We start from the raw sequence: 55546 nt of genomic DNA on the forward strand, positions 1-55546 counted from the left end.
ATCCGTCCCCGAACAGATACGTCATCCCATATCCGTCCTCGTCCAGGGCGACGGCGTAGTCGGGGTTGGCGGTGATGTAGGTCCCTTGCTCGCCGTCCTCTCGGATCCAGCCTTGGGCGATCAGCTCGGATTGCAGCCGCGTCGCCTCGCTGGCGACGACAGGCGCCCAGCCGAACAGCAGGAGGTTGTCGGTCGCAGGGCCGTCGAAGTCCGCCCATGTGCACTGCAAGCCGTCTTCGACGACCGTCGCACCGACGAGGAAGTCCTCCGCTTGCGCGGTCCAGCCGTACCCTCTCAGCTCCTCCACCAGTGACGTCGAGATGAGGGTCTCGCACGTCGGTGCGGCGGCATCCGCGGTGGGTGCGGGGGAGGCATCCGGAGTCGCGATCGGCGCAGCGCTCGGCGCCGACGGCGTCGTGGGGCCGGTCGGATCTGGTGCGGGGGTCGTGGAGCAGGCGGCGAGACCGAGCACGCCGAGCACGGCCACCGCGAGAAGGGCAGGTCGGATCGGTCCGGATGTCACTGCGCGGACTCCTCACCGTGCAGCAGGGCGATGAACGCGTCGTGCAGGATGCCGTTGGTCGCGATACCGGAGCGGTCGCTCAGCGTGTGGCGTCCGTCGATCGCGGTGAACCGGCCGCCGGCCTCCTGCAGGATCGGGACGTAGGGGGCGATGTCGTACTCCTTCACGCCGAACTCGGCGACCATCTCGAGCCGGCCTTCTGCCAGCAGCATGTACGGCCACGCGTCCCCGTACCCGCGGTCCCGCCACACGGCGCGCGTGAGGCGGGTCAGGTCGTCGAGTCGCCCGGCGTCGTCCCACTGACGGATGCTTTGGAAGCTGACACTCGCCCGCTCGATCGCATCGACCTCCGACACCCGCAGCGGTTTCGCCTCGCCCGATGGCGCCGCCGTCCAGGCGCCGAGTCCGGTGGCGCCCCACCAGCGCCGACCGATCGCCGGCTGGCTTACGACCCCGACGCGGGGAACCCCATCGATCGCGAGCGCGATCAGGGTCGCCCACATGGGGATTCCCTTGAGGTAGTTCGCGGTCCCGTCGATCGGATCGATGATCCACTGCCGCGGCGCGTCTCCCGACGATCCGAACTCCTCGCCGAACACCCCGTCCTCGGGTCGCTCGGCGGCCAGGATGTCGCGGATCGCCCGCTCGGTCGCCAGATCTGCCTCCGTGACGTGCGACGCATCCGCCTTGACACGGATGTCGAGATCGGCCGCATCGAAGCGTTCCATCGACACGGCGTCGGCCGCATCTGCCAGGCGCAACGCGAGCGTCAACTCCGTCGCGAGGTCACCGTCGAAGGGTGCGTCAAAACGATTCGTCACGGGGGAGGAGGTCACACGATCAAGGATAGGTGGCGGCATCCTGAGCGATTTCCGGGTGACCTCATCGTGATGATAGAGTTGACCCTCGGTTCGCCGTGCGCTCTGCGCGGTACGTACCTCCGCGCCTCTAGCTCAATCGGCAGAGCAACTGACTCTTAATCAGTGGGTTCAGGGTTCAAGTCCCTGGGGGCGCACCATACTTTCCGCGGGGAGTCGCTCCCGCATTCGGACGCCTGCCGTCTTGCTCAAAGCGCCGTGAGAGTGCTCTCACATAGCGTTCACATAGCCGACTCCGAAGGTAGATTCTCTGGAGAGCAACACCTTCGCGGTATTCGGGTAATCGCGGAGAAGGCGGCCCGGGTGAGTTCACTCCCCGGGCCGCGTCTTCGTTTTCGGTCTCGCCGACGGCGTTCGATTGCCGCGATGTGCGGCGACGCCGGCGTCTGCACGGCGTGTCGCGGCAACCGAACAAGGCTGCGCGGGTCGCGAACCGGCCCGGGTCGCGAATCCATAACGGATGCCGACGAGCGCGCGCTGAAACTTGCCCTTGATGCCGCCGTCACCTACTGTAGACGTTACCTGAATCAGCTTTCAGGTATGCCCCTTCCAACGGTGAAAGGCACGCACATGCGGGTTACGAAGAAGTTGCTCCTGGGCACGGTGGTCGCCACCAGCGCCCTTGTTATGGCGGCCTGTGCGCCGCAGTCCGACGGCGGCGGCGCCGGAGGCGACCAGACGACGGGACCGTCCGAGGTCACGGTCGGCATCGTCTCGAGCGAGAGCGGTGCGCTTGCCGGCTACGGCGAGCAGTACCTCTGCGGTCTCCGTGCTGGTCTGGCCTACGCGACCGACGGTACGAACGAGATCAACGGCACCACCATCAACGTCGAGTACCGTGACGATGCCGGTGACCCCGACAAGGCCGTCACTGCCGTCAAGGAACTGATCGGTGACGGGGTGAACATCATCGCCGGCACGGTGTCCTCGGGTGTCGCACTCGCGGTCGCAGAGCAGGCGGAGCAGAACAAGGTGCTCTACATCGCCGGACCGGCCGCTGCCGACGCGATCACCGGCATCAACGACTACACGTTCCGCTCGGGACGTCAGAGCTCGCAGGATGTGGCAACGGCCGGGACCTTCCTCGACGACATCGCCGGCAAGACCGTGACGGTGTTCGCGCAGGACACCGCGTTCGGGCAGGGCAACGTCGCCGCCGTCGAGGCGATCCTCGGCGGCCAGGGTGCCACGGTGAACTCGGTGCTCGTGGCCGAAGACGTAACGGAGTTCACGCCGTTCGCGCAGCAGGTTCTCGCGGGAAGCCCCGATCTCGTGTTCGTCGCGTGGGCAGGTGCCACCTCAGGCGCGATGTGGCAGGCGATGAGCCAGCAGGGAGTGCTCGACGCGATCCCGGTGGTCACGGGACTCGGCGACTCCGCGACCTTCGGTGCCTACGGCGAAGCCTCCGAGAAGATCAACTTCTTGAACTACTACTTCCCCGGCGCCCCTGACAACTCCGTCAACACCGAGATGATCAGCCTCCTCGAGGAGGACGGGTGCACCCCCGACCTGTTCAGCCCGGATGGCTTCAACGCAGCGCTCATGATCGTCCACGCGATCGAAGAGGGGCAGGGCGACGTCGATGCGATGATCTCCGCTCTCGAGGGCTACTCCTTCGATGGCCCCAAGGGCACCCTGACGGTGCGAGCCGGCGACCACGCCCTTCTGCAGGAGATGTACCAGGTCAAGCTCGTTGCCGACGGCGACACCTTCGTCCCCGAGTTGGTCGACACGGTCGCCGCCGACGCGGTAGCTCCGGCCGAAGCGCAGTAAGAGGTCGACCGAAACATGAGCACTCCGGTTCCGTCCGCGCCCGCGCGACAGTCCACGCCCTCCGCTCTGCGGGTGGAGAGCTTGGGCCTGCAGATCGGCGGCGCGACAATTCTGAAGGATGTCGACCTCGATGTCGCCCCGGGTTCCCTGGTCGGCGTCATCGGGCCGAACGGCGCGGGCAAGACCACGCTGTTCAACGTCATCTCCGGCATCATGACCCCGACGACGGGTCGGGTTCTGATGAACGGCGAAGACATCTCGACGATGTCCGTGCCCGCCCGGGCGCGGGCGGGACTGGGGCGCACCTTCCAGACCTCGAGCCTGTTCCCCAAGCTCAGCGTCCTGGAGAACGTGCGACTTGCCGCGCAGGTCGCGGTCGGGCGCGATTACTCGCTGTTCCACTTCCCGACCGCGAAGGATGCAGCGACCCAGCGTGCGCTGCAGAACCTCGAGGAGGTGGGGCTGACCCACAAGCTCCTGACGCCGGCGGGCGATATCTCCCACGGCGACAAGCGCAAGCTCGAGATCGCGGTGCTGCTGGCCATGGATGCCAAGATCGTGCTGCTGGACGAACCGATGGCCGGGGTCGCATCGGGCGATGTCGCGGGCCTCGTCGACAACATCCGCGAGCTTCAGCAGCGGACCGGATGCACCGTCCTCATGGTCGAGCACCACATCGACGTGCTCATGGGTCTGGTTGAGAAGGTCGCGGTGATGTACTTCGGCTCGATCATCGCGTTCGACTCGCCCGCCGAGATCATGGCCAACCCGCTCGTGCAGAGCGCCTACCTCGGGACTGCCGCATGAGCGCCATCCTGGAGGTCACCGACCTGCGCTGCTCGATCGCCGGTCAGCCCGTGGTCGAAAGCGTCACCTTCTCCGTCCCCGCCACCGGGATCACGGCAGTGCTCGGCCGTAACGGGGTGGGCAAGACCTCCACGCTGCGCGGCATCCTGGGGCTCATCCACCGCCGAGGCGAGGTGCGACTGGCCGGGGAGCGCATCGACTCGCTCCCCACTCACCGGATCGTGAAACGGGGCGTCGGATACGTCCCGGAAGACCGCGAGGTGTTCGCCAAGCTCACCGTCGCCGAGAACCTCGCGCTGGCCGAGCGGCAGCGAAACCCCCGCCGCGAGTTCGTCGCCGAGCTGTTCCCGGATCTCGTCGGCAGACGCGATCAGATGGCCGGCACGCTCTCGGGCGGACAGCAGCAGATGGTCTCGGTCGCGCGAGCGCTCATGAACGACAACCAGCTCCTGCTGGTCGACGAGCCGACGAAGGGACTTGCGCCCAAGATCGTCACCGAGGTGGCTGACGCGCTCGAAGAGGCGGCCAAGATCGTGCCGATCTTGCTCGTGGAACAGAACCTCGACGTGGTCAAGCGACTCGCCCACGGCGCGATCGTCATCGACAGCGGCCGCGTCGTCCACACCGGTTCGGCGCGCGAGATCCTCGACGACGAGGAACTCACGCAGCGTCTGCTCGGCGTCCACGCCGAGCGACCCGCGGCTGCCGACACCGCACCATCCCCGGAGGCCCACTCGTGAGCACCATCATCCTCACCCTGGTGACCGGCGTCGGTCTCGGGGCGCTCTACTTCCTCGTCGCATCGGGCCTGAGCCTCATCTACGGCCTCATGCACGTCCTGAACTTTGCCCACGGCGCCTTCCTGACGCTCAGTGCGTTCCTCGGATGGATGGTCGCGCAAGCACTCGGCACCGAGTCGTGGTGGTCGTTCCTGGTCTCCATCCTGGTGGGCGCGGCCGTCGGTGCGGTGTTTGCGACCCTCACCGAACTCGTTCTCATCCGCCCGCTCTACGAGCGCCACATCGAACAAGTCCTCGTGACCGTCGGGCTCTCCTTCGCGGCCGTTGCCCTCTTCGAGGGCGTGTGGGGGACAGACGCCATCCCGATCTCGGGTCCGCCATGGCTCAAGGACACCACCGAGATCCTCGGTGCTCGCATTCCCAACGTGTACTGGGTGCTGATGCTCGCCGCCGCGCTCGTGCTGGCCGCGCTGGTGCTCTTCCTGAAGAAGACCCGCTACGGCATGATCATCCGCGCCGGCGTCGAGAACCGATCGATGGTGACGTCGCTCGGGATCGACGTGCGCCGCTCGTTCACCCTCGTGTTCGCCATTGGTGGCGCGGCGGCCGGAATCGGCGGGGTGCTCGCCATGCACTACTCGACGTTCGTCTCGGCGCACCTCGGGTCGACGCTGCTGATCTTCGCATTCATCGTGACGGTCGTCGGAGGGCTCGGGTCCCTCACCGGGGCGGCTGTCGCCTCCGTGGTCGTGGCGGTGCTGCAGCAGTTCGCGAACTTCTACCTCGGCGGCACAGGCGACTTCATCGTCGTCATCCTGCTGGCGGTCGTCCTGCTGGTGCGGCCCTCTGGTCTTCTCGGGAGGAAAGCATGAGCATCCGTCGATACTGGCCGGCCCTCATGGGTGTGGTGCTCGTGGTCTTCATGGCCCTCCTGCCGCTGCTGAACATCTCCATCCCCGGAGTGCTCCCCACGGCGACCTACCAGCCGGGAACGCTTGCGCTGCTGTCCCTGTGCATGGTGTTCGCTGCGCTCGCCCTGTCGTACAACCTGCTGCTGGGCACCTCGGGGATGCTGTCGTTCGGACACGCCCTGTATTTCGGAGCCGGTGCCTACGGTCTCGGGATCGCGCTCGAGCACTTCGGGGTCCCGATGTTCCCCGGGGTCTTCCTCGCCCTGATCGGCGGCATGGTCATCGCCTTCGTCACCGGCGCCGTCGCCATGCGTGTCTCGGGCATCCCGTTCGCGATGGTCACGCTCGCGTTCGCGCAAGCCGGTTCCGTGCTCGTGCGGCGCAACTCGGCGATCACCGGCGGTGAGGAAGGCTTGAGTCTGAACACCGACCAGGTGCCCGATGTCCTGGTGGGCGTGGTCAACACGCGCAATCTCTACTGGTTCGCCCTCGCGGTGCTCGTGATCGTCTACCTCGTCACCCTGTGGGTCGACACCTCCCGACTCGGGCACCTGGCCCGTGCCACGCGGGAGAACGAGCAGCGCGTCCGCGTCCTGGGGCTTCGCCCCTATCGCATCCGGCTGATCATCTTCGTGATCGCCGCGGTGCTCGCGAGCCTGGCAGGTGTCGCCTACATGCTGCTGCAGTCCGGAACCGTTCCCCGGGCGGTGTCGGCGGACCTCACGATCACAGTCCTCGTCATGGTCGTGCTCGGCGGTGTGGGATTCCGGTGGGGCGCGATCGTCGGGGGAGTGCTCTATACGCTTCTGGATCAGCGCCTGACCGTGCTCGCCGGGTCCGAGGCGATCGCGTCTCTGCCCGACATCCTTCGGATCCCGCTGTCAGAACCGCTGTTCCTGCTCGGAGCGCTGTTCATCATCGTCGTCATGTTCCTGCCCGGCGGTATCGCCGGCACGATCGACGGCTGGTGGCGTCGCCGCCACGGTGAGCGGCACGTGCGCGATAGTCTGCGGAGCATCGACGACGCGGAGGCAGATGCCGACGCGATCGGTGCCTCGGAGGTTCGGGCGTGAGCAACGACATACAGGACGAGTCGCACACGATCGGCCGGTGGCTGATCGAGCGCGCCGCGCACACACCGCATCGCATCGCGATCGACGATCGCGGCGTGACGATCGACTATGCCGACCTGGCCCGTCGGTCGCGTGCGCTCGCGGAGGGGCTCCTGGACGCCGGTTTCGGAGCCGGATCGCGCATCGCGACGGTCGCCGGGAACTCGATAGACCAGGTGGTGCTCTTTTTCGCCTGCGCGCTCACGGGCGCGGCATTCGTTCCGCTGTCGTGGCGTCAGACGACCAGAGAGCTCGTCGACACGCTCGGTCGCAGCGGGCCACACCTGGTGGTCGTCGACGATGAGTTCGCGGTCGCCGCGGGCGAAGCCCTGCGCGAGCTCGAGGCCGCGCCGCCGGTCGCGGCACTGGGCACCGCAGGAATCGAGCGCTCCCTACCTCTCGCCCAGCAGCCCCGGGATCGCCGGCCGGTCCGCGATGACGACCCGCTGCTCATCGTCTACACGTCGGGCAGCGAAGCGGCTCCCAAGGGCGTCATCCTGACCCACGCGAACTGTTTCTGGAACAACTTGGCGCTCGGTCGCGCGCTGCCCTTGGGTGAGACGGATGTCGTGCTGGCCGTCCTCCCGCAGTTCCACGTCGCCGCGTGGAACTGTCAGCCGCTGCTGGCGTGGTGGGGCGGAGCGACGGTCGTGCTCGAGCGGTCGTTCGACACCGAACGGGTGCTTCAGCTCATCCGGGAACGTCGCGTCACTGCCATGATGGGCGTGCCGACGCAGTACGCGATGCTCGCCGAGTCCCGTGGGTGGGCGACGAGTGATCTGTCATCGGTCCGCCTTGCTCTGGTCGGTGGCGCGACCCTTCCCGGGGCGGTTCGCGAGGCGTGGCAGGCGCGCGGCATCGAGCTGGTTCAGGGCTACGGTCTCACGGAGGCGGGGCCCAACGTGCTCCACTGCCCGAACGGCGTCGCTGCCGACCGCCGTGGGGCAGTTGGGCGACCGTACCCGCACGTGAGTGTGCAGGTCGTCGACCCCGAGACTCTCCTCCCGCTGCGCGGCGACGCGACCGGGGAGCTGTGGGTGAGGGGCCCGAGCGTTTTCGCCGGCTACCTCGGCGACCCCGCGGCCACGGCGCGCGCCATGCACGGCGACTGGCTGCGCACCGGAGATGTCGTCCACCGCGACGGCGACGGGGTCTTCACCGTTGTCGACCGGCTGAAAGACATCTTCATCTCGGGGGGAGAGAATGTCGCGCCGGCGGAGGTGGAGCACGCGTTGTGCCTGCATCCCCTGATCACGGGGGCCGCGGTCGTGGGTGTTCCCGACCCGGTGTGGGGGGAGCGTGGCGTCGCGTTCGTGACCGTCCGCTCGGGCGCGGTCCTGTCGCAGGACGAGGTCTTCGCGCATGCCCGCCGCACGCTCGCTGCCTTCAAGGTTCCGATCGCCATCCGGGTTGTCGACAGCCTGCCGCGTTCGTCGATCGACAAGCTCGCCCGCTCACGGCTGCGTGAGCACGCCCGGACGATTGCGGCATCCGCCCAGGAGGTGTCGCGTGAGCGTTCCCGCTGAGGATGAGGATGTCGCACCGGTGTCCTCGGCCACGGGGCGGCCGCTGACCAAGCGCGGCGAGGCCACCCGTCGGCGATTGCTCGAGGCAGCCGAGGCGGTGTTCGCCGACCAGGGCTACCACGAAGCATCGATCGTGAAGATCACCGAGCGTGCCGGCATCGGCCTCGGTACCTTCTACCTCTACTTCGACAGCAAGCAGACGATCTTCGAGGCGCTCGTCATCGACTTGAACCGACGGGTGCGCCACTCGATGTCCGAGTCGATGGCCGGAGCCACGACCCGGCTGGAGGCGGAGCGAGCGGGGTTTGCGGGCTTCTTCCGCTTCACCGCCGCCCACCCCGCTCTGTACCGGGTCGTGCGCGAAGCCGAGTTCGTCTCGCCCGAGATCCTTCGACTGCACTACACCCGCATCGTCGAAGGCTACGAGGCGGGACTGCGCGCAGCCCAGAGCAGCGGCGACGTCGATCGCGCCCTCGACCCCGAAGTCACGGCGTGGGCACTCATGGGTATGGGAGAGCTCATCGGCATGCGCTTCCTCCTGTGGGAGAGGGATGCCGACGGCAGGCCGCCCGCCGAGCTCGATCCGGCGGTCATGGCCTCGATGTCCACGCTCATCGACAACGCGCTCGCACCGCGAACAGAGCCATCTCGATCAACAAAGGAGGGCACCCCATGACCGAACAGGACCTCGCCGGACGGCGCGCGCTGGTCACCGGGGGAGCAAGCGGTATCGGACTGGCATGCGCGACGGAGTTCGCCTCACGGGGAGCGTCGGTCGTGATCGCCGACCTCAACGCGGATGCCGCGAACGCAGCTGCCGCGCAGATCGGCGGCGAATCGTGGGTCGTCGACCTCTCCGACACAGAAGCGCTCGACGATCTGCGCCTCGATGTCGACATCCTCGTCAACAACGCCGGCATCCAGCGGGTCAGTGCGATCCCCGAGTTCGATCCGGCAACGTTCCGCATGATGATGCGTCTCATGCTCGAGTCGCCCTTCCTGCTGGTGCGCGCGGCGCTCCCGCACATGTACGAGAAGGGCTGGGGGCGGATCATCAACATCTCCAGTGCGCACGGGCTGCGCGCGAGCCCGTACAAGGTCGCCTACGTATCTGCCAAGCACGGCCTGGAGGGCCTGTCGAAGGTCACGGCGTTGGAGGGAGGTGCGCACGGGGTCACGAGCAACTGCATCAACCCCGCGTATGTGCGCACGCCGCTCGTCGAGAAGCAGATCGCCGACCAGGCGAAGGTTCATGGGATTCCCGAGGACGAGGTCGTGGAGAAGATCATGCTCACCGAGACCGCCGTCAAGAGGTTGGTCGAGTCCGAGGAGGTCGCGTCTCTGGCCGGCTGGCTTGCCTCCGACAAGGCCGGAATGGTCACCGGCGCCTCCTACACGATGGACGGCGGGTGGACGGCACGATGAGCGCGCACACGTACCGCACCGTCGACGTCCCCGTTCCCGGCGGTGAACTTCACGTGGGGATCTGGGACCCGGTGGACGCGATGACCGGGGAAGTCCTGCTCGTCCACGGTGTGACGTCCTCTCACCTGGCATGGCCGTTCGTCGTCGAGGAGCTGCCGGGTATCCGTGCCATCGCCCCCGACCTGCGGGGCCGGGGCCGCAGCAACGAGGTGTCGGGCCCGGCGGGGCTGGCGGCGCACGCCGACGACCTCGCAGCGGTGCTCGATCAGCTCGGGATCGACCGCATCACCGTCGTCGGCCATTCCATGGGCGCGTTCGTCTCGGTGGTGTTCGCGCACCGGCATCCGTCGCGCGTGGAGCGTCTGCTCCTCGTGGACGGCGGGATGCCCCTCGACGTGCCGGCGGGGATGGATGCCGATGCCGTCGCGACCCATGTGCTCGGCCCCACCGCCGCGCGACTGTCGATGAGGTTCGCCTCGATCGACGACTACCTGGAGTTCTGGCGGCCCCACCCCGCGTTCGCGACCTCGTGGGCGCCCGAGCTCGAGAGCTACTTCGCGTACGACCTCGTCGACGACGGTGCCGGCGCGCTGCGCCCGGCGACGCGGTACGAGACGATGGTCGACGACACGATCGACATGAACACGGGCTCCGCACTGCCGGATGCTCTCGCCGAGGCGCAGCATCCGATCACCCTCCTGACGGTCCCGCGAGGGCTGCAGGATGAGGAGCCGGGACTGTACGCACCGGACTATCTCGACGGCGTGCTGGCCAGGTATCCGAGTGTCGAGCACACGCGCCTCGACGATCTGAATCACTACACGATCGTCATGAGCGAGGCCGGTGCGAGGGTCGTCGGCGACGCGGTTCGTGCGGTTCTGGCCCCGCGCGCAGCGCTGCGGGACTAGCGCCGGCATCAGCCGCGCGCGGCGGCGACCCGCGTCGTCAACTGGTGCGCGTGCGCAAGCAGGATGCGGCCGAGCTCGGGGAGCCGGTCCGGACCGAACCGGAACTCGACGCCGGTAAGGCTCAGGGCCCATTGCGGGTGTCCCTCCCGGGTGAACACCGCCGCACCGACACCGAAGCTCCCCTCGACGATGAGCCCCGGGTTCACGGCGTAGCCGCGCTCTTGCGTCTCCCGCAGGCGCGCGCGTAGGCGCGCGGGGGCATGCGCCGTGCCCCAACGGTCAGGCAGATCCGGATGCCGCTCGAAATACGCGTCCACATCGTGGGCTGGGAGGAACGAGAGGATGGCGAGCCCTGCCGAGGCCACGCCGAGGGGGAACCGCACCCCCTCCGAGAGCACGAACGAGCGGATCGGAAAGCTGCCCTCCTCGCGCAGCAGGCACACGGTTTCGTCGCCTCGCCGCACGGAGAGGAACGCGCTCTCTTCGGTGCGTACCGCGAGGGAGCGCACGATGTCACGCGCAAGGCTCGTGATGTCGTACCGCGAGGCAGCGGCGGCGCCCATCAGATACAGCTCGGGGCCGGGCATCCACGTGCCCCCGGATTCGTCCTGGTCGACGAGTCCCTCGTGACGCAGCGCCGTGAGCAGCCGGTGTGTGGTCGGGCGGGTGAGGCCTGCTCGACGCGCCAGTTCCGAGACGGTCAGACCTGCGGCCCCGCCCGCCGAGACCAGCCGCAGCAGCGATGCGGCACGGGCGATCGCCTGTGCACCGGGAATCGACCGTCCGTTGTCCATGATGTGGACAGTAGCTCGAATCGTGTCCACATCACAAGCGGATGCTGGAGTCCGTTGTCGGTGACCGCGACGATGAAGTGAGCGCGTCCAGCGGTGCGGGAGGCGCGGGAACACCGGCAGACCGAAGGAGCTCATCCGTGATCGACAAGACCTGGGAGTCGCCGGCCGCGGCCGTCGCTGACATCCCCGCCGGCGCGACCCTCGCCGTGGGCGGGTTCGGCCTGTCGGGCAACCCCATGGCACTGATCGAGGCGCTGCACGCGCGAGGCGTGGACGACCTCTCGATCGTGTCGAACAACTGCGGTGTCGATGACTGGGGTCTGGGCATCCTGCTGGCCGACAAGCGCATCCGCAAGATGACGTCGTCGTACGTGGGGGAGAACAAGGAGTTCGAGCGGCAGTTCCTCTCCGGAGAACTCGAGCTCGAACTGACCCCGCAGGGCACACTGGCTGAGAAGCTGCGCGCCGGGGGCGCCGGCATCGCGGCGTTCTACACCCAGACCGGCGTCGGCACCCAGGTCGCCGAGGGCGGGCTGCCCCGCCGCTACGACGGTGCCGGGGGCATTGCCGTCGCCTCTCCCGTGAAGGATGTGCGCACCTTCGAGGTCTCGGGCGGGCCGCGCGAATACGTGCTCGAGGAGGCGATTGTGACCGACTACGCGCTCGTGCACGCCCTGCGAGGCGATCGCCACGGCAATCTCGTCTTCAACAAGGCCGCACGCAACTTCAACCCTCTCGCCGCGATGGCCGGGCGGATCTGCATCGTGCAGGTCGAGGAACTGGTCGAGCCGGGTCAGATCGACCCGGATGCCGTGCACCTGCCCGGCGTCTACGTCCACCGCATCGTCGAGGTGGGTCCCGACATCGAGAAGCGCATCGAGCGGCGCACGGTCTCGGCCGCCGCCCCGGAAGGAGCCTGAGAGATGGCACTCACCCGCACCGAGATGGCCGCCCGCGCGGCCAAGGAGCTCTCAGACGGCGCGTACGTCAACCTCGGTATCGGCTTGCCGACCCTGGTTCCCAACTACGTGCCCGAGGGTGTCACGGTCGTCCTGCAGTCAGAGAACGGCATCCTCGGGGTCGGCCCCTACCCGGCCGAGGCGGATGTCGACCCCGACCTCATCAACGCGGGAAAGGAGACAGTGACGACCCTCCCGGGTGCCGCGTTCTTCGACTCCGCGACGAGTTTCGGGATGATCCGCGGCGGCAAGATCGACGCGGCCATACTCGGGGCGATGCAGGTGTCGGCATCGGGAGATCTCGCCAACTGGATGATCCCGGGGAAGATGGTCAAGGGACCGGGCGGCGCGATGGACCTCGTGCACGGGGCGGGAAAGGTGATCGTGCTGATGGAGCACGTCGCCAAGGACGGGAGCCCCAAGATCGTCACCGAGTGCTCCCTGCCGCTGACCGGCAGGGGAGTGGTCGACCGGATCATCACCGACCTCGCGGTGCTCGACGTGACAGCCGACGGGCTCGTCCTGGTGGAACTGGCACCGGGTGTGAGCGTCGAGGACGTCCGCACGGCGACAGAACCCGAGATCACCGTCTCGGACGACCTTAAGGTGGAGGCATGAACCACGAGGACGTCGTCATCGTCGGTGCCGCGCGCACCCCGCAGGGTCGGCTGAAGGGGCAGCTGTCATCGCTACCCTCGACAGCGCTGGGGAGCATCGCGATCCGCGGCGCGCTCGAGAAGGCAGGGATCTCACCGGACGCCGTCGACGCGGTGCTGGTCGGTCAGGTCCTGCCCGCGGGAGCCGGTCAGAACCCCGCGCGCCAGGCGGCGATCGGCGCCGGCATCGGCTGGGACGTGCCCGCCTCATCCATCAACAAGGTGTGCCTGTCAGGACTCACCGCCGTCATCGACGCCGCCCGGATGATCCGGCTCGGTGATGCGCGCGTTGTCGTCGCGGCCGGGATGGAGTCCATGTCGCAGGCTCCGCACCTGCTCATGGGATCGCGCGATGGCTGGTCCTACGGTTCGGTCGAGGTGCTCGACCACATGGCCTACGACGGCCTCACGGATGCGTTCGACCGCGAGAGCATGGGCGGTTCGACCGAGCGTCACAACGCCCGCTATGAGGTCACGCGCGAGCAGCAGGATGCCGTCGCAGCCCGGTCGCACCAGCGGGCGGCGGCGGCATGGGAGGCGGATGTCTTCGCCGACGAGATCGTGCCCGTGGAGATCCCGCAGCGCAAGGGCGACCCCAAGATCGTGACCCGCGACGAGGGCATCCGCCCCGAGACCACGGTCGACACCCTGGCAGGACTGCGCCCGGCCTTCTCGAAAGACGGCACGATCACGGCGGGTAACTCGTCGCAGATCTCCGACGGTGCTTCCGCGGTGATCGTCACGGGTCGTTCGCACGCCGATGAGAACGGCTGGCCGGTGCTCGCGGTGATCGGGTCCGCCGGCCAGGTAGCCGGCCCTGACAACACCCTCCACGCCCAGCCCGCGCGCGCGATCGTCGCGGCGTGCGAACGGGAGGGTATCGCGGCGTCAGATCTGGACTTCGTGGAGATCAACGAGGCCTTCGGTGCCGTCGTCGCCCGGTCCCAGGCGGAACTGGGCCTCCCGGACGAGGTCGTCAACATCCACGGCGGGGGGATCGCCATCGGGCATCCCATCGGCGCCTCCGGCAACCGGCTCGTCGTGCACGCCGTCCATGAGCTCCTGCGTCGAGGCGGGGGCACGGCCGCTGTCGCGCTGTGCGGCGGTGGCGGTCAGGGCGATGCACTGATCCTCAAGCGCTGAGGGCACACCCGCCGCGCGATCGACCGACCGGTCCACGAGGGCGGGTGCCGTCACATCGGCATCCGCCCTCGGTCACCTCTTACCGTCTTCGAGCCGCCGCGCGGCAGGGGAGTCGGCCGGAACGGGCTTGCCCTGATCGATCCGTCGCATGTCGACGATCGCTCCGACTGCCAGGGCGACGGTGATCCCCCAGTTCACCCACGCCAGCGCCGTGCGCCAGGTGAAGGTGTCCTCGCGCAGCGCGCGCAGGAGCGAAAAGCCCGAGATGACTGCTCCGATGATGCCGGTGCCGAAGAGGTACTTGCCCATGCGCTCCACGCTACACATGCGGCCCGCGCTGTCCAGCCCCGGCGTCGGGACCGGCGGAGCCGGTACCCTGGAGGTGCCCGCGTCCGCCATCGTGAAGGAGCTCGCGTGTCGCAAGCCAGTTTCGTCGTCGTCGCCAATCGACTGCCCGTGGATCGTGACGATGACGGAGGCTGGAGACGTTCACCGGGAGGCCTCGTCACCGCTCTGGAGCCGGTGATGCGCAAAGCCGACGGCGCATGGGTCGGGTGGCCCGGCAAGCCGGACCTGCATCTGGACCCGTTCGACTTCGAGGGAACCCACCTCGTGCCCGTGCCCCTGAGCGCCGACGAGGTGCAGAACTACTACGAGGGGTTCTCCAACGACACCATCTGGCCGCTGTACCACGACGTGATCTCCGCGCCGCGCTACCGGCGCGTGTGGTGGGACGCGTACGTCGACGTCAACCGCCGGTTCGCGGAGGCGTCCGCGGAGGCTGCCGCCGACGGTGCGACGGTGTGGGTGCAGGACTACCAGCTCCAACTGGTGCCGGCGATGCTGCGGCGGATGCGTCCCGACCTGACGATTGGCTACTTCCACCACATCCCGTTCCCGGCATACGGCCTGTTCTCACAGCTTCCGTGGCGTCGGCAGGTGATCGAAGGGCTGCTCGGAGCCGACGTCGTCGGTTTCCAGCGCACCGCCGATGCGAGCAACTTCGCCCGTGCCGTGCGCCGGCAGTTCCATTACACGACGAAGGCCTCGGGAATCACGGTGCCGATGGAGGACGGCAGCACCCGCAACGTGCTTGCGAAGGCATATCCCATCTCCATCGACGCGGAGTCGTACGTCACCCTCGCGCAACGACCCGACATCCAAGCGCGGGCCAAGGAGATCCGGGAAGGACTCGGCAACCCCAAGGCGGTCCTGCTCGGGGTGGACAGGCTCGACTACACGAAGGGCATCCGTCACCGGTTGAAGGCGTTCGGCGAGCTCCTCGTCGACGGCCGCCTGAGCGTCGAAGACGCCACCCTCGTCCAGGTGGCAAGCCCGAGTCGAGAGCGCGTGGATGCCTACATCCAGCTGCGTGACGAGATCGAGCTGACGGTCGGTCGCATCAACGGCGACTTCGACACGATGGATCACACCGCGATCCGGTACCTGCATCAGGCGTTCCCCCGCGAGGAGATGGTCGCTCTGTATCTCGCCGCGGACGTCATGCTCGTGACCGCGCTTCGCGACGGGATGAACCTCGTCGCGAAGGAATACGTCGCCAGCCGCATCGACAACCGCGGCGTGCTCTTGCTGAGCGAGTTCGCCGGAGCCGCCGACGAGTTGGGCTCGGCGATCCGGATCAACCCGCACGACATCGATGGCATGAAGGATGCCATCATGCGCGCCATCGACATGCCGGGAAGCGAGCAGGGGCGACGGATGCGGTCGCTGCGCCGCCGGGTCCTCGAGCACGATGTCACCGACTGGTCCAAATCCTTCCTGGAAGCGCTCGCCGCCGCGAAGCGCTGACTCGCCCGACGACGAAAGACCCGAGATGACGACTCCCGATGCACATCCCGTTTCCGCTGTCTCCGACCAGGTCCGGGACGCCCTGGCGACCGTGGCAGGAATTCCGAGACTGCTGGTGGCCCTCGATTTCGACGGCACGCTGTCGCCGCACGTCGTCGACCCGATGACGGCGCGGATGCTGCCCGCGGCGCGCGAGGCCGTGCATGCGCTCGCCGAGTTGCCCGAGACGACGGTCGCCCTCGTGTCGGGGCGGAGCCTCGTCGATCTTCGGATCATCGCCGAGCACGGCGACGACTCCCCGATCGTGCTGGCTGCCTCCCACGGTGCCGAGTACTGGATCCCGGGTGAGGGTGCCGTCGAGCCGGCGGAGGATGACGCCGAGCGCGGTCTGCGCGACCTGCTGCGCGCCCGCGCGGAAGAGATCGTCGCTGACTACGACGGCGTCTGGATCGAGCCGAAGACCTTCGGCTTCGGAGTCCACACCCGCAACGCGACTGATGAGGTCGGGGAGCAGGCGGCGGCCGCCGTCGACGCCATGGTCGCGGGCGCGGCTCCCGACTGGCGCCGGCGTACCGGCAAGAAGATCGTCGAGTACGCGTTTCGGCAGGAGGGCAAGGACACCGCGATCGCGAACCTGCGTGAGCGCCTCGGCGCGGACGCCGTGCTGTTCGCGGGGGATGACACCACGGACGAGGATGCCCTGCGAAGCCTGCAGCCGCAGGATCTGGGCATCCACGTCGGCGACGGCCCGACGGCAGCCCGCGTGAGCGTCGCGGATATCCCCGCGATGGCCGCTGCGCTGGCAGAGCTCGCGGATCAGCGCCGGCACGCGCAGGAATAGACTGCCAACATGGCCCCGCACGACAGCACCATCGACATCAAACCTCGGAGCCGGGTCGTCACCGACGGCATCGAAGCCACGACCTCCCGCGGAATGCTCCGCGCGGTGGGCATGGGTGACGAGGACTGGGACAAGCCCCAGATCGGCATCGCCTCCAGCTGGAACGAGATCACTCCCTGCAACCTGAGCCTGGACCGCCTGGCTCAGGGCGCAAAGGAAGGCGTCCATTCCGGGGGCGGCTACCCGCTCCAGTTCGGCACCATCTCGGTCTCGGACGGCATCTCCATGGGGCACGAGGGGATGCATTTCTCCCTCGTCTCGCGTGAGGTCATCGCCGACTCCGTCGAGACCGTCGTCATGGCCGAGCGCCTGGACGGCACCGTGCTGCTGGCCGGCTGCGACAAGTCGATTCCCGGGATGCTGATGGCCAGCGCCCGCCTCGACCTGTCGAGCGTCTTCCTCTACGCCGGGTCGATCGCGCCCGGTTGGGTGAAGCTCTCGGACGGCACCGAGAAGGACATCACGATCATCGACTCCTTCGAGGGCGTCGGCGCGTGCCTGTCGGGACGGATGAGCGAAGCCGACCTCAAGCGCATCGAGTGCGCGTTCGCTCCGGGCGAGGGGGCGTGCGGCGGCATGTACACCGCCAACACGATGGCATCCGTCGCCGAGGCGCTCGGTCTCAGCCTCCCCGGCTCGGCCGCGCCGCCCTCGGCCGACCGTCGCCGCGACGCGTTCGCGCACCGCTCGGGCGAAGCCGTCGTCAACCTGCTGAGGCTCGGCATCACGACGCGCGACATCCTCACGAAAGAGGCGTTCGAGAACGCGATCGCCCTCGCCATGGCACTCGGTGGGTCGACCAACGTCGTCCTGCACCTTCTCGCGATCGCCCGCGAGGCGGATGTCGAACTCAGCCTGCACGACTTCAACCGCATCGGCGACAAGGTGCCGCATGTCGCGGACATGAAGCCGTTCGGGAAGTACGTCATGAACGACGTCGACCGTCACGGCGGCATCCCGGTCGTCATGAAGGCGATGCTCGACGAGGGCCTGCTCCACGGCGACGCGCTCACCGTGACCGGCAAGACGCTCGCCGAGAACCTGCGCGATCTGAACCCGGACCCCGTCGACGGCACCGTGATCCACCGCTTCGACGACCCGATCCACGCCTCCGGTGGGCTGACGATCCTGCACGGCACGCTGGCGCCCGAGGGTGCTGTCGTGAAGACAGCCGGATTCGACGCGGCAGTGTTCGAGGGGCCGGCTCGGGTGTTCGAGCGCGAGCGTGCCGCGATGGACGCGCTCGAGGCCGGGGAGATCTCGGCGGGCGATGTGGTCGTCATCCGTTATGAGGGACCCAAGGGTGGCCCCGGGATGCGGGAGATGCTCGCGATCACCGCCGCCATCAAGGGTGCCGGCCTCGGAAAAGATGTACTACTCTTGACAGACGGCAGATTCTCGGGCGGCACAACCGGCCTGTGCATCGGCCACATAGCACCCGAAGCGGTCGACGCAGGTCCGATCGCCTTCGTGCGCGATGGTGATCTGATACGGGTCGATATCGCAGCTCGCTCGCTCGACCTACTCGTCGACGAGGCTGAGCTGAGTTCCCGCCGGCAGGGCTGGGAACCGCTTCCTCCGCGCTATACCCGTGGCGTTCTCGCCAAGTACACGCGACTCGTGCGTTCGGCATCCGAAGGCGCGACGACGAACTAGGCGTTCCTCTCTCGCAACTCTCGATCTCATCGCAAGGAATCCATCATGTCCTCCGACATCGCCACGGCCGTGCCCCGGCCACCCGCTCGCAGCGCTTCGGCACCTGTGATGACGGGAGCCGAGGCGGTCGTCCGTTCTCTCGATCTGCTGGGGGTGACCGACGTGTTCGGTCTGCCCGGCGGCGCGATCATGCCCGTCTACGACCCCCTGATGGACGACGACGCGGTTCGTCACATCCTCGTCCGTCACGAGCAGGGCGCCGGTCACGCGGCCGAAGGGTACGCGTCGGCGTCGGGCAAGGTCGGGGTTGCGATCGCGACGTCGGGACCGGGGGCGACGAACCTCGTGACGGCGATCGCGGATGCCTACATGGACTCCGTGCCGCTGCTGTGCATCACCGGTCAGGTGTTCTCGAGCCTCATGGGCACCGACGCCTTCCAGGAAGCCGACATCGTGGGCATCACGATGCCCATCACGAAGCACTCGTTCCTGGTCAAGCGCGCCGAAGACATCCCCGGTGCGATCGCCGCAGCGTACGAGATCGCCTCGACCGGTCGCCCCGGGCCCGTGCTCGTGGACATCACCAAGGATGCCCAGCAGGCCGAGGCTCCGTTCGTCTGGCCGCCCCAGATCGACCTGCCGGGGTACCGGCCGGTGACCAAGGCGCACGGCAAGCAGATCCAGGCGGCAGCGCAGCTGATCGCTGAGGCCGAGAAGCCCGTCCTCTATGTCGGTGGAGGCATCATCCGGTCGCGCGCGTCCGAGCAGCTGCGCGCGCTGGCCGAGGCGACCGGCGCTCCGGTGGTCACGACGCTGATGGCGCGGGGGGCCTTCCCCGACTCGCACGAGCAGAATCTCGGTATGCCCGGCATGCACGGCACGGTTCCGGCCGTGCTGGCGCTGCAGGAGTCCGATCTGATCGTCGCCCTCGGTGCCCGCTTCGATGACCGTGTCACCGGCAAGGCGTCGCACTTCGCTCCGAACGCGAAAGTGATCCACGTCGACATCGACCCCGCCGAGATCTCCAAGATCCGCGCGGCTGACGTGCCGATCGTGGGGGACCTGCGCGAGGTTCTCGTCGACCTCGAAGCGGCGTTCCGCGCGGGCGCCGATTCGGGCCGCGCCGACATCAGCCAGTGGTGGGCGTACCTGAAGGGGTTGCGCAGCGAGTTCCCGCTCGGCTACGCGCCTACCAGCGACGGGCTTCTGGCGCCCCAGCACGTCATCCAGCGGATCGGCGAGCTCACGGGTCCCGAGGCGATCTATGCCGCCGGCGTCGGGCAGCACCAGATGTGGGCAGCCCAGTTCATCAAGTACGAGCGCCCCAACGCCTGGCTGAACTCGGGCGGGGCCGGCACCATGGGCTACGCCGTCCCCGCGGCGATGGGCGCGAAGGTCGCCCAGCCGGATCGGGTCGTGTGGGCCATCGACGGTGACGGATGCTTCCAGATGACCAATCAGGAGCTCGCCACCTGCGTGCTCAACAACATCCCCATCAAGGTCGCGATCATCAACAACTCGTCGTTGGGCATGGTGCGCCAGTGGCAGACCCTGTTCTTCAACGGGCGTCACTCGCACACCGACCTCAACACCGGTCATGGCACCGCGCGGGTTCCCGACTTCGTGAAGCTCGCCGAGGCCTATGGCTGCCTGGCGTTGCGCGTCGAGAAGGAAGACGAGATCGACGAGGCGATCCGCGTCGCGCTGGAGACGAACGACCGACCCGTCGTCATCGACTTCGTCGTTTCGGCCGACGCCATGGTGTGGCCGATGGTGCCCCAGGGCGTGGGCAACAGCGAGATTCAGTACGCGCGTGATCACGCGCCGAGCTTTGATCAGGAGGACTGAGCCATGACGAGCCACGTGCTGAGCCTCCTGGTCGAAGACAAGCCGGGCCTGCTGACCCGCGTCGCTGGTCTGTTCGCCCGGCGCGGTTTCAACATCGAATCCCTCGCGGTGGGCGTCACCGAGGTGCCGGGTCTGTCGCGGATCACGGTCGTCGTCGACGTCGAGGGGCTTCCGCTCGAGCAGGTGACCAAGCAGCTGAACAAGCTCGTGAACGTCATCAAGATCGTGGAGCTGGACCCGGCGGCATCCGTGCAGCGCGAGCACATGCTCGTGAAAGTGCGTGCCGACAACGCGAGCCGCTCGAACGTTCTCGAGGTGATCAACCTGTTCCGGGCATCCGTCGTGGACTATGCCCCGGACGCCATGGTGATCGAGATCACCGGCGACAAGGGCAAGGTCGAGGCCTTCCTCCGCGCCATCGAGCCGTTCGGGATCAAGGAGCTGGCCCAATCGGGCATGCTCGCGATCGGCCGCGGCGGCAAGAGCATCACCGAGCGGGTTCTGCGCGGCTGACACGACCACGCCGGTCCGCTCTCGGTCGTTGAGCGGACTGGGCGAGAGAAAACGACCACAATCGCACAGTCAAGGAGAGACACCCCATGGCCGAAATGATCTACGACCAGGATGCCGATCTGGCCCTCATCCAGGGCAAGAAGGTCGCCATCGTCGGCTACGGCTCGCAGGGCCACGCCCACGCGCAGAACCTGCGTGACTCGGGCGTCGAGGTCGTCATCGCGCTCAAGGACGGCTCGAAGTCCGCGCCCAAGGCCCAGGAGGACGGCTTCGAGGTCAAGTCGGTCGCCGACGCCACGGCGTGGGCCGATGTCATCATGATCCTGGCGCCCGACCAGCACCAGCGCGGGATCTACAACAACGAGATCAAGCCGAACCTCACGCCCGGCAAGACGCTCGCGTTCGCGCACGGGTTCAACATCCGATTCGGCTACATCGAGGCGCCCGAGGGTGTCGACGTCATCCTTGTGGCCCCGAAGGCTCCCGGCCACACCGTGCGGCGCGAGTACGTCGCCGGCCGCGGCATCCCCGACATCATCGCGGTGGAGAAGGATGCCTCGGGCAGCGCCTGGGAGCTTGCGAAGTCGTACGCCAAGGCGATCGGCGGCACCCGCGCCGGCGTCATCAAGACGACCTTCACCGAGGAGACCGAGACCGACCTGTTCGGAGAGCAGGCCGTGCTGTGCGGTGGTGTCTCGCAGCTGATCCAGTACGGCTTCGAGACCCTCACCGAGGCCGGGTACCAGCCCGAGATCGCGTACTTCGAGGTGCTGCACGAGCTCAAGCTCATCGTCGACCTCATGTGGGAGGGCGGCATCGCCAAGCAGCGCTGGAGCGTGTCCGACACCGCCGAGTACGGCGACTACGTTTCGGGCCCGCGCGTGATCGACCCGCACGTCAAGGAGAACATGGCGGCGGTCCTCGCCGACATCCGTTCCGGCGCGTTCGCGGAGCGTTTCATCACCGATCAGGACAACGGTGCTGTCGAGTTCCTCGAGCTGCGTGAGAAGGCCGCGAAGCACCCGATCGAGGCGGTCGGTAAGGACCTGCGTGCCCTGTTCTCGTGGAAGCAGCAGGACGCCGACTACGTCGAGGGTTCCGCCGCGCGCTGATCCCCGCACCTTCGCCGAGCCCACACCTCCGGCACCGAGCCCACACGTCTGCCCACGCAGACCGTGTGGGGCCGCAACGGAGAGTGTGGGCTCGGCCGTGAGTAGGCTGGGCGTGTGAGCACCGACCGTGACGACGACGCCCTGTCCTGGGGCGACGACGACCCCACCCTCGAGACGGGGCGGGCGCTGCCGCCCGGGTACGTTGCGGTGGGCAAGGGGAGTGAGACGATCTCACCGACGTCTGCTGCGGGAACGGATGCCGACACCGCGGCGCGGGGCGATGCCGCTGCGACTGAAGACCTGCCCGAGCGAGAACTCGACCGGGCAGATGGTGATTCCTCGGCGCCAGCAAGCAATGCCGCGCTCATCATCCTGGGCGTCTTCGGCGGCGTGTACGCGCTCGAGAGCATCGGATGGATCATCGGGGGCCTCCGGCTGCAGCAGTACGCCGAGTTCCTGGTCGCACCGCTGGCGTATCAAGTGAGCCTCTGGCTGGCCGTGTTGACGCCGCTCATCTGGTTCGTCACGGTGCTGCTGCTCACCCGCGGCGGCCGGTCGTGGGTCCGTGTGCTGTTGCTGGTCGCGGGGGCTGTGCTCGTGCTGCCGTGGCCGTTCATCATGGTGGGGGCGATCGGGCAATGAGCGAGAACACCGACGCCGCCCAGACCGGAGCCACAGCATCCGTGACAGCGCGCCCCAGCGCACTCCCGGTCTGGCTGATCGCGACGATCGCGGGCTTCTTCGGCCTGTTCTACGCCTACGCGGTCTGGAACGCCGTCGCGTTCCTGGTCTCCCAGGCAAGCGGGCCCTTGGGTCTGAACGGCGGGGGATGGGCCCTGCTGCTGACAGCCGCGGCGTTCCCGATCATCGTGTTCGCTCTGGCGTTCGCGACCGGCTGGAAGCGCCGAGCCGGGGCCTTCGCGCTCATCATGCTCTCGGGCCTCGGGATCGTCGCGGTGTTCTGGATGAACGTGCTCGCGTACGCGGCGGTCTACGGCGCCTCGCTGCTCGGAGGCTGAGGTGACAACCGAGCGGGTCGACGGCGAATTCGCGTCGTCGAATGAGGGATACGAGCTCGCGTACGAGAGCTTCGACGACCGTCCCGGTCTCTCGGACTCCCACGCCAAGTGGGACGCGCTGACCCTGCCGGACGTCTCGGGCTCTTCGGCTCTCGATGTCGGCTGCAACGAGGGCTATTTCTGCGGACGTCTTCGATCGTCGGGAGCCGCATTCGTGTTCGGGTTCGATGCGGATGACGAGGTGATCGCGGTCGCTCATGAGCGATTCCCCGACGTCGGTTTCGCGGCCTTGGATTGGGACCGCTCGTGGGAGGGCACCGTTCCTCGTATGGGCCACTACGACATCGCGCTCCTCGTGTCGGCGCTGCACTACTCGCAGGCTCCCGAGCAGCTGGTGGGCAAGATCCATGACGCGCTGGCACCCGGGGGACTGCTCGTGTTCGAGGGCGGTGTCGCGCCGGGCGACGGTGACCGGGTCCGCGTCGTGCGTGAGCACGACGTGACGTGGCACTTCACCCATTCGGGGCTCGAGCGGCTGTTCGCCGCATGGCACATCGAACTGGTCGCACCCAGCGTCACGCAGGCGACCGATCCGGTGCCGAGGTTCGTCTACCACCTTCGTCGCTGAGCGACGCGCTCCGCGGAGCCCGATGCGTTCTGCGGGGCCTGGAGCGCGGCCACGAGCGCCGCGAGCATCAGGACGGTGGCGATCGCGAACATGATGGGCGTCGCGATCGCGATGGACATCCCGTAGGCGGGCAGCAGACTGAACAGCGCATATCCGTAGGCCGAGCCGGCTCGGCGGGCCGTGGTCTGGGCCGTCGCGGCGGGTGCCGTCGTCGAGGGATCCTCGGCGGCGCCCATGCCCCACGACAAGGCCTGCGGCGATGCAATGCCGACTCCCACTCCGCTGAGAAGGTTGCCGATCGCCGCGACCGTGAGTCCGATGGGCGCTGTCGACATTCCGATCAGTAGTGCGGTACCGATCGCCGAGAGCGCGAGTCCGGTGATCACGGTGGTGCGTACGCCCAGACGCGTCACCACCCAGGACGAGACTCCGCTGCCCACGGCGATCCCGCCGGTCACCGCAACGAGGAAGAGGCCGGCGGCGGTCGCCGACCACCCCGCGCGCTGCAGCAGGAGCGACTGGAAAGGCTGCGACGCTGCGACCGCCGCATACACGAGGGCACCGAGAGCCAGGGTCACCGAGAAGACGCGAGAGCCCCGAAGGCGCCTAGGGACGAACGGGGAATGCGCGCGTCGTTCAGCGAGCACGAATCCGGTGAGCGCCGCCACGGTGCCCGCGATCAGGATCGCGCCGAGGGCCGGTGCGTCGACCAGCGACTGGACTCCCACGGCGCCTGCAAGGATCGCGGCGCTCAGGAGCAACGCGAGAGACGGGGACGTCGGCGGCGCCTGCTCGCCGTCGCCGCGTGCGGTGCGCAGCAGGGGGAGGGAGACGAGCAGGATGGCGGCAGCCAGCGCGGTATGCACGGCGAACACGCCCCGCCATGAGAACAGATCGATCAGGAGTCCGCTTGCGAGCGGGCCGAGCGCGAGTCCGGCGGCGGTGAAGGCCGTCGTGACGGCGATCGCGCTCGAGAGCCCCTTCGCGTCCCGAGTCGCGGTGAGCAGCGCCAGACCCGCCGCGACGGCGACGGCGCTCGCCGCCCCCAGGAGCAGTCGTCCCAGGAGGAACACGGTGGTTCCCGGCGCCGCGGCCGTGACGGCGGCAGCGATCGTCATCACAGCGGCAGAGGCGATGAAGGTGCGACGGATGCCGATCCGACGCGCCGGGAACGACGCGAGGGGAGCGCATGCGGCCAGAGCGAGGGGGAAGGTGTTCTGCAGCCACATGAGCATCGATGCCGACGGCTGGAACGTGGCATCCAGCGACGGCAGCGTGATCGCGATCCCGGTGAGGTCCCAGGCCAGCAGGAGGTTGCTCATGGCGACCGCCGCGAGAGCGACGGCGGCGCCGGGTGCGGCAGCGCGGCCGGTCACGACGGTAGCTCATCCAAGAAGCGGACGACCTCGCACTCGCGCAGAGCCGACTCCAGCAGGCGCGCCCCGCGCAGGTAGGAGTCGTGCCGGGTTCCGCTGTCCCACGGGGGGACCTCCTGGAACATTCCGAACTGTGCGCACAGCGCGAGCCCTGCGAGGTAGTCGGGCCACTGCGACAGCGGCGGACGCCCGTGCTCGGACAGGCGCTGCATCCACAGCTCCCACGCTGCCCGGTGCGCAGCCCGGCTTCCGGCGCCCTCCTCCGTCTCGGACGCCAGCCGGGCGATGTCTATGGTCGGTATGCCGAGGGTCGCCGTGCCGAAGTCGACCAGAGCGAGCCCGCCGCGGCTGTCGCCTGCGCACCGCAGCACGTTGCGCGCTGTCGCGTCGCCGTGCGCGATCGTCGCGTCCCGCCGGCGGACCCACTCCAGCAGTCGCGGGTACCTCGCGAAGACGCTGTCGTACATCTCCACGGCATCCGGGCGCCTGCGGGCGACCTCGGAGCGCAACGTGTCCCACACGGCCGAGATCGCGTCCGCCATCAGGTAGCTGTGGCGGGGCAGATGCCGGCCGTGGCGCTCGGGCGTCGCGTGGAGGGCGGCGTATGCGGTGAGCGCGTCGGCGAGATCGGCCGTGCGAAGGGGGTCGAGGTCTGCTCCGGTTGCCGCGACGTCCTCGAGGATCAGCATCCCCGCATCGCCCGATTCGGACGCCACGGACCACAGGCACGTCGGGGTGCGCACGCCCGCGTGCGGGGCGACGTGGTCGTAGAAGGACTTTTCGGTCCGCCACTGAGGCAGCCGACGTCCCGTGCCCCGGAACGAGTCGCCGCTCGACTTCACGACGTAGCGTCGGGTCTCGGTCACGGCGGCGGGTCGTGGTGCCGACGTATCGCCCCGGGAGCTGCGCCTGAGCGTGATCGTTACCCGATCGATGCGACTTGTCGCCCCCGCCGCATCCAGGTCGGGTGTGATGCTGACCGACTTCACCGATCCTTCCTCGGACGAGAGGATCGATTCCCACCACGACGCTCGCTCGAGCTCACCCGCACCCACGCGCATGGACTGAGTGTGACATGCTCCGAGCGCGTCATCTGGTCGGGGTCCCTGCCGTGCCCGCGATAGGCTGGCGGCGGCCCGTCGTCATGGCGTGCGGCGCGGCATCCCCGTCACCCTGTGCTCGCGCTGTGCGCGTGGCGCATCTGCTCCGAAGGATCCACCCGTGTCCAAACCGGTCGTCCTGATCGCCGAACAACTGTCCCCCGCCACGATCGAGGCGCTCGGCCCGGACTTCGATGTCCGCAGCGTCGACGGCACCGACCGGCCCGCGCTGCTGGCAGCCCTTGCCGACGCCGATGCCGTTCTCATCCGTTCGGCCACGAAGATGGATGCCGAGGCGATCGCGTCCTCGCAGAAGCTCCGGGTGATCGCTCGTGCGGGAGTCGGCCTCGACAACGTCGACATCAAGGCCGCCACCGCCGCGGGGGTCATGGTCGTCAACGCCCCCACATCGAACGTCATCTCGGCGGCTGAACTGACCGTCGGGCACATCCTGAGCCTTGCCCGTCATATCCCGGCTGCGCACGCATCCCTCGCGCAGGGTCAGTGGAAGCGCAGTTCGTTCACGGGCGCAGAGCTGTTCGAGAAGACGGTCGGCATCCTCGGCCTCGGTCGTATCGGCGCGCTTGTGGCCGAACGGATGCGCGCCTTCGGCGTGCGCCTGGTCGGCTACGACCCCTACGTCACGCCCGCTCGCGCTCAGCAGCTCGGGGTTGAGCTGCTGAGCTTCGACGACGTCGTGCGTGAGAGCGACTTCCTCACCGTGCACATGCCGAAGACCCCGGAGACCACCGGGATGATCGGCGCGGAGCAGCTCGCGGCGATGAAGCCCACCGCCTACGTGATCAACGTCGCGCGCGGCGGCCTCTTCGACGAAGAGGCGCTGCTGGAGGCGCTCACGACCGGTCAGATCGCCGGTGCGGGCCTCGATGTCTTCACCGCGGAGCCGCCGAAGCCGGAGTCGGCTGCCGCGAAGCTCGTCGCACTCCCGAATGTCGTCGCAACCCCGCACCTGGGGGCCTCGACCGACGAGGCCCAGGAGAAGGCGGGTGTCTCGGTCGCCAAGTCCGTCAAGCTCGCGCTCGAGGGCGACCTCGTTCCGGATGCCGTCAACGTCGCCGGCGGTGTCATCGACCCGTTCGTGCGCCCCGGGATCGGTCTTGTCGAGATGCTCGGCCAGTTCTTCACCGGTCTCGCCTACGGCGCGCTCACCTCGCTCGATATCGAGGTGCGGGGGGAGCTGGCAGCCTATGACGTCAGCGTCTACCGGCTTGCCGCGCTCAAGGGCATCTTCACGAACATCGTCAGCGAGAACGTGTCGTACGTGAACGCGCCGCTCTTCGCCGATCAGCGCGGGATCGAGACCCGCATGATCGTCGAGGCGGAGAGCCCGCAGTACCGCAATCTCACGGTGCTGCGCGGAACGCTCTCGGACGGCACCGTGCTCAGCGTCGCCGGAACGCTCGCCGGAACACGCATGGTCCCGAAGGTCGTGGGGATCAACGGTTACGACATCGAGGTACCGATCGCCGGGCACCACGTCGTGATGCGCTACGGTGACCGCCCCGGGATCGTCGCGATCTACGGGCAGAAGCTCGGCGACGCGGGGATCAACATCGAGGGGCTGCAGGTGGCGCATCCGGATGCCGAAGGCCACGCCCTCTCGGTGCTGACCGTCGACTCCGCCGTGCCGGACGAACTGCTGGCGGAGATCCAGTCGGCCATCGGTGCCGACCTGCTGCGTCAGATCGAGATCGTCGAGCCGTAGGGCTCGTCGCGGACCGCCCGCGGTTCAGCGTCGCGCGCTCCGTTCAGCCTCGGGGGGCGGTGGCGCGCGCGATCAGGGCCACGAGAGCATCCATGTCATCGCCCCGGGGGACCGGCGTTGCCAGTCCGTCGTGCTGAAGAGCGTTGTTGTAGTAGACGCCGTCGCTGACGAGCAGGACCAGATCGAGCGCGGTCTTGTCGGCGACGTGCGGACGCAGTGTCTCGCTCCACCGCTCCCGCACGGTGCGCAGCGCATCGCTGGCCGCACCGCGCCCCGCCTGTGCGAGCCGCGCGACCGCGAGGATCGCCCGGTCCAGAGCCGTGCCGTTCATTGCCGAGGTGCGCACGTAATACCCGACGGGGCCTTCGTCGGATGCCGTCATCCGCGCGAGGTCGTCGTCGACACACTCCTCCAGGCGCGTGAGGAGCGCTGCCTCGAGTGCCTCCTTGGAGGCGAAGTGGTAGAGCAGACCACCCTTGGAGACTCCCGCTTCCCGTGCGATGGCATCCATCGTTGCGGCGCGCTCGCCGTCGGCGATGAGCAGGGACTCGAACGCATCGAGCACCTTCTCTCGGGCGTGGGGAGGACGGCTCATGCGCTCGATGCTAGCCAGGCGGACCTCATGACTGTTACTATACCAGCCAGACGGTATAGAAATTTGTGACACGGTGACGATATGACGACCCTGACCGAAGACATCCGCATCGCCGAGAGCGAGGGGCGGCCCGTGACGTGGCGCGGCTGGGCAGCGCTGGTCGTGCTGATGCTGCCCGTGTTGTTGATCTCGGTCGACAACACGGTGTTGAGCTTCGCGCTGCCCGAGATCGCGCTCGCGCTCGCGCCGACCGCCGCACAGCAGTTGTGGATCATCGACGCCTACCCGCTCGTTCTGGCGGGGCTCCTCGTGACGATGGGCACCCTTGGTGACCGGTTCGGCAGGCGACGGATGCTGCTGATCGGTGCCACCGGGTTCGCCACCGTGTCAGCGCTGTCGGCCTTCGCGCCCTCGGCCGAGTGGCTCATCGCGGGTCGTGCTGCTATGGGCCTGTTCGGCGCGATGATCATGCCCTCGACACTCGCGTTGCTGCGCAGCATCTTCACCCTCCGCCGTCAGCGTCGCCTCGCGATCGCGATCTGGGCCTCGATGTTCTCGGCGGGCGCGGCGCTCGGCCCGATTGTCGGGGGAGTGCTGCTCGAACACTTCTCGTGGGGATCCGTGTTCCTCATGGCCGTTCCGGTGCTCGTGCCGCTGCTGGTGCTCGCGCCGCTACTGGTTCCCGAGAGTCGCAACCCGGCTCCCGGCCGTATCGACGCTCTCAGCATCCTGTTGTCGATGGCGATGATGGTGCCGATCGTGTGGGCGATCAAGGAGTTCGCCGTGCACGGGTTCTCGACGATCGTCGTGGCCGCGGCCGCGGCGGGCGTTGTCTTCGGCGTCCTGTTCGTGCGTCGGCAGCTTCACGCGCGCGCCCCGATGCTCGACATGAGACTGTTCACCCGAGGCACCTTCAGCGGCGCGTTGCTGGTGAACCTCCTGAGCGTCATCTCCCTCGTCGGGTTCATGTTCTTCATCGCCCAGCACCTGCAGCTGATCGTCGGGCTCTCGCCCGTGCAGGCCGGGTTCGCCCTGGTGCCCTCGCTCGCATCCGTCATCGTCTCGGGTCTGCTGGTCGTGCCGATCGCCGCGCGGATCGCGCCCCGCATCGTCGTGCCCACGGCCCTCCTGTTCTCGTTCAGCGGCTACGTTCTGGTCGCCGTGACCGCCGGGCAGGGGGACCTCGGCTGGCTGCTGTTGGCGAGCGTGCTGCTGGGCATCGGAATCGGTGCCGCCGAGACCGTGTCCAACGAACTCGTGCTTGCGAGCGCGCCGCCGAGCAAGGCGGGCGCCGCGAGCGCCGTCTCCGAGACGGCCTATGAGTTGGGTGCCGTCCTGGGGACGGCGGTGCTCGGCAGCATCCTCACCGCGTCCTACCGGTCCGGGATCGCGATTCCTGCCGGCGTCCCGGCCGACCTCGCGCTGCAGGCGAGGGAGACTCTCGCCGGGGCGTACGTCGCAGCCGCGGATCTTGCGGCGCCGATCGCCGAGGCGTTGCGCGCCGCCGCCGCCACGGCATTCGATTCGGGGGTGGCAGCGACCGCCGCCGTGGGTGCCGGCCTCATGGTCCTGGCGGCGGTGATCGCGGCCACTACGCTGGGATCCACGCCGTCATCCGCGAGTCAGACGGCGCACCCCGAGAACGAGGAGAGCAATGTCGCGCGAGGTGAAGCTAGCGGTCATTCCCGGTGACGGCATCGGCGTCGAGGTGGTCGCCGAGGCCATGAAGGTTCTCGATGCGGTCACCGCGGACAGCGGCATCCGCTTCGAGAAGACCCCGTTCTCGCTGGGCGCCGCCCGCTACCTGGAAACCGGGGACACGCTCACGGATGCCGACCTCGAGGCCATCAAGGCACACGACGCGATCGTGCTCGGCGCGGTCGGTGGCGTTCCCGGGGATCCTCGCCTCAAGGACGCGAACATCGAGCGGGGACTGTTGCTGAAGCTGCGGTTCGAGCTCGACCACTACGTGAACCTGCGCCCCGCGAAGCTCTACACGGGTGCCCCCGGCCCGCTCGCGAACCCCGGCGAGGTCGACTTCGTTGTCGTGCGCGAGGGCACCGAAGGGCCGTATGTGGGCAACGGCGGTGCGATTCGCAAGGGCACACCGCAGGAGGTCGCGAACGAGACGTCGGTCAACACCGCGTTCGGAGTCGAGCGCGTCGTCCGCTACGCGTTTGCGTTGGCCGAGCGCCGACGCAAGAAGCTCACGCTCGTTCACAAGACCAATGTGCTCGTGCACGCCGGCGGAATCTGGCAGAGAATCGTCCACGAGGTGGCGCAGGAGCACCCTGACGTCGCCGTAGACTATCTCCACGTCGATGCGGCCACCATCTTCCTGGTCACGAACCCCGACCGCTTCGACGTGATCGTCACCGACAACCTCTTCGGCGACATCCTCACCGACTTGGCCGGCGCCATTACCGGAGGCATCGGCCTCGCCGCATCGGGGAACATCAACCCCGACGGCGCGTTCCCCTCGATGTTCGAGCCCGTCCACGGATCGGCGCCCGATATCGCGGGTCAGCAGAAGGCCGACCCCACCGCTGCGATCCTGTCCATCGCGATGCTGCTCGATCACCTCGGGCTGCACGCGGAATCCGCCCGCGTCACCCGTGCGGTGGAGGAGGACATCGCGGACCGGGGCGATGCCGCCCGCACCACTGCGCAGATCGGTGACGCGATCGTCGCCCGCCTTCAGGCGTAGCCTGGAGCCATTCGGCTCCCCGGATCGCCGGGCGATTCCGACACCGACGCGCTCGAACGACTGGATTTCGACATGACACTTCTTGACACCGACCCCGACGCCGGACTCGAGCCCCTGCAGTTCCACGTCGCCAAGAACCTGCAGGCCAAGACGGATGCCGAGCGCGAGGCGATCCTCGCCAACCCCGGCTTCGGCGTGCACTTCACCGACCACATGGTCGACATCTGCTGGTCGGTCGGCGGCGGCTGGCACAAGCCTCAGGTCAAGCCGTACGGCCCGCTCGCCCTCGACCCCGCCGCTGCAGTTCTGCACTACGCGCAGGAAGTGTTCGAGGGCATCAAGGCCTACCGCCACGCGGACGGTTCGATCCACACGTTCCGTCCCGACCAGAACGGTCGCAGGCTGCAGCGCTCGGCGCGACGCCTCGCCCTTCCCGAGCTTCCGGTGTCGTACTTCATCCAGTCGCTCGAGGAACTCATCGCCGTCGACGGCGCCTGGGTGCCCTCGGGCGAGAACCAGAGCCTGTACCTGAGACCGTTCATGTTCGCCAAAGAGGCGTTCCTGGGCGTGCGCCCCGCGCACAAGGTCGGCTACTACGTCATCGCGAGCCCCGCAGGCGCCTACTTCAAGGGCGGCGTGACCCCCGTGACGATCTGGCTGAGCGAGGACTACTCGCGGGCAGGCAAGGGCGGCACGGGTGCGGCCAAGACCGGCGGCAATTATGCGGCCAGCCTGCTGCCGCAGTCCGAGGCCTACGAGAACGAGTGCGATCAGGTCGTCTTCCTCGACCAGGACGGCAACGTCGAAGAGCTCGGCGGGATGAACATCGTGTTCGTCTTCAAGGACGGCACCGTCGTGACCCCGCAGTCCGACTCGATCCTCGAGGGCGTCACCCGGGACTCGATTCTGCAGTTGGCCGCCGACCGGGGACTCCACGTGCAGGGACGCAACATCTCGCTACGCGAGTGGCGCGAGGGTGTGGCATCCGGCGACATCGTCGAGGTGTTCGCGTGCGGCACGGCCGCGGTGGTGACCCCGATCGGTGTGCTCAAGGGTCGCGACTTCGTCGATCAGCAGCCGGTCGGCTCGCTTGCGCTCGAGCTGCGGCAGGAACTCACCGACATCCAGTACGGCCACGCCGAAGACCGGCATGGTTGGCTGCACCGGCTGGGCGGCTGAGGAGGCAGGGTCGGTGAGAGTCGCTCGATTCAGCCATGATGACAGCATCCGTTACGGCATCCTCGATGAGCGGGAACTGGTCGTCCTGTCGGGCGACCCGATGTTCGCCGGGTACGACACCACAGGGGAGCGGGTTCCGCTCACTGACGTGACGTTGCTTGCGCCGGTCATTCCGCGGTCGAAGGTCGTGTGCGTCGGCAAGAACTATCACGATCACGCCGCCGAGATGGACAGCGAAGCGCCGACCGAGCCGCTGCTGTTCCTCAAGCCCAATACGGCCGTCATCGGACCGGATGACGCGATCGTGTTGCCGCCGCAGTCATCGCGCGTGGACTTCGAGGGCGAACTGGCGGTGGTGATCGGCCGAATCGCGAAGAACGTGACACCGGATGCCGCCCTGGACTACGTCTTCGGCTACACGATCGGCAACGACGTGACAGCGCGGGATCTGCAGCGCGCCGATGGGCAGTGGGCGCGGGCCAAAGGCTTCGACACCTTCTGCCCGCTCGGCCCGGTCATCGAAACCGAGTTCGATCTGGGTGGCGGCGCGGAACTGACGACGCGGCGAAACGGCGAGGTCGCGCAGCGGGGGTCGATCGCGGACATGATCCATTCGGTTGCCGACATCATTGCCTACGCGTCGGCGGTGTTCACCCTGTTGCCGGGCGACGTCATCCTCACCGGGACGCCCGCGGGCGTCGGGCCGTTCGTCGCGGGCGACGTCGTGGAGGTCGCCATCGACGGCCTGGGGGTCCTGCGCAACACGGCGCGGGTGGCCGAGCCGCGTCCGTGAGCCCGCTCACAGAGTGGGTCGACGACCACCAGGAGGCACGAGAACTCGCCGGCATCCAACGGCGCACCGTGTGGGTGCTCTCCGCCGGGCAGGTGCTCGGCGGACTCGGCTTCGGCGCGACAGTCTCGCTCGGCGCGGTGCTGGCCGCGGATGTGGCCGGAGACGAGTCGCTGTCGGGTCTGGCCGCGGCGGGAGTGACGCTCGGCACTGCCGCGCTCGCGGTTCCGCTGGCAGCCTTGGCGCGGCGCCGCGGTCGGCGCATCTCACTCGCCTCCGGAATGGCCATCGCGCTCGTGGGTGTGACCCTCGTCGTGGCCGCCGCCGCGCTGCGTTCGTTCCCGCTGCTGCTGCTGGCTTTCGGACTGGTCGGAGCGGGGCAGACCGCGAACCTGCAATCCCGATTCGCGGCGGCCGATCTGGCCACGGATGCCACCCGCGGCCGTGACCTCTCGATCGTGGTGTGGGCGACGACCATCGGCGCCGTGCTCGGCCCGAACCTCGTGCAACCGGGCCAGGCGATCGGGGACGCGCTCGGCATGCCGCCCCTCACCGGACCGTATGTCTTCACGATCGTCGCTCAAGCGCTGAGCATTGTCGTCTACCTGTTCGCGCTGCGCCCCGACCCGCTCTTGGTGGCGCAGACGGTCGCGCAGCGTCGCAGTGACCGCGTCGTCGCCCAGATCGTCAAGCCAGACCGTCCGACCCCGGCACGTTTCGCGATCTTCGCGAATGCCGCGGCCCACGGCGTCATGGTCTCGATCATGGCGATGACGCCGGTGCATATGCTGCACCACGGGGCGAGTCTCACGATCATCGGCTTGACCATCAGCCTGCACATCGCCGGGATGTATGCCCTGTCGCCGGTGTTCGGCATCCTGGCCGACCGCGTGGGTCGCATCCCGACGATCCTGGTCGGGCAGGCGCTGCTGGCGGCATCCGTGCTCACGGTCTTCTTCGGCGCCGAATCGACCGCGGCCGTCACCGTTGCGCTGATTCTGCTCGGACTGGGATGGAGCGCCGCCACGGTGGCGGGGTCGGCGCTGCTGACCGAGTCCTCATCGGAGCTTCGCCGGACGAGGCGGCAGGGTATCAACGACCTGTCGATGAGCCTCGTGGGCGCGGTCGGCGCGATCGTGTCGGGTGTCGTGCTCGGATGGATCGGATTCGCGGGCCTCGCCCTGGTCGTCGGCATCGCGGTCATCGCGACCGTCGTGCTCGCGCCTCTTGGTCGGATCCGTGGCGACGAGCCAGGACCTGGCGCGTCGACCTAGCGTCCGAGGGCGCGTGCAGCAGCGTCGACGTCGGCGGCCGTGTTGTACAGGTGAAAGGCTGCGCGGGCGCGGCCTGCGCGGCCGGATGCGGTGATGCCGGCAGCCCTGAGGCGTGCGAGATCGCCCCCGGTCGGGTCGTCCCAGCTGACGATCGCGCTGGGGATCGTCGGCTCTGGCAGGTCAAGACGTGCCCGGAAGGTCGCGGCCATCGTCGTCGTGTGGTCGTGTACGGCACCCTGGTCAAGACCCGCGGCAAGGTGGAGTGCCGCCTCCGCGCCGACGAAGGCCTGCCACGCCGGTGAGAGGTCGAAACGGCGGGCGGTCTCGGCGAGAGGGTGCTCGTGACCGTAGAGCGAGGTCCACGGGTCTGCCGCGGAGTACCAGCCGGCGAACAGCGGTGGGATACGGGGAGCGAACTCCTCCGAGACGGTGAGGAAGGCGACACCCCGAGGGGCTCCGAGCCATTTGTACGCGTGGCAGATCGTGGCATCGAAGGGGCCGGCGTCCACCGGCAGCCATCCCACCGCCTGTGTGGTGTCGCACAGGGTACGGGCGCCGTGGGCCCGGGCGGCGGCAGTGACGGCATCCGTGTCGGCAACGGCGCCGTCGCAGGACTGGACGAGCGAGAAGGCGACCAGCGCGGTCTCGTCGTCGATGCGCGCGGCGAGGTCGGCCAGCGGCGCCGTGCGCACGGTCAGCCCCTGCGGGGCGTGGGCGAACGGGGCCGCGAGAGAGGCGAACTCGCATTCCGGGACGAGGACTTCGGCGCCGGCAGGCAGGCTCGCGGCGATCAGTGCGACGAAGGCGGAGGTCTGTGAGCCGATCGCCACCCGATCCGGACTGACGCCGACGAGACCGGCGTAGGTCTCGCGGGTGTTCTCGACGATCGTCGTGTACCGCGAGATGTCGGGGTGGGCGAGGCACCCGCGGTCGAGATCGTCGATCATGGCGGCGCGGGTGGAGTGGGCCATGAGACCGACGCTCGACGCGTTGAGGTAGCCGCGCGCGGCAGGGAATTCCTGCGCGATCAGTGCCGCGGGAAGCTGCCACTCCGACGTGGTGGTGGCGGCGGTGCCGTCGGCGGGGGCGAGGGGGCCGGTCATGAGTCCAGCGTCGTCGTCGCGCAGCAATTCGTCTATGGCAGGTATTCAATCAAAAGCATGACGTGCCGTTATGATTCGAGGATGGTCGATAGACGTGCGGACGAGCTCGGGCCGCTCTCGGGCGAGCTGGACGTGCATGCAATGCGCGTCATCCGCGCCATCGCCGACGAGGGATCGATTACGGGCGCCGCTGCCGCGTTGGGCTACAGTCAGCCAGCCGTCAGTCAGCAGGTCAAGCGCATGGAGGCGCGGCTGGGCATGCCGCTTGTCGAGCGGGTGGGAAGGCGCCTGCGCCTGACCGAGGCAGGTCGGGTGCTGGCGCGCCACGCGCCGGCCGTCACGACCGCGCTGGATGCCGCCGCCGACGAGTTGGCCGAGATCCGCGGTCTGCGGCGGGCGCGGGTGCGGCTCGTGGGCTTCCCCTCGGCGTCGCCGACGATCGTGCCGCGGCTGCTGCGGGAGCTGGCGGTATCCGCCCCTGGGCTGACCGTGACCTATGTCGAGGCCGAGCCTCCCGAGGCGGTTGAGGCGGTGCGCGAGGATCGCGCCGACATCGCGGTGACCTTCAGCTATCCAGGGGACCGGGACGATCCGCACGGCGAGAGTGCCCGCGGGCTCGCGGTGCGGGCGATCGGCACCGATGAGCTCATGCTGGTGCTTCCCGAGGGGCATGCCGCTGCCGGGACCGAGGGTGTGGACGTCGCGGCGCTCGCAGACGAGAACTGGATCGCCGGATGCCCGCGCTGTCGGGGTCACCTGCTCGAGATGTGCGGACGGGCGGGATTCTCGCCGCGCATCACCTTCGAGACCGACAACGTGGCCGCTGTGGAGGGTCTCGTCGCCCAGGGGATCGGGGTGGCGACGCTGCCGCGGCTGGCTGTCGCCTCGTTTCCGCCGGTTGCCGGCATCCTCACGCGTCCGCTGCCGCCGGGGGAGCAGCGCAGACTGCACGTCGTCACGGCGCACGGCGCCGATCGGGTGCCCGCCGTGCGCACGACGATCGATGCCCTGGAACGGGTCTGCCATTCGCTGGGCGACCGCACGCACGGCCCGGGCACGACCTGCGCGGCGACCTAGATGTCCTAGCTGCAACTGACCTAGACCGGCCGGCTGAGTCGCACCGCGCGGCGACCTGGGCTCGCCTGTACCCACGCCTGCACTACCGCGCGGCGACCTGGACGCACCGCTCCTCACGCCGGCGCTGCCGCGCGTCACCGTCAGGCCGCGTAGTCGAATCGGGCTCGCCCGCCGAGGCGGGGAGTGCAGGCCGGGTCGACATGGCGAGGCGGGATCAACCAGACCCGTGCCGTGACGCCGGTGCCGTCGATACGGATCTCCCAGCCGTTGTCGTGTACGCGATGATGACACGAATCGCACAGGAGTACGCCGTTGTCGAGATCGGTGGGTCCGGCATCCCTCGCCCACCATCGGATGTGGTGGGCTTTGGTCATTCCGGGTGGGAGTCCGCAGCCGGCGCATCCGCCGTCGCGTTCGGCAAGAGCGAGCTTCTGTGCCCGGGTGAAGAGCCGTTTCTCGCGGCCCCAGTCGAGGATCTCGCCGTGGGATCCGAGGACGCAGGGGATGACGCCGCCCCCGGCTGCCAACCGACGGGCCGTCGCCACCGAGACGGGCTGGTCGATACCGTCGATGAGGGCGGCTCCGGTGCCCTCGGTGAGCTGCTCGAGCGTCATCCGGACCACGACGGTCGCACCTTCGATGGGGACGTCCTTGTGGTCGCAGCCGAGGAGGTGGGAGGCGAGCAGCGCGAGGGCGTCGGCCTGCATCTGCGGAACCGTGCGTCGAGGAGCATCCGCGTCGGCGGGGGAGAGTGCGCGCAGGTGTTCCGATCCCGCGCCATTCGCGGCGCCGCCGCCGAGCGCGTCGGCCTGGGCGCGGAACTCGGCCGAGACGAGCGCTTCGATCGCGGTCTTGATGGGTGCGGCGGTCTCGGGGTCGAGGGTGGCGCGCAGGTGCAGCAACCCGGCCCGCTCGAACATGTGCAGTGCGCGATCCGCCCGTAGCTCGGACTCTTTCGGCTCGAGGCCGTCGGGGTCGAGGTGAGCCTCGGCGCGCGCGATGACCTTGGCGAGCTGGTCGAGAGTCAGGCCGGCCGCCTGCTGGACGAGCGTCTGCTCCGCAGCATCCAGGATCTCGCGGTCACAGCGCATCGCCACCCGGTCGAGCATCGCGATGATCGCCGCCGCAGCGGGCATGCCGATGCTCCCCGATGAGAGTCCGGCAGCGACGTGCGGATGCCGAGCCGGCGCATCCTCGCCGCTGAACGTGGGTCGAGGTGCGGTCGCCTCGCCGACGGCGACGAGCCGTGCGGCATCGCCGTTGGTCGTGCCGGTCGTCGCCGCGACGAGCGCGATCGGGTTGCGGTAGCCGTGCTTCTTGGCCAGGCCGTCGGGTCCGAGCTCGGGGCGGGAGTGTCGTGCGATCTCGGAGGCGACGCGCGCGTGGACGGCATCCAGATGACGTCGAAGTCGACCGAGATGATCGTTGGCGGCGACCAACTGCGTCTCGTCGAGGCTCTCGATCGGAAGGCGTTCACCGCCCGCCGACACCGGCCACGATCCTACGACGCCGTCGAGGGCGTCGAGGAGGTTGGCCAGCGGATCGTTCATGTCTACGACTCTAGAGCCCACCACCGACATCGATATATAGAACATAAGGACGAAGAGGCAGACCATCCGAATCTCGATCCTGGGGAGGAATCAACGAATCAGCGGCGCTGCTGTCGGCGCCCCTCTCGCAACTAGACTGGGTCCCTATGCCCGCGTCACCGCATCCCGCCACCACGACCGCCACCGGAACCGACGTCCGCGTCCGCTTCTGCCCTTCGCCGACGGGGCTGCCGCACGTCGGTCTCGTGCGCACGGCGCTGTTCAACTGGGCCTACGCGCGGCACAACGGCGGCACGCTCGTCTTCCGGATCGAAGACACGGATGCCGCACGCGACTCCGAGGAGAGCTACCACCAGCTGCTCGATGCGCTGCGGTGGCTGCGGATCGACTGGGACGAGGGCGTCGAGGTCGGTGGACCCCACGCGCCGTACCGGCAGTCGCAGCGGCACGAGATCTACCGCGGGGTGCTCGAGAAGCTCGTCGAGGCCGGCGTCGTGTACGAGAGCTACTCGACCGCCGAAGAGATCGACGCCCGCAACGAGGCGGCGGGACGGGCCAAGCAGCTCGGCTACGACAACTACGACCGCGACCTGACCGACGAGCAGAAGGCGGCGTTCCGTGCCGAAGGCCGCGAGCCCGCCTGGCGGCTGCGCGTGCCCGATCACGACCTGACCTACGTCGACCTCATCCGCGGCGAGGTCACCTTCCCGGCGGGTTCCTTCCCCGACTTCGTCGTCGTGCGCGCCGGTGGCGTGCCGCTCTACACGTTCGTGAACCCGGTCGACGATGCGCTCATGGGCATCACTCACGTCATCCGTGGTGAGGATCTCATGCCGTCCACGGCACGTCAGCTCGCGCTCTATGACGCGCTCGTGGCCGCGGGAGTCACCGACTTCGTGCCCCGGTTCGGTCACATGCCGCTCGTGCTGGGGGAGGAGGGCAACAAGAAGCTCTCCAAGCGCGACCCGAAGGCCGACCTCTTCCTGCAGCGCGAGAAGGGCTTCATCCACGAGGGGCTGCTCAACTACCTCGCCCTCCTCGGTTGGTCGATCGCTCCCGACCGTGACGTGTTCTCGCTCGACGAACTCGTCGCCGCGTTCGACATCGCCGACGTCAACCCCAACCCCGCGCGCTTCGATCAGAAGAAGGCCGAGTCGATCAACGGCGACCACATCCGGATGCTGGCTGCCGATGACTTCGCCGCCCGCCTCGTGCCGTACCTCGTCGCCGCGGGCGTCGTGTCGGATCCGATGACGGATGCGCAGGAGCGCATGCTCGCGGCATCCGCCCCGCTCGTGCAGGAACGGATGCAGCTGCTCGGCGACGCTCCGGGACTGCTCGGGTTCTTGTTCACGGATGCCGTCACCTACGAGGACGATGCGCTGAAGTCCCTGCCCGCCAATGCGGGGGAGGTGCTGGTGGCGAGTGTCGGCGCGATCGAGCTGATCCCCGAGGCGGAGTTCACTGCCGCGGCGATCCAGGAGGCGCTCTCGGGGGCGCTCATCGACGGACTCGGGCTGAAGCCGCGCGTCGCGTACGGTCCGCTCCGGGTCGCGGTCAGTGGTCGCCGGGTCTCGCCGCCGCTGTTCGAGTCGATGGAACTGCTCGGCAAGGATGCGTCGATCTCGCGCTTGGGGGCGCTCGTGGCGCACCTCGCGGCGTCGTGACGCGCCGAAGCCGGGCGTGGTTTGGCGGGGCCTTGGGCGTCGTCTAGACTTGACCCTCGGCGCCCGTTCCGGCGGGAACCCTTGGGGTATGGTGTAATTGGCAACACGGCTGATTCTGGTTCAGTTGTTCTTGGTTCGAGTCCAGGTACCCCAGCAAGAGAAACCCGCGGAATACCGCGGGTTTCGTCGTTGACGCTGAGGGTCCATACAGGTCGGCTTCGGGATCGTCCGGTGTGCGCTATGTCAGCACTGCCTGGTGGGCAGGCCGCGACTCCGGCACTCTGGGAGTCGCAGCGTGAGGCTGGCGATCCGTCTACCTCGGCCGATCGGCGTCGGCCGCGAAGCCTTTGCGTGTCGTGCGGACCTCGAGCGTTTCGAGCTCTTGGAAGAACGTGATCTGCCATCCCGCCGGTCCCTGAACCCGCGCGTTGATCGTGCGGAACGGGGTCTCTACCGGCGGTGCAATCACGGACGCGCCGGATGCCTCCGCTGCCGCGACCGCACCTGTCGTGTCGGTGACTTCCAGCGCGATGCGCAGCGCCGTGCCTGACTCGGATGTCGGGGCGTTCTCGATCGCGTTGATCGCGCGGGCGTGCGTGGGAGTTGCCAGTTCGATCGTTGCGAGACCCGCATGAAGGATCGCGACGCGGTCATCGCCTCGTGTTGCGAACGCGGGCTGCTCGGGCATGCCGAGAACGTCGCGGTAGAAATGGAGGGCGCTATCGAAGTCGTCGGTCTCGATGATCAAACGCAGCTGGCGTGGTGGTTCGGACAGTTCCATGCTCACCACTGTGCGCCCTGACGTGGGTGTCAGGGTCAAGGCCGAGGCTTCGACGCAGCTGAGCCAGGGCGTCGAGCTCGGCGTCGATTGCGCGCTTCTCATCCTCAAGTCGATCTGCTGCCGCATCGAACGCGTGCCGCAGCCGCGCGGCATCCGGATTCGGTGACGCCAGAGAAGGGAGAAGCTCACTGATGACGGAACTACAGAATCCGGCATCCAGCAGCGCGCGGATCTGCGCGACTGCGGCGGGAGCCGATTCGTCATAAATACGCTGCCCGCTGGCGGTTCGCTGAGGATGGAGCAACCCCTGAGCCTCGTAGTACCGCAGCGAACGGATGCTGACACCCGTCGTGGCCGCAAGCTCACCGATCCGCATCGGTCCATTCTCGCGCGCCGAGGACCGGCGGTCGGATGCCTGCACGGAGGTGAGCGTCTGGTTTACTCTCGAAAGATCACGTGACCTGGGGGGATCGGGTGTCCCCGGGGTTGCTCGTCCGCTGACCCCGGAGATGTGCCCATGCAGCTGCGCCTGCGCCGTTCCTTCGCTGCCGTCTCGATCCTGGCTCTCCTGCTGACCGGAGCCGTGGCTATGCCCGCAGCTGCTCAGTCCGCAAGCGAGAGCGTCGTGGCGTCGGGCGAGGACTGGACGGTCGAGCGGGCGCCCGGCGGGTACATCGTGACGCTGCACCTGGACGAGCCGCTGCCCGTCGTCAGTGACGCGCCCACGCTCATCGTGGACGGCGAGACGGTCGGGATCGCGCGCACGAGCGAGGGCGGCCGCACGCTCACCGTGACGACCTTCGATGAACGCGTCGCGTCCGCGCGCGATGTCGTGAAGGGCTGGGCCTCGGGTTCGGGTCCGAAGGCGGGGGAGCAGGGACCACGTGGGCCTGGGCAGCGCAGCGCCCCCGAGCCAGAGAACGACGTGCTCCAGGATCAGCTCGACGCGCTCGCGCCCACCGCCTCGATTGCCGATCCTTCCGAGCCGGGCCCTTACACGGTGACGGAGGCCGAGTACGACTTCGGTGACCGCGCTGTGGCTCTCGCCGGGTACGAGGACACCCGCGGGGAGGTGACGGGCAAGCTCTACCTGAGCTCGGCGACGGGCCAACGGCCGGTCGTGGTGCTGCAGCACGGCCGGCACGCCACGTGCGGCGATGCGATCACAGGAGAGTCCGAGTCGGCGTGGCCATGCGCCGACGATCGGATGGTCATCCGGTCGTACCTCGGATACGAAGAGACGGGGCGCGCCCTCGCGTCGCACGGCTACCACGTCATCTCGGTCTCGGCGAACGCGATCAATGCGACGGATGCCGAACTCACACTCGATCAGGGCGCCCAGGCGCGGGGGCGGCTCGTGCTCGACGCTCTCGACATACTCGACCGGCTCAATCGCGGCGAGACGGTGAGCTTCGAGGACCGGCCCGATGGTGCAGACCCCGTGGACCGTAGCTTCGATGAGGCGCTCGCGCGGGCGGTGGCGCGCGCGGATCAGCCGGCGCCCCCGTCGGGACTGGCCGCCGCGGAACTCCAGGGGCGCTTCGACCTCAGCCGCGTGGGTCTGATGGGGCATTCGCGCGGCGGCGAAGGCGTCGTCACTGCCGCACAGCTGAACGCCGCCGAGGAGCAGCAGTACGGCATCCTCTCGGTCCTCCCGCTCGCGCCGACCGACTTCGCCCGTCGCACGCTCTCGGATGTGACGACCATGGCGGTGCTGCCGTATTGCGACGGCGACGTGTCCGACCAGCAGGGCCAGAAGTACATCGACGACTCGCGCCATGCGTTCGGTGACGACGTCTTGCGGTCGGCCGTGTGGGTGATGGGCGCCAACCACAACTTCTTCAGCACGGTGTGGACCCCCGGTGAGTATCCCGCCGGGGGAGCGGATGACTGGGATCCCACCGACACGACGTCGTCGTGCTCGACGTCGGACCCGACGCGGCTGACCGCCGCGGAGCAGTATCAGGTCGGCGTGACGTTGATGACGGGCTTCTTCCGCTACACCCTGGGCGGTGAGGCCCAGTTCCAGCCGCTCCTCGACGGGACGATCGCGCCGACGACCAACCGGATTCCCTTCGCCGACATCCGGGTGATCGCGACACAGGCGCGGTCGGCGACCGACCTCGTGACGGACTTCGTGGCGGGCGACGCGTTCATCGTGGTGGAGGGCAACGCGACCGTCGAGGTGTGCGAGGGGTCGATGCCCACGGCCGAGAATCCGTCCTGCTCGGGCCGCTTCGATGCGCAGGTGCCGCACTGGAATCCGGGCATGCTCGCGGCGTACGTGCCGCTGTTTCCCGCGACGGTCTTCCGGTGGGACGACACCGGCGCGACGCAGCTGCGGGTGATTGTGCCCGACCAGTTGCGGGATGTGCGCGGTCGCAGCCAGCTGACACTGAAGGCGGCACCGGGGGATGAGGTGTCGCTGGGAACGGACTTCGCGATCACCCTGGTCGATGGCGCAGGTCTCGAGTACTCCGTGGCGGCATCCTCTCTCAACCCGTACGCGGTCAACCGGATGCCGGGCGGCGCACCGCAGCTGGACAAGATCGTGCTGCAGCAGATCACTCTGCCGCTTGCTGATGTGACGGATGTTGATCTCGGAGACATCCGTGAGGTGCGACTCGAGCCGCAGATCGGTGCAGACGGAGTGGTCTTCGGCTCGGTCATCCTCTCCGACCTCGCCTTCGATTCTCCGGCAGCGGGGACTCCCGCGCCCGTGACGCGGTCAGCGGTCAACATAGCGATGACTCGTGTCGAGGAGGGAACCGAGCCGTGGACCGCGTATGTGGCGGCGTGGCTGGACCGACCCGCTGCGGTTCCTGTCAGCGCGTACGTCGGCACGATGCCCGGTCCGGGTGGCTCCGCGCCGCCGGCCGGGCTCGGGGCTGAACGCGTCACTTTCGCTCCGGGCCAGACGTGCGTGCCCGTTCCGGTGCTGATCGTCGGCGACCACGATTCGTCCGGTTCGGCGCTCGCCGTGGCCGGCACGGCAGCGACGACGAGCCGGGAAGCGGTGTCGGGGTCATCGGACTTCTCCAGCATCCTGGTCCGTGAGGATGACGGGGTCGGAGGTGCTGGCGCAGACGCGGTACCGGCATACGGCGTGCAAGGCGACGTGTGCGCGGAGTTGGTTGCCTCGCGGGCGCCGGGCGCACTGAACCTCTCGGATACCGCACCTGCGCGGAGTTCGTCGGTGCGCCTGACGGCCACCGGCTTCCGCGTCGGCGAGGCAGTCATGGCAACCGTGGGCGGCGACCCGCTCCCTGCGGTGATCGCGGGGGCCGACGGCACCGCCCAGATCGACACGGTGATCGCCGCTGACGCGCCCCTCGGCCCGGTCACCATCGTCGCCCGCGGCGCAGGATCGAACCGCGTCCAGGAGGCGACCGCGGTCGTCCGGGATGGGCAGCCATCGCCCACGGCAGACCCAACGGCCTCACCGACCGTCACGGGATCCCCCGCCACAAGCGGTGGCGGCAGGCCCCTCGCCCACACCGGCGCCGACGGGGCCGTATGGATCGCCCTTGCCGTCGTTGCCGCGATGCTGACCGGGACTGGAGCCGTCCTGACCACGGAAGTACGCCGCAGACGCAGGCTCTGAGCGGAGTCAGAGCGCGCGCCGACGGCTGGATGACCGTTCGGCCTCGGTTTTCACTCCGGACGGATGAAGTCCGCCACCCGATCCAGCGCGCTGGGCACGAGCCGGAAGTAGGCCCATGTGCCGCGCTTGGAGCGGGTGAGAAAGCCCGCGTCGGTGAGCACCTTGAGGTGGTGAGACACGGTCGGTTGGGCGAGTCCGATCGGTTCGGTGAGGTCGCAGACGCACGCCTCCTGACCTTCGCTCGCCGCGACGATCGACAGCAACCTCAACCGCGCCGGGTCGGCGAGCGCCTTCAGCGCGGATGCCAGGTCCTGTGCATCCTCCTGGGCGAGAGGCGCCGTCGCAAGTGGCGCGCAGCAGGCCGGTGCGGTCGTGGCGGGGATGATGTCGAGGGCGGTCATACATCGATGATAGTGAATATTGACAGATTTCGATATAGGGGGACATACTGACCTTCGACATCCGTTCGAGATCGCCCGGAGGCATCCATGACACTGCTCGATTTCACTGCTCGCCCCGCTGTCGGCGACGGCCTCGGAACGCTCCCCGTGGTCATCATCGGCGCAGGCCCCGTGGGGCTCGCCGCCGCCGCGCACCTGCTCGAACGCGGCATCGAGGTCGTCATCCTGGAGGCCGGCGACGGCGTGGCATCGTCGGTGCGACGCTGGGGGCACACGCGCCTGTTCTCGTCGTGGCGCACTCTTATCGACCGCGCCGCCGAGCGACTTCTCGCTGAAGCCGGCTGGAGTGCGCCGAGCGATCTCGATCGGATGCCGACCGGGCAGGAACTGGTCGACGAGTACCTCGCGCCCCTCGCTGCGCTCGATGCGATTGCGTCGCGGACCCGGTTGTCGACGCGGGTGACCGCTGTCGGGAAGGACGGGATCGACCGCACTCGCACGCAGGGACGAGCCCGTGTGCCCTTCCTCGTGCAGATCGAAGATGCCGACGGGCAGCCCTCGGAACTGCGCGCCCGGGCGGTCATCGACGCCTCCGGAACCTACGAGACCCCCAACCCGCTCGCCGCATCTGGACTGGACCTGCGGGGCGGCGCAGAGGTCGCCGACCGCGTGCTCCACGCGCTGCCGGATGTCCTCGGCGCCGACCGGGAGCTTTTCGCTGGGCGCCACACGACCGTCGTCGGTGCGGGCCACTCCGCTGCCAACACGCTGCTGGCGCTCGCCGACCTCGCAGAGCGCGAGCCCGGGATCCGCATCACCTGGCTGCTGCGCACGCCGTCGGCGTCGCGCGTCACCGCATCCGAGGCCGACGAGCTGCCAGGTCGTGCGCGTCTGGGGGCTCGCACGGATCAGCTCGTGGCATCCGGGCAGATCGAGATCGTGGATTCGTTCCGCATCTCCCGCGCAGAGCGCACCGAGACCGGAGTACTGCTGCTCGGCACCCGCGACGGGGAGCCCGCGGTGCACGAAACCGACCTGGTCGTGAATGCGACGGGGTTCCGCCCGGATCTCGGGATGCTGCGGGAGATCCGTCTCGAACTCGACGACGTTGTCGAGGCGCCCCGCCGTCTCGCGCCGCTGATCGACCCGAATGTCCACTCCTGCGGAACCGTGCCTCCCCACGGGTTCGCTGAGCTGCAGCATCCCGAGCGCGGCTTTTTCATCGTGGGCATGAAGTCGTATGGTCGTGCCCCGACCTTCCTGCTTGCCACCGGTTATGAGCAGGTGCGTTCGGTCGCCGCGTGGCTCGACGGCGATCTCGAGTCGGCATCCTCGGTGCAGTTGACGCTGCCGGCGACGGGCGTGTGCTCGACGGATGCTGCCGGCACTGGATCGTGCTGTTGACGACGACGGTGCGTCCGATGACGTCGGCGGACTGGGCGAGTGTCGAGCGGATCTTCGCGGCGGGAATCGCGGGCGGCGAGGCGACCTTCGAGACTGAGACGCCCGACTGGGCAGGCTTCGACGCGGGCAAGGTCTCGGTGCCGCGTCTTGTGAGTGTCAGTGAGGCGGGGGAGGTCGTCGGGTGGGCGGCGGCCTCACCCGTGTCGACACGCGCCGCCTACCGGGGCGTCATCGAGCACTCCGTCTATGTCGCGCCCGAGTACCAGGGCCGAGGCGTCGGGCGTGCGCTGCTCGGGCGGTTCGTGACGGATGCGGATGCGGCGGGGTTCTGGATGATCCAGTCCAGCGTCTTCCCCGAGAACGTCGCGAGCCTTCGTCTGCACGAGTCGTGCGGGTTCCGGGTCGTGGGGCGACGCGAACGGATCGCTCGCTCACAGCTCGGGCCTCATGCCGGCCAGTGGCGGGACACGATCCTCATCGAGCGTCGGTCACTTCGCAACGGCGTCGACTGAGCTCATCGAGCTCCATCAGCTCACGATCTCGTCGATGCTGAGCTCACGATCTCGTCGATGCTGATGTCGGTTGCGTGTGCTGCTGCTGGCTTCCCGCCGCGACACCCGCCGCCCAGCCCGGCGCCCGGCAACCGACCGGGGGAGTGAGAGTCATCGCGTCGATGCCTGCTCGGCAGAGCGCCCACGCGATCAGTGAGTTGCTGTTCCACATGTCGCCGGTAGGTGGAACGACACGCCCCCAGGTGTGACGAGGGATGTCGGGAAGGGCGTCGAGCAGCGCGTGTGCCCGCGTCCGGCCCAGCGTGATGACGGTCGGCGGTGCCACGGCATACGCGCGATCGGGCAGGGTCCCCTCGGGCCACGCGCGGACCTCGTATCGGAACAGCCGGAATCGGCCCAGCGCGCGCAGGCCCACCGGTCCGGTAGTGACAACCCCCGAGGCATCCTGTGGCTGCCCCCACTGCGGCGTCATCTCAATGACGAATCGGCCGCCGTCCGTGAACAGCTCGAGCGCTGCGTGCACGAGCTGTTGCGGCGCTCTGCGGTCGTGACGAGCCGACAGCAGCTCCCACCATCTGCTCGTGCGCGCCACAACCATTCCTCCCGCGCCGACCGGAAGCCACCAGAGTTCCGCGCGATCTGTGCTCTCGGCATCCACGGCTCCATCGTCGCCGGTGGCAGGCGTGACAGCATCGGCCACAAGTCCCAACGGGGCATTGACATGCAAGTAGTTACTTGCGTATTGTCCGGGTGTGGGCGATGTCTTTCACGCGCTTGCCGACTCGACCAGGAGACTGATCCTGGACGAGCTGGCGCAGCGCGATGGCCAGAGCCTGTTCGAGATATGCGGCCGACTCGCCGTGCATCACGGGGTCGGGATGACCCGGCAGGCGATCTCGCAGCATCTCGCGGTGCTCGAAGAGGCAGGCCTCGTTCGTTCCGAGCGCGCCGGTCGCACCAAACTGCACTACCTCGACACCGCTCCGTTGAGCGGATTGACCGATCGATGGCTTCCCCAGACGAAGGAATGACATGAGCATCCGCATCACCGTGACGAGCGTGTTCGTTGACGACCAAGCCAAGGCCCTGGCGTTCTACACCGACACTTTGGGATTCGTCGTCAAGCACGACATCCCGCTCGGCGAGTTCCGCTGGCTGACCGTTGTCGGTGCCGATGATCCGGACGGGACCGAGCTGCTGCTCGAGCCTGACCAGCACCCGGCCGCCAAGGCGTACAAAGAGGCCCTGGTCGCCGACGGCATCCCTGCGGCATCCTTCGGGGTGGATGACGTCGCCGAGGCGCACGCGGACCTGGTCGCGAAGGGGGTGCGTTTCACACAGGAACCGACGGCCATGGGGCCGGTCGTGGTCGCGACGCTCGATGACACGTGCGGCAACCTCGTCCAGATCTCCAGTCCCGCGTGATCCTCTAGCCGGGACCGGCGTACGCCGGGGACGCCTAGCCGGAAGCTGTGACGAGTCGCGAGTCGCGAGTCGCGGGCGTGGGGCGATCGAACGGGACCGCAACGATCGGGTATGCGCGGGTCGGATCTCGCAGGCTGGATGCCGAAGGAGGCCCCATGATCGCGGAACTCAATCGACTGATCGATGTCATCGACGACGACCTGTCCGAAGACCTTGACATCGCCGCGCTCGCGCGGGAGGCGGGCGTGACGGAGTACCACCTGCGGCGGATGTTCTCGTCTTTGGTCGGGATGCCGCTGTCGGAGTACACACGTCGGCGACGGATGACGGTCGCAGCCGCGGCGGTCGTCGCAGGCGACCCGCTGCTCGATATCGCGGTGCGGTTCGGGTACGGGTCGACCGAGGCGTTCGGCCGGGCGTTTCGCGCGGTCCACGGTTCGTCGCCTGCCGAAGTCCGGATCAGTGGTGGCCCCCTTCGCACGCAACCGAAACTCAGGCTCCGCCTGACCGTCGAAGGGAACACCACCATGGACACGCGCATCGCCGAACGCCCTGCGTTCCGTCTCGTCGGACACGCCACGCGCGTTCCGCTCATCCACGAAGGAATCAATCCGCACATCCAGCAGTTCGTCGCAGCGCTTCCCGCGAGCGAGCACGCCCGTCTCAAGGAGCTCAGCAGCACGGAGCCGGGTGGGTTGCTGCAGGTCAGCGATGGCGCCGACCCGGACTACACGGAGGGAACCGAACTCACCTACCTGCACGGCGTCGCTCTGGATGCCGCGGCACCCGTGCCCGCTGATCTCGATGTGATCGAGGTCGAGGCGGGACAGTGGGCCGTGTTCCGCACGTCCGGACCCTACCCTGCAGCGCTCCAGGAGGCCTACGCGGCATCCGCGTCGGACTGGTTCCCCTCCAACCCCTGGCAGCTGCGCTCTGGTCCCTCGATCGTCGCGATGCTCGATCGTGCTGACGACGTCAGCACCGCAACGACCGAACTCTGGATGCCGATCGCTTGCCGATAGTGCGGCCCCCGCCCGGCGCCTACCGGGCCGGCGTCAGCACTCCCGCGGCATCCAGCGTGAGCTCGGCATTCAGCCCGAGCCGATCGAGAAAGCCGCGGTCGTGACTGACGACGATCATCGCGCCGCGGTAGGCGCTGAGCGCGTCGATGAGTTGCTCCGTGGTGTGCAGATCGAGGTTGTTGGTCGGCTCATCGAGCACGATCAGTTGCGGAGGCGGGTCGGCCAGCAGCACGTGCGCGAGCGCGACGCGGAATCGCTCCCCGCCGGAGAGCGTCCCCACGGGCCGATCGACCATGGCGCCGCGCACGAGGAGCCGCGCGAGCTGATTGCGAAGCTCTGCTCGGGGCATGTGCGGGGCGACCCGGGCGACATTCTCGATGACGGATGCAGCATCGTCGAGGTTGTCGAGCCGTTGCGAGAGCTCGCCGATGCGGTCGACGTGAGCGACGGCAACCGCCCGCCCGGGTGCCGCGGCCACGCCCGCAATGAGCCCTTGAAGCAGCGTGGTCTTGCCGACGCCGTTCGGTCCGGTGATCGCGATCCGCTCCGGCCCCTGGAGGACCATCGTGCGCCCATCGGTGCCGGTGAGTTCGGCGATCCGCTTGCCTGAGGGCACGGCGGGGTCGGAAAGGTCGATGCTGACCCGGTCGTCATCACGGATGCGTGACTCGGCGTCGTGGAGGGAACGCTGCGCCGCCTGTATCCGGTCATCGAGCAGTCCGCGCAGCTTTCCTTGCGTCTTCTCGGCGGAGTTGCGCCGGTCGTTGACGACAGCGCCGATGTACTTGCGATTGACGGCATCCTTCTTCCCCTGTCGCTCGCTGTGGGCGATGCGCTCGGCCGCAGCGATCCGCTGCCGCTTCTCGACGCGGACGGCGTGTTCCGCGGAACGGACCGCGCGTTCGGCTGCCTCCTGCTCCCGTGCCACCTGCTCGCAGAACGCGCTGTATGGGCCGCCGTAGAGCGTGAGCGACCCCGCCCGCAGTTCGGCAGTGTTCTGCATCCGCTCGAGCAACTCGAGATCGTGACTGACCACGATCACGGGGCCGTTCCACGCGCCGATGAGTTCGTGCACGCGCACCCGTCCGTCGGCATCGAGATTGTTCGTCGGCTCGTCGAGCAGCGCAATGTCGGCTCCGCGCATTCGAATGCCGACGAGCGCGGCGATCATCGCTTCACCGCCCGAGATTGTGCTCACCGGTCGATGCAGGTCATCGATGTCCACGCCCGCTGCGCTCAGGGCGGCGGCTGCCTGCTCCTCGATGTCCCAGTGCGTGTCGATCGTGTCGAACAGCGCGGGATCGATCTCTCCCTGCTCGACCGCCGCGATCGCGTCGACGATCGACCGGATGCCGAGAAGATCGATCACCGCGCGGCCCGGGCCGGCATCCGTCCGCTGCGGCAGATAGTCGACGACGCCGGCCGCCTGGACGGATCCGGATGTCGGAGTCAGTCTGCCGCCGATCAGACGCAGCAGCGTCGACTTGCCGACGCCGTTGAGACCGACCAGACCCGTCGAGCCGGGCGGGAACGAACCCGACACAGCGTCGAGAACGCGGTGGCCGTCGGGCCAGGTGAACGTGAGGTCGTGCAGAACGACGGAAGGAACGGGGGCAGGCATGCGGAACTCCAGAGCGTGTCGGTTCCTGACGACGTCAGGGGTGACGCTGACACGGGTCCGCGGAAAGAGAGCGTGGTCCGGTCAGCAGGGGATGCTGAAGCCCGAACCTTTCATGTCTCTTCCTTGCCGTTCACTCCCCCTCACGAGCAGCAGATGCCGCGGGAGTGCGCCATCAGTATGCCACTGCCGCGGCGGAACGCGCACATGTATGCGCCAGGCACGGTCTGGCGCTTAGCGCGTCCCGGCGGCTAGGCGAATCTGCACGATGTTCTCGGTTTCGTCGATCTCGGCCACCTGCGGGTGGGCCTTGATGAACTCCGTGAAGCTGCGAAAACCCAGGGCCCGCTCGCTGAAACCCGGGTCCAGCCGCGTGATCAGGCTCTTGACGACGTTTGCGTGCTGCCAGTCCGTGCCCTCGCGGTCGCCCTCGAGCCGTAGCGCGCGCTCAAGCAGCTCGGCGCCCGGATCGGCGGCCTTCTTGCGGCTGCGGCGCGTCTTCGCGGCCACGGCGCTCTCGGCATCCTTCCCCGGCTGGCGCTCGATGCCGGGAAGAGCGTCGTAGGTGTCGAAGCGGTCGCAGGCAGCGGCGAGGGACCGGGCGCTGGACCCCGCGACCCCGACGCCGACAACGAATCGACCGAGGCGCTTGCAGCGCTGTGCGAGGGGCACGTAATCCGAGTCGCCGGCGACGATGACGACGTGCGACAGGTCCGGCAACCGGAACATGTCCTCTACAGCGTCGACCGCGAGCCGGATGTCGGCGCCGTTCTTCGCATACGCCGCCGCGGGGAACAGCTGCACGAGATCGACCGCGCGCGCCACGAGCTGGCTGCGGTACTCGGCGTTGACCGGCGAGGACCAGTCGGCGTAGGCGCGGGTCAGCACGAGGGTGCCGAAGGATGCCGCGTAGTCGATGATCGCGCCGAGGTCGACGGTGGCCGCAGCCAGGCGCTCGGCGATCTCCGGCTCGGTGGGGTCGGCCGCGATGCGCTGCCGGTCACGGCCATAGGCGTTGCGCCCGTGCACCGTGTCGTACCAGGACATGACGATGTTGTCGAAGTCCAGGTACACCGCGACCCGCGGGTCGGTTCTCTCGGCCACGCTCACTCCTCGTCGTTCGACAGGGGCCTGCCGGTTCCGATTCGAGCCTAGTCCGCGCCTGCGACCCTCGCGCGGGTCGTGCCATCAGATGGCGCAGTCGTACACCGCGTTGCTCGGGGCATCCGTCGCCGCCGTGCAGTTCTCTGCGACCCACGCCTGGATCTGAGCGGATGTCGATGAAGATCCGCTATCGCGCGCCGCCGCCCCTCCGGGTTCACTCGCCGTGAGCACGTAGCGTAGGTCGCCGTCTGCCACGAGTTGTCGGAACTCCTCGAGAGTGGGGACAGCGTCGCTGCCATTGAAGCCGCCGATCGGAAGAACCGATCCGCCGTCGGTCGCGAGGATGATGCCGGCGGCGCTTTGCGCTCCGAACGTTGCGACCATGTAGTGCGCGTCACCCTGGTTCTCTTGCAGCCATGCAACCAGGTCGGCGGACGCGGTAGAGGCGGCTGTCCCGCCGAAGGCTTGCCCGAGGCCCGCCATCGGCCCGATCCCCGGATTCTGCGCTCCTCCCGGCTGGCCCGCCCGGGAGCCCGGATCCCCGCCCTGTCCCGGCGCCGCGCCCACCTGGGGAGAACCGGTGCCAGGAGCGCCGCCCTGTCCCGGCGCCGCGCCCAATCCACCGTCCGGGCCCCCGCCGCCCATCTCAGAGACGCCGCCGGCGACGGGATTGATGTCGCTCGGATTGGCAATCGTCACCGCCGCCCAGACCGCGGGTGTGAGCACCAACGCGAGCGTGGCAACCAGCGCGGTTATCCACCGCGGGACGAACCGTCGAGTCTGGTTGCGCCGCCCGCTCGCTGCGAACACCAGCACGATTGCGACAGCGCCGATGGCTGCCTGAACCACCGAGACCACGGTGGAGTAGCCCGGGTACCACAGCGAAATCAGCACCGCGGTCACTCCTGTGACGGCGATGAGCGACACCTGCGGCCACAGGATGCCCCGTTGCCGTGCCACCCCGAACGCGAGCCCGATGAGCAGGGCAACGGGCAGAGCGAGCGCGGCCGTATAGAACTGGTGCATCCCGTCGACCGCAGAGAACATCGCTGCGAACACGACGAGCCATGTGCCGAGGAAGACCGTGACCGGGCGCGAGAAGCGCAGCATCCAGAGCACACCCGTGGCGAGCAGCGCCGCCGGCAGCAGCCACGCGATCTGGCCCGCGAGCTGCTCGGTGAACAACCGGACCACGCTCGGATCGCCGGAGAAGGGCGGGCTGAACGACAGGTACTCTGACGAGTCGGCCGTGGCGGAGAAGCGGCCAAGGCCGTTGTAGCCGAACACCATCTCCCAAGGGTTGTTGCTCAGCGTGCTGCCGATGTAGGGCCGCGAGTCGGCGGGGATGAGGGAGACGATGACGATCCAGGTCAGCGACGTCGCAATGCTCACGGCCCCGGCGACAGCGACATGCCAGACTCGTCGGGCGACCGGCTGGGCGGTGACCAGGTACGCGAGCGCAAGAGCCGGCCACACCGCCCACGCGACGAGCATGTACGTCTGGAAGGCGAGTGCGACGAACAGGCCTGCCGCGATGAGCCACCCGAGGCTCCGCTGGGTGAGGGCACGCGCCGCGGCCCACGCGACCAGCGCCAGACTGAGCACGAAGAAGGTCTCGGGCTGGTTGGAGCGCGATACGGCGATGAGGATCGGCGTCGTGGCCACCACCGCACCCGCGATCAGCCCGGCCATCGGCGAAACGAGTCGCCGCCCGGTCACTGCCACCACCACGACGGTGGCCACCGCGGCGAGCGCGTTGGGCACGACGACGGTCCACGTCGCGTAGCCGAACACGGCGACGAACAGGGCGGGGATCCAGAACGACCCGGGGATCTTGTCGAGTGTGACCGTCCCGGCCGGGTCGAACGCGCCGAAGAAGAAGTTCGCCGGATTCTGGCTCATCGAGACGGCGATCGCCGCGTAGTACTGCGACTCGGACGCCGAGTCGATCGCCCACACGGTCAACAGCGCGGTCGCGACGGCCAGGGCGGCGAGGCCGAGCCGGAAGCCCCACTGTCGCCGCGCCGATGCGATGCGCGAGCGGGGGGTCGATGAGACGGATGCCGGGGGCAGCGGGGGAGCATCGGTGACCATGCATCCGACGGTAGGGAGCACCGTGTGGTGCGACCTTTCGGCATCCTATGAACGTCCTATGGTCGTGGGCGTCGGAGCGGAGTCGCTTCGGATCGGCCCCGCGCCTGCGGGCCGGCTCGATAATGGGACTCATGAGCGCGACGTTGCCGAGGGATCTCCGTCGCGAACTCGAGGCCCTCCGGGAGCGGGCGTACGGTCCGCGCGCTGACATCGCAACGGATCCGGATGCCGCAGCGCGGCTCACCGAGCTCGAGGAGCTCTCGCGCCGCGGCGACGAGCAGGGACCCGGTGAGTCGCCGATCACGGATGCCGATGTGCGCGCCGATCCTGACGGTCCGCTGCCGGGGCCGGAGGGCACTGAGCCGGCCTCGGTCACGCCCGTGCTGCCGGTTCCGAGGGTGATCTGGTGGCGGCATCCGGGAGCAGTGCTTACGGTGGGTGCCGCGCTCGCTGTCGGCCTTGTCGCGGGGCTCACGCTCCCGGTCCTCTGGACCTCGAGACCCGATATCGTCGCAGCGCTCGACCGGGACGCCCTGGTCGATCCGACAGAGGCGTGGATCCGGCAGGCCGAGCGGGCACTCGATGTCGATCCCGGGACCCTCCAGCAGTACGAGCAGGTGGAGGGTGTCACGATGTGGACCGGCGCCAGTGCCGACGGCGCGCGGTGCCTCATCGTCGTCTGGGGCGAGCTGTGGGGAAACGGGAGCTGCGCGCCCGACCCCCTCGACCCGGTCGTCGACTTCCGCGTGAACCCTGACATCCCCATGCCACTGGCGTCGTCGCTCGAGGACGGCGGGGTGGTGCGCTTCGTCGCTCGAGGCGACGTTGTGGAGATCTGGGTGCGCGAGCCTGCCGGCCGCGGACCCGAGCTCAACGACAGCTGACCGAAGGGGCCGTGTCAGATGTCGATGGTGGCCCCGGCGTCCAATTCGAGGAACTCGCCGCCGCCCTGTTCGGTGGCCCACCGCAGACGCTGACGCCCCATGGTGCGGCCGATGATCGAGAGTGTCATGTCGTGTGTGCCGAAGCACAGGCGCGGTGCGACAGCCAGGACGAAGTCCATCGCTTCGCCGATCTTCAGCCACGGCGCGCCGACCGGTGCCGCGAGAAGCTTCACGTCTCGCCCCTCGGGGACATCGTACGAATCCCCGGGGTAATAGAACCGGTCGTTCACGAGCACGCCGACGTTGTCGATCACCGGGATCGAGTCGTGGATGACGGCGTGGCGGCCTCCGAAGAATTCGAGCTCGAACGGGCCGACACTCACCCTGTCGCCAGGTGAGACGACGGTGACGTCGAATCCGGCAGCGGCGTCGGCGAGTCCCTGGGGGCCGAGGATCTGCGCCTTGGGCGCGTGCATCAGGATTCGGCGCAGGTGTTCCGGCGTCCAATGGTCGGGATGCTCATGCGTGAGCACGACGGCGACGACATCGCCGTCATCCGGCAGCGGATCGGTGAAGGAACCCGGGTCGATGACCAGTGTCTTCCCCGAATCCCTGATCGTGAGGGCAGCGTGCTCGTGCTTGGTGACTCGCATGGTTCGAGTCAACCCTCGCGGCAGGAGGTCGGCAAGCCGCCACGCTCGGTTCGCACTACAGCAGGTTGGGGATCTTCTGTTCCGCGGCGGTGTTCGCCCGTCGGAACCAGATCGTGACGAAGGTCGCCACGATCACGATGAACAGTGAGTAGAGCGCCGGAACGATGAGGATCAGCCCGATGTCCGGGCTGTCGGCAAAGGTGAGCAGCACGATCGCGATCGCGAGCGGGCCGTTCTGGATGCCGGTTTCGAGGCCGAT

The 55546-nt window shown here is 68.4% G+C and carries 54 protein-coding genes, 2 tRNA genes and 1 pseudogene (2 of these 57 only partly in view); 39 read left to right on the top strand and 18 right to left on the bottom strand.

What is annotated here, in order from left to right; translation table 11 throughout:
* Both AC3ENO_RS08750 and AC3ENO_RS08755 read right to left on the bottom strand, forming a co-directional pair.
* On the bottom strand, positions 1-523 hold the 5' portion of the coding sequence (locus tag AC3ENO_RS08750; RefSeq protein WP_434970254.1) for a DUF3558 domain-containing protein. It extends 59 nt beyond the left edge of the window; the window shows 523 of its 582 coding nt (coding positions 1-523); it begins with the start codon at positions 521-523; its stop codon lies beyond the left edge, outside the window.
* Positions 520-1383 carry an inositol monophosphatase family protein gene (locus tag AC3ENO_RS08755; RefSeq protein ID WP_434970255.1) on the bottom strand — a complete coding sequence of 288 codons (864 nt, stop codon included), beginning with the start codon at positions 1381-1383 and terminating at the stop codon, positions 520-522. Before AC3ENO_RS08755 ends, AC3ENO_RS08750 begins: the two co-directional genes overlap by 4 nt.
* Before the next feature lie 82 nt (positions 1384-1465).
* On the opposite strand from AC3ENO_RS08755, the gene AC3ENO_RS08760 reads away from it, so the two are divergent.
* The 10 genes from AC3ENO_RS08760 to AC3ENO_RS08805 all read left to right on the top strand — a co-directional run bounded on the left by AC3ENO_RS08760 (position 1466) and on the right by AC3ENO_RS08805 (position 10603).
* A tRNA-Lys gene (locus AC3ENO_RS08760) sits at positions 1466-1541 on the top strand.
* Positions 1542-1971: 430 nt separating this feature from the next.
* Complete coding sequence (locus AC3ENO_RS08765; protein WP_434970256.1) at positions 1972-3174, top strand: substrate-binding domain-containing protein; 1203 nt, start codon at positions 1972-1974, stop codon at positions 3172-3174.
* Between the two features lie 15 nt (positions 3175-3189).
* On the top strand, positions 3190-3981 hold the full coding sequence (locus AC3ENO_RS08770) for an ABC transporter ATP-binding protein (RefSeq protein ID WP_434970257.1): 792 nt from the start codon (positions 3190-3192) through the stop codon (positions 3979-3981).
* A complete protein-coding gene (locus AC3ENO_RS08775) occupies positions 3978-4721 on the top strand; it encodes an ABC transporter ATP-binding protein (protein ID WP_434970258.1) in 744 nt (247 codons plus the stop codon). Before AC3ENO_RS08770 ends, AC3ENO_RS08775 begins: the two co-directional genes overlap by 4 nt.
* Entirely contained in the window at positions 4718-5593 is an 876-nt protein-coding gene (locus tag AC3ENO_RS08780; protein ID WP_434970259.1) for a branched-chain amino acid ABC transporter permease, read from the top strand. Before AC3ENO_RS08775 ends, AC3ENO_RS08780 begins: the two co-directional genes overlap by 4 nt.
* Positions 5590-6705 carry a branched-chain amino acid ABC transporter permease gene (locus AC3ENO_RS08785; RefSeq protein ID WP_434970260.1) on the top strand — a complete coding sequence of 372 codons (1116 nt, stop codon included), beginning with the start codon at positions 5590-5592 and terminating at the stop codon, positions 6703-6705. Before AC3ENO_RS08780 ends, AC3ENO_RS08785 begins: the two co-directional genes overlap by 4 nt.
* A complete protein-coding gene (locus AC3ENO_RS08790; protein WP_434970261.1) occupies positions 6702-8270 on the top strand; it encodes a class I adenylate-forming enzyme family protein in 1569 nt (522 codons plus the stop codon). Before AC3ENO_RS08785 ends, AC3ENO_RS08790 begins: the two co-directional genes overlap by 4 nt.
* Positions 8254-8946 (top strand): TetR/AcrR family transcriptional regulator, encoded by a 693-nt coding sequence (locus AC3ENO_RS08795; protein ID WP_434970262.1) that lies wholly within the window; start codon positions 8254-8256, stop codon positions 8944-8946. Before AC3ENO_RS08790 ends, AC3ENO_RS08795 begins: the two co-directional genes overlap by 17 nt.
* Positions 8943-9695: a 3-hydroxybutyrate dehydrogenase gene (locus AC3ENO_RS08800; RefSeq protein ID WP_434970263.1), complete on the top strand. Its 753-nt coding sequence runs from the start codon at positions 8943-8945 to the stop codon at positions 9693-9695. The genes AC3ENO_RS08795 and AC3ENO_RS08800 overlap by 4 nt, the downstream gene beginning before the upstream one ends.
* On the top strand, positions 9692-10603 hold the full coding sequence (locus AC3ENO_RS08805) for an alpha/beta fold hydrolase (RefSeq protein WP_434970264.1): 912 nt from the start codon (positions 9692-9694) through the stop codon (positions 10601-10603). The genes AC3ENO_RS08800 and AC3ENO_RS08805 overlap by 4 nt, the downstream gene beginning before the upstream one ends.
* 8 nt (positions 10604-10611) lie before the next feature.
* Here the strand turns inward: AC3ENO_RS08805 and AC3ENO_RS08810 are convergent, their stop codons facing one another.
* Entirely contained in the window at positions 10612-11397 is a 786-nt protein-coding gene (locus tag AC3ENO_RS08810) for an IclR family transcriptional regulator (RefSeq protein WP_434970265.1), read from the bottom strand.
* A 137-nt stretch (positions 11398-11534) separates the two neighbouring features.
* Here AC3ENO_RS08810 and AC3ENO_RS08815 point away from each other — a divergent pair, with 137 nt between their 5' ends.
* From AC3ENO_RS08815 to AC3ENO_RS08825, 3 genes are read left to right on the top strand one after another with little or no spacing between them, the layout of a single operon-like run.
* A complete protein-coding gene (locus AC3ENO_RS08815) occupies positions 11535-12317 on the top strand; it encodes a CoA transferase subunit A (RefSeq protein ID WP_434970266.1) in 783 nt (260 codons plus the stop codon).
* A 3-nt stretch (positions 12318-12320) separates the two neighbouring features.
* Positions 12321-12974, top strand: coding sequence for a CoA transferase subunit B (locus AC3ENO_RS08820; RefSeq protein ID WP_434970267.1), 654 nt, complete (start codon positions 12321-12323; stop codon positions 12972-12974).
* On the top strand, positions 12971-14155 hold the full coding sequence (locus AC3ENO_RS08825) for an acetyl-CoA C-acetyltransferase (RefSeq protein WP_434970268.1): 1185 nt from the start codon (positions 12971-12973) through the stop codon (positions 14153-14155). The genes AC3ENO_RS08820 and AC3ENO_RS08825 overlap by 4 nt, the downstream gene beginning before the upstream one ends.
* A 72-nt stretch (positions 14156-14227) precedes the next feature.
* Here AC3ENO_RS08825 and AC3ENO_RS08830 read toward each other — a convergent pair whose 3' ends face one another.
* Positions 14228-14464 carry a hypothetical protein gene (locus AC3ENO_RS08830; protein ID WP_434970269.1) on the bottom strand — a complete coding sequence of 79 codons (237 nt, stop codon included), beginning with the start codon at positions 14462-14464 and terminating at the stop codon, positions 14228-14230.
* 105 nt (positions 14465-14569) lie between these two features.
* Between AC3ENO_RS08830 and AC3ENO_RS08835 the strand changes: the two genes are divergently transcribed.
* The 9 genes from AC3ENO_RS08835 to AC3ENO_RS08875 all read left to right on the top strand — a co-directional run bounded on the left by AC3ENO_RS08835 (position 14570) and on the right by AC3ENO_RS08875 (position 23641).
* Complete coding sequence (locus tag AC3ENO_RS08835; RefSeq protein ID WP_434970270.1) at positions 14570-15964, top strand: alpha,alpha-trehalose-phosphate synthase (UDP-forming); 1395 nt, start codon at positions 14570-14572, stop codon at positions 15962-15964.
* Between the two features lie 25 nt (positions 15965-15989).
* Entirely contained in the window at positions 15990-16805 is an 816-nt protein-coding gene (gene otsB, locus AC3ENO_RS08840) for a trehalose-phosphatase (protein WP_434970271.1), read from the top strand.
* A 9-nt stretch (positions 16806-16814) separates the two neighbouring features.
* Complete coding sequence (ilvD, locus tag AC3ENO_RS08845) at positions 16815-18521, top strand: dihydroxy-acid dehydratase (RefSeq protein ID WP_434970272.1); 1707 nt, start codon at positions 16815-16817, stop codon at positions 18519-18521.
* 45 nt (positions 18522-18566) lie between these two features.
* The gene (locus AC3ENO_RS08850; protein WP_434970273.1) at positions 18567-20369 is read left to right on the top strand and encodes an acetolactate synthase large subunit; all 1803 of its coding nucleotides are present in this window, start codon (positions 18567-18569) and stop codon (positions 20367-20369) included.
* 3 nt (positions 20370-20372) lie between these two features.
* Positions 20373-20882 (top strand): acetolactate synthase small subunit, encoded by a 510-nt coding sequence (gene ilvN / locus AC3ENO_RS08855; RefSeq protein ID WP_434970274.1) that lies wholly within the window; start codon positions 20373-20375, stop codon positions 20880-20882.
* A gap of 86 nt (positions 20883-20968) precedes the next feature.
* Positions 20969-21994, top strand: a complete 1026-nt coding sequence (ilvC, locus tag AC3ENO_RS08860) for a ketol-acid reductoisomerase (RefSeq protein ID WP_434970275.1) — start codon at positions 20969-20971, stop codon at positions 21992-21994.
* A gap of 114 nt (positions 21995-22108) precedes the next feature.
* The gene (locus tag AC3ENO_RS08865) at positions 22109-22636 is read left to right on the top strand and encodes a DNA polymerase III subunit gamma/tau (RefSeq protein WP_434970276.1); all 528 of its coding nucleotides are present in this window, start codon (positions 22109-22111) and stop codon (positions 22634-22636) included.
* Positions 22633-23013, top strand: a complete 381-nt coding sequence (locus tag AC3ENO_RS08870) for a bacitracin resistance protein (protein WP_434970277.1) — start codon at positions 22633-22635, stop codon at positions 23011-23013. The genes AC3ENO_RS08865 and AC3ENO_RS08870 overlap by 4 nt, the downstream gene beginning before the upstream one ends.
* A 1-nt stretch (position 23014) precedes the next feature.
* Positions 23015-23641, top strand: coding sequence for a class I SAM-dependent methyltransferase (locus AC3ENO_RS08875; RefSeq protein ID WP_434970278.1), 627 nt, complete (start codon positions 23015-23017; stop codon positions 23639-23641).
* Here AC3ENO_RS08875 and AC3ENO_RS08880 read toward each other — a convergent pair.
* On the bottom strand, positions 23623-25017 hold the full coding sequence (locus AC3ENO_RS08880) for an MFS transporter (RefSeq protein WP_434970279.1): 1395 nt from the start codon (positions 25015-25017) through the stop codon (positions 23623-23625). The two genes, AC3ENO_RS08875 and AC3ENO_RS08880, sit on opposite strands and share 19 nt — an antisense overlap.
* A complete protein-coding gene (locus tag AC3ENO_RS08885) occupies positions 25014-26078 on the bottom strand; it encodes an aminoglycoside phosphotransferase family protein (protein ID WP_434970280.1) in 1065 nt (354 codons plus the stop codon). Before AC3ENO_RS08885 ends, AC3ENO_RS08880 begins: the two co-directional genes overlap by 4 nt.
* A gap of 160 nt (positions 26079-26238) precedes the next feature.
* Here AC3ENO_RS08885 and serA point away from each other — a divergent pair, with 160 nt between their 5' ends.
* Entirely contained in the window at positions 26239-27843 is a 1605-nt protein-coding gene (gene serA, locus AC3ENO_RS08890) for a phosphoglycerate dehydrogenase (protein ID WP_434970281.1), read from the top strand.
* Between the two features lie 43 nt (positions 27844-27886).
* On the opposite strand, the gene AC3ENO_RS08895 is transcribed toward serA, so the two are convergent.
* Positions 27887-28438 carry a TetR/AcrR family transcriptional regulator gene (locus AC3ENO_RS08895; RefSeq protein WP_434970282.1) on the bottom strand — a complete coding sequence of 184 codons (552 nt, stop codon included), beginning with the start codon at positions 28436-28438 and terminating at the stop codon, positions 27887-27889.
* Positions 28439-28519: 81 nt separating this feature from the next.
* On the opposite strand from AC3ENO_RS08895, the gene AC3ENO_RS08900 reads away from it, so the two are divergent.
* The 5 genes from AC3ENO_RS08900 (at position 28520) to AC3ENO_RS08920 (ending at position 34388) form a co-directional block, all read left to right on the top strand.
* Positions 28520-30130, top strand: a complete 1611-nt coding sequence (locus AC3ENO_RS08900) for an MFS transporter (protein ID WP_434970283.1) — start codon at positions 28520-28522, stop codon at positions 30128-30130.
* Positions 30093-31145, top strand: coding sequence for a 3-isopropylmalate dehydrogenase (locus AC3ENO_RS08905; protein ID WP_434970284.1), 1053 nt, complete (start codon positions 30093-30095; stop codon positions 31143-31145). Before AC3ENO_RS08900 ends, AC3ENO_RS08905 begins: the two co-directional genes overlap by 38 nt.
* 72 nt (positions 31146-31217) lie before the next feature.
* The gene (locus AC3ENO_RS08910) at positions 31218-32324 is read left to right on the top strand and encodes a branched-chain amino acid aminotransferase (RefSeq protein WP_331791484.1); all 1107 of its coding nucleotides are present in this window, start codon (positions 31218-31220) and stop codon (positions 32322-32324) included.
* Positions 32325-32337: 13 nt separating this feature from the next.
* Positions 32338-33117: a fumarylacetoacetate hydrolase family protein gene (locus tag AC3ENO_RS08915; protein ID WP_434970285.1), complete on the top strand. Its 780-nt coding sequence runs from the start codon at positions 32338-32340 to the stop codon at positions 33115-33117.
* Positions 33114-34388: an MFS transporter gene (locus AC3ENO_RS08920; RefSeq protein WP_434970286.1), complete on the top strand. Its 1275-nt coding sequence runs from the start codon at positions 33114-33116 to the stop codon at positions 34386-34388. The genes AC3ENO_RS08915 and AC3ENO_RS08920 overlap by 4 nt, the downstream gene beginning before the upstream one ends.
* Here the strand turns inward: AC3ENO_RS08920 and AC3ENO_RS08925 are convergent.
* Positions 34385-35491, bottom strand: a complete 1107-nt coding sequence (locus AC3ENO_RS08925; RefSeq protein WP_434970287.1) for an aminotransferase class V-fold PLP-dependent enzyme — start codon at positions 35489-35491, stop codon at positions 34385-34387. The genes AC3ENO_RS08920 and AC3ENO_RS08925 overlap by 4 nt on opposite strands.
* An 81-nt stretch (positions 35492-35572) precedes the next feature.
* On the opposite strand from AC3ENO_RS08925, the gene AC3ENO_RS08930 reads away from it, so the two are divergent.
* Positions 35573-36568: a LysR family transcriptional regulator gene (locus tag AC3ENO_RS08930; RefSeq protein ID WP_434970288.1), complete on the top strand. Its 996-nt coding sequence runs from the start codon at positions 35573-35575 to the stop codon at positions 36566-36568.
* Between the two features lie 140 nt (positions 36569-36708).
* Here AC3ENO_RS08930 and AC3ENO_RS08935 read toward each other — a convergent pair whose 3' ends face one another.
* On the bottom strand, positions 36709-38118 hold the full coding sequence (locus AC3ENO_RS08935) for a DUF222 domain-containing protein (protein WP_434970289.1): 1410 nt from the start codon (positions 38116-38118) through the stop codon (positions 36709-36711).
* 146 nt (positions 38119-38264) lie between these two features.
* Here AC3ENO_RS08935 and gltX point away from each other — a divergent pair, with 146 nt between their 5' ends.
* Together gltX and AC3ENO_RS08945 are read left to right on the top strand one after the other, a co-directional pair.
* Positions 38265-39785, top strand: a complete 1521-nt coding sequence (gene gltX / locus AC3ENO_RS08940; RefSeq protein WP_434970290.1) for a glutamate--tRNA ligase — start codon at positions 38265-38267, stop codon at positions 39783-39785.
* Positions 39786-39867: 82 nt separating this feature from the next.
* Positions 39868-39939, top strand: a tRNA-Gln gene (locus AC3ENO_RS08945).
* Between the two features lie 159 nt (positions 39940-40098).
* Here the strand turns inward: AC3ENO_RS08945 and AC3ENO_RS08950 are convergent.
* The gene (locus tag AC3ENO_RS08950; RefSeq protein ID WP_434970291.1) at positions 40099-40566 is read right to left on the bottom strand and encodes a VOC family protein; all 468 of its coding nucleotides are present in this window, start codon (positions 40564-40566) and stop codon (positions 40099-40101) included.
* Between AC3ENO_RS08950 and AC3ENO_RS08955 the strand changes: the two genes are divergently transcribed.
* A complete protein-coding gene (locus AC3ENO_RS08955; RefSeq protein WP_434970316.1) occupies positions 40565-40732 on the top strand; it encodes a hypothetical protein in 168 nt (55 codons plus the stop codon). The genes AC3ENO_RS08950 and AC3ENO_RS08955 overlap by 2 nt on opposite strands.
* A gap of 18 nt (positions 40733-40750) precedes the next feature.
* Here the strand turns inward: AC3ENO_RS08955 and AC3ENO_RS08960 are convergent.
* Positions 40751-40942 (bottom strand): annotated as a pseudogene (locus AC3ENO_RS08960) (MerR family transcriptional regulator); the annotation flags it as partial.
* 141 nt (positions 40943-41083) lie between these two features.
* Here AC3ENO_RS08960 and AC3ENO_RS08965 point away from each other — a divergent pair.
* On the top strand, positions 41084-44170 hold the full coding sequence (locus tag AC3ENO_RS08965; protein WP_434970292.1) for an alpha/beta hydrolase: 3087 nt from the start codon (positions 41084-41086) through the stop codon (positions 44168-44170).
* Positions 44171-44220: 50 nt separating this feature from the next.
* Here AC3ENO_RS08965 and AC3ENO_RS08970 read toward each other — a convergent pair whose 3' ends face one another.
* A complete protein-coding gene (locus AC3ENO_RS08970; RefSeq protein WP_434970293.1) occupies positions 44221-44571 on the bottom strand; it encodes a metalloregulator ArsR/SmtB family transcription factor in 351 nt (116 codons plus the stop codon).
* 87 nt (positions 44572-44658) lie between these two features.
* On the opposite strand from AC3ENO_RS08970, the gene AC3ENO_RS08975 reads away from it, so the two are divergent.
* Positions 44659-45975: an FAD-dependent oxidoreductase gene (locus AC3ENO_RS08975; protein WP_434970294.1), complete on the top strand. Its 1317-nt coding sequence runs from the start codon at positions 44659-44661 to the stop codon at positions 45973-45975.
* Positions 45976-45992: 17 nt separating this feature from the next.
* Positions 45993-46487 carry a GNAT family N-acetyltransferase gene (locus AC3ENO_RS08980; RefSeq protein ID WP_434970295.1) on the top strand — a complete coding sequence of 165 codons (495 nt, stop codon included), beginning with the start codon at positions 45993-45995 and terminating at the stop codon, positions 46485-46487.
* A gap of 43 nt (positions 46488-46530) precedes the next feature.
* On the opposite strand, the gene AC3ENO_RS08985 is transcribed toward AC3ENO_RS08980, so the two are convergent.
* Entirely contained in the window at positions 46531-47145 is a 615-nt protein-coding gene (locus AC3ENO_RS08985; RefSeq protein WP_434970296.1) for a hypothetical protein, read from the bottom strand.
* 94 nt (positions 47146-47239) lie between these two features.
* Here AC3ENO_RS08985 and AC3ENO_RS08990 point away from each other — a divergent pair, with 94 nt between their 5' ends.
* The 3 genes from AC3ENO_RS08990 to AC3ENO_RS09000 all read left to right on the top strand — a co-directional run bounded on the left by AC3ENO_RS08990 (position 47240) and on the right by AC3ENO_RS09000 (position 48934).
* Positions 47240-47518: an ArsR/SmtB family transcription factor gene (locus AC3ENO_RS08990; protein ID WP_331791497.1), complete on the top strand. Its 279-nt coding sequence runs from the start codon at positions 47240-47242 to the stop codon at positions 47516-47518.
* Position 47519: 1 nt separating this feature from the next.
* Positions 47520-47912: a VOC family protein gene (locus tag AC3ENO_RS08995; RefSeq protein ID WP_331791498.1), complete on the top strand. Its 393-nt coding sequence runs from the start codon at positions 47520-47522 to the stop codon at positions 47910-47912.
* A gap of 155 nt (positions 47913-48067) precedes the next feature.
* Complete coding sequence (locus AC3ENO_RS09000) at positions 48068-48934, top strand: AraC family transcriptional regulator (protein WP_434970297.1); 867 nt, start codon at positions 48068-48070, stop codon at positions 48932-48934.
* Between the two features lie 19 nt (positions 48935-48953).
* Here the strand turns inward: AC3ENO_RS09000 and AC3ENO_RS09005 are convergent, their stop codons facing one another.
* The 3 genes from AC3ENO_RS09005 to AC3ENO_RS09015 all read right to left on the bottom strand — a co-directional run bounded on the left by AC3ENO_RS09005 (position 48954) and on the right by AC3ENO_RS09015 (position 53750).
* Positions 48954-50555, bottom strand: a complete 1602-nt coding sequence (locus AC3ENO_RS09005; RefSeq protein WP_434970298.1) for an ABC-F family ATP-binding cassette domain-containing protein — start codon at positions 50553-50555, stop codon at positions 48954-48956.
* 231 nt (positions 50556-50786) lie between these two features.
* Positions 50787-51656: an NYN domain-containing protein gene (locus tag AC3ENO_RS09010; RefSeq protein WP_331791500.1), complete on the bottom strand. Its 870-nt coding sequence runs from the start codon at positions 51654-51656 to the stop codon at positions 50787-50789.
* 84 nt (positions 51657-51740) lie between these two features.
* Positions 51741-53750, bottom strand: coding sequence for an ArnT family glycosyltransferase (locus tag AC3ENO_RS09015; RefSeq protein WP_434970299.1), 2010 nt, complete (start codon positions 53748-53750; stop codon positions 51741-51743).
* 131 nt (positions 53751-53881) lie between these two features.
* Between AC3ENO_RS09015 and AC3ENO_RS09020 the strand changes: the two genes are divergently transcribed.
* Positions 53882-54634: a hypothetical protein gene (locus AC3ENO_RS09020; protein WP_434970300.1), complete on the top strand. Its 753-nt coding sequence runs from the start codon at positions 53882-53884 to the stop codon at positions 54632-54634.
* A gap of 14 nt (positions 54635-54648) precedes the next feature.
* On the opposite strand, the gene AC3ENO_RS09025 is transcribed toward AC3ENO_RS09020, so the two are convergent.
* Complete coding sequence (locus tag AC3ENO_RS09025; protein WP_434970301.1) at positions 54649-55287, bottom strand: MBL fold metallo-hydrolase; 639 nt, start codon at positions 55285-55287, stop codon at positions 54649-54651.
* Between the two features lie 55 nt (positions 55288-55342).
* Positions 55343-55546, bottom strand: the 3' portion of a protein-coding gene (locus AC3ENO_RS09030) for a bile acid:sodium symporter family protein (protein WP_434970302.1). The gene runs 762 nt beyond the window's last position; only the last 204 of its 966 coding nucleotides appear in the window; the start codon falls outside the window, past its right edge; it ends in the stop codon at positions 55343-55345.

It is taken from the genome of Microbacterium sp. bgisy207, from assembly GCF_057706855.1.

What these genes read in the sequence shown, in the direction of transcription:
- AC3ENO_RS08755 (WP_434970255.1), bottom strand. Translation starts at nt 1,383, where the DNA reads ATGCCGCCACCTATCCTTGATCGTGTGACCTCCTCCCCCGTGACGAAT.
- AC3ENO_RS08765 (WP_434970256.1), top strand. Translation starts at nt 1,972, where the DNA reads ATGCGGGTTACGAAGAAGTTGCTCCTGGGCACGGTGGTCGCCACCAGC.
- AC3ENO_RS08770 (WP_434970257.1), top strand. Translation starts at nt 3,190, where the DNA reads ATGAGCACTCCGGTTCCGTCCGCGCCCGCGCGACAGTCCACGCCCTCC.
- AC3ENO_RS08775 (WP_434970258.1), top strand. Translation starts at nt 3,978, where the DNA reads ATGAGCGCCATCCTGGAGGTCACCGACCTGCGCTGCTCGATCGCCGGT.
- AC3ENO_RS08785 (WP_434970260.1), top strand. Translation starts at nt 5,590, where the DNA reads ATGAGCATCCGTCGATACTGGCCGGCCCTCATGGGTGTGGTGCTCGTG.
- AC3ENO_RS08800 (WP_434970263.1), top strand. Translation starts at nt 8,943, where the DNA reads ATGACCGAACAGGACCTCGCCGGACGGCGCGCGCTGGTCACCGGGGGA.
- AC3ENO_RS08805 (WP_434970264.1), top strand. Translation starts at nt 9,692, where the DNA reads ATGAGCGCGCACACGTACCGCACCGTCGACGTCCCCGTTCCCGGCGGT.
- AC3ENO_RS08810 (WP_434970265.1), bottom strand. Translation starts at nt 11,397, where the DNA reads ATGGACAACGGACGGTCGATTCCCGGTGCACAGGCGATCGCCCGTGCC.
- AC3ENO_RS08820 (WP_434970267.1), top strand. Translation starts at nt 12,321, where the DNA reads ATGGCACTCACCCGCACCGAGATGGCCGCCCGCGCGGCCAAGGAGCTC.
- AC3ENO_RS08825 (WP_434970268.1), top strand. Translation starts at nt 12,971, where the DNA reads ATGAACCACGAGGACGTCGTCATCGTCGGTGCCGCGCGCACCCCGCAG.
- AC3ENO_RS08830 (WP_434970269.1), bottom strand. Translation starts at nt 14,464, where the DNA reads ATGGGCAAGTACCTCTTCGGCACCGGCATCATCGGAGCAGTCATCTCG.
- otsB (WP_434970271.1), top strand. Translation starts at nt 15,990, where the DNA reads ATGACGACTCCCGATGCACATCCCGTTTCCGCTGTCTCCGACCAGGTC.
- ilvD (WP_434970272.1), top strand. Translation starts at nt 16,815, where the DNA reads ATGGCCCCGCACGACAGCACCATCGACATCAAACCTCGGAGCCGGGTC.
- AC3ENO_RS08850 (WP_434970273.1), top strand. Translation starts at nt 18,567, where the DNA reads ATGTCCTCCGACATCGCCACGGCCGTGCCCCGGCCACCCGCTCGCAGC.
- ilvN (WP_434970274.1), top strand. Translation starts at nt 20,373, where the DNA reads ATGACGAGCCACGTGCTGAGCCTCCTGGTCGAAGACAAGCCGGGCCTG.
- ilvC (WP_434970275.1), top strand. Translation starts at nt 20,969, where the DNA reads ATGGCCGAAATGATCTACGACCAGGATGCCGATCTGGCCCTCATCCAG.
- AC3ENO_RS08870 (WP_434970277.1), top strand. Translation starts at nt 22,633, where the DNA reads ATGAGCGAGAACACCGACGCCGCCCAGACCGGAGCCACAGCATCCGTG.
- AC3ENO_RS08885 (WP_434970280.1), bottom strand. Translation starts at nt 26,078, where the DNA reads ATGCGCGTGGGTGCGGGTGAGCTCGAGCGAGCGTCGTGGTGGGAATCG.
- AC3ENO_RS08895 (WP_434970282.1), bottom strand. Translation starts at nt 28,438, where the DNA reads ATGAGCCGTCCTCCCCACGCCCGAGAGAAGGTGCTCGATGCGTTCGAG.
- AC3ENO_RS08900 (WP_434970283.1), top strand. Translation starts at nt 28,520, where the DNA reads ATGACGACCCTGACCGAAGACATCCGCATCGCCGAGAGCGAGGGGCGG.
- AC3ENO_RS08905 (WP_434970284.1), top strand. Translation starts at nt 30,093, where the DNA reads ATGTCGCGCGAGGTGAAGCTAGCGGTCATTCCCGGTGACGGCATCGGC.
- AC3ENO_RS08910 (WP_331791484.1), top strand. Translation starts at nt 31,218, where the DNA reads ATGACACTTCTTGACACCGACCCCGACGCCGGACTCGAGCCCCTGCAG.
- AC3ENO_RS08925 (WP_434970287.1), bottom strand. Translation starts at nt 35,491, where the DNA reads ATGACCGGCCCCCTCGCCCCCGCCGACGGCACCGCCGCCACCACCACG.
- AC3ENO_RS08930 (WP_434970288.1), top strand. Translation starts at nt 35,573, where the DNA reads ATGGTCGATAGACGTGCGGACGAGCTCGGGCCGCTCTCGGGCGAGCTG.
- AC3ENO_RS08935 (WP_434970289.1), bottom strand. Translation starts at nt 38,118, where the DNA reads ATGAACGATCCGCTGGCCAACCTCCTCGACGCCCTCGACGGCGTCGTA.
- gltX (WP_434970290.1), top strand. Translation starts at nt 38,265, where the DNA reads ATGCCCGCGTCACCGCATCCCGCCACCACGACCGCCACCGGAACCGAC.
- AC3ENO_RS08955 (WP_434970316.1), top strand. Translation starts at nt 40,565, where the DNA reads ATGCTCACCACTGTGCGCCCTGACGTGGGTGTCAGGGTCAAGGCCGAG.
- AC3ENO_RS08950 (WP_434970291.1), bottom strand. Translation starts at nt 40,566, where the DNA reads ATGGAACTGTCCGAACCACCACGCCAGCTGCGTTTGATCATCGAGACC.
- AC3ENO_RS08965 (WP_434970292.1), top strand. Translation starts at nt 41,084, where the DNA reads ATGCAGCTGCGCCTGCGCCGTTCCTTCGCTGCCGTCTCGATCCTGGCT.
- AC3ENO_RS08970 (WP_434970293.1), bottom strand. Translation starts at nt 44,571, where the DNA reads ATGACCGCCCTCGACATCATCCCCGCCACGACCGCACCGGCCTGCTGC.
- AC3ENO_RS08975 (WP_434970294.1), top strand. Translation starts at nt 44,659, where the DNA reads ATGACACTGCTCGATTTCACTGCTCGCCCCGCTGTCGGCGACGGCCTC.
- AC3ENO_RS08980 (WP_434970295.1), top strand. Translation starts at nt 45,993, where the DNA reads ATGACGTCGGCGGACTGGGCGAGTGTCGAGCGGATCTTCGCGGCGGGA.
- AC3ENO_RS08995 (WP_331791498.1), top strand. Translation starts at nt 47,520, where the DNA reads ATGAGCATCCGCATCACCGTGACGAGCGTGTTCGTTGACGACCAAGCC.
- AC3ENO_RS09000 (WP_434970297.1), top strand. Translation starts at nt 48,068, where the DNA reads ATGATCGCGGAACTCAATCGACTGATCGATGTCATCGACGACGACCTG.
- AC3ENO_RS09005 (WP_434970298.1), bottom strand. Translation starts at nt 50,555, where the DNA reads ATGCCTGCCCCCGTTCCTTCCGTCGTTCTGCACGACCTCACGTTCACC.
- AC3ENO_RS09015 (WP_434970299.1), bottom strand. Translation starts at nt 53,750, where the DNA reads ATGGTCACCGATGCTCCCCCGCTGCCCCCGGCATCCGTCTCATCGACC.
- AC3ENO_RS09020 (WP_434970300.1), top strand. Translation starts at nt 53,882, where the DNA reads ATGAGCGCGACGTTGCCGAGGGATCTCCGTCGCGAACTCGAGGCCCTC.
- AC3ENO_RS09025 (WP_434970301.1), bottom strand. Translation starts at nt 55,287, where the DNA reads ATGCGAGTCACCAAGCACGAGCACGCTGCCCTCACGATCAGGGATTCG.